Annotated in this window: 65 protein-coding genes, 1 riboswitch and 1 other annotated feature (2 of these 67 running past the window's edge); of the genes, 2 read left to right on the plus strand and 63 right to left on the minus strand. The window is 48.9% G+C overall.

Translation table 11 applies throughout. The features are described from left to right. The 41 genes from trpB to KJS63_RS02050 form a co-directional block, all read right to left on the minus strand. Positions 1-811, minus strand: partial view of a tryptophan synthase subunit beta gene (gene trpB, locus KJS63_RS01850; protein WP_213617717.1) — the 5' portion only. It extends 386 nt beyond the left edge of the window; the window shows 811 of its 1197 coding nt (coding positions 1-811); it begins with the start codon at positions 809-811; its stop codon lies off the left edge, out of view. After that, complete coding sequence (locus tag KJS63_RS01855; protein WP_213617718.1) at positions 811-1473, minus strand: phosphoribosylanthranilate isomerase; 663 nt, start codon at positions 1471-1473, stop codon at positions 811-813. Before KJS63_RS01855 ends, trpB begins: the two co-directional genes overlap by 1 nt. Continuing rightward, on the minus strand, positions 1466-2281 hold the full coding sequence (gene trpC / locus KJS63_RS01860) for an indole-3-glycerol phosphate synthase TrpC (RefSeq protein ID WP_213617719.1): 816 nt from the start codon (positions 2279-2281) through the stop codon (positions 1466-1468). Before trpC ends, KJS63_RS01855 begins: the two co-directional genes overlap by 8 nt. Continuing rightward, on the minus strand, positions 2271-3311 hold the full coding sequence (gene trpD, locus KJS63_RS01865) for an anthranilate phosphoribosyltransferase (RefSeq protein WP_068617117.1): 1041 nt from the start codon (positions 3309-3311) through the stop codon (positions 2271-2273). The genes trpC and trpD overlap by 11 nt, the downstream gene beginning before the upstream one ends. 23 nt (positions 3312-3334) lie before the next feature. Further along, complete coding sequence (trpE, locus tag KJS63_RS01870; protein WP_213617721.1) at positions 3335-4888, minus strand: anthranilate synthase component I; 1554 nt, start codon at positions 4886-4888, stop codon at positions 3335-3337. Between the two features lie 342 nt (positions 4889-5230). Further along, positions 5231-5614, minus strand: a complete 384-nt coding sequence (gene aroH, locus KJS63_RS01875) for a chorismate mutase (protein WP_213617722.1) — start codon at positions 5612-5614, stop codon at positions 5231-5233. A 5-nt stretch (positions 5615-5619) separates the two neighbouring features. After that, positions 5620-6714, minus strand: a complete 1095-nt coding sequence (gene aroB, locus KJS63_RS01880; protein ID WP_213617724.1) for a 3-dehydroquinate synthase — start codon at positions 6712-6714, stop codon at positions 5620-5622. Beyond that, entirely contained in the window at positions 6714-7883 is a 1170-nt protein-coding gene (gene aroC, locus KJS63_RS01885; protein ID WP_213617725.1) for a chorismate synthase, read from the minus strand. Before aroC ends, aroB begins: the two co-directional genes overlap by 1 nt. 521 nt (positions 7884-8404) lie before the next feature. Continuing rightward, a complete protein-coding gene (locus KJS63_RS01890; protein ID WP_213617726.1) occupies positions 8405-10111 on the minus strand; it encodes a DUF4127 family protein in 1707 nt (568 codons plus the stop codon). A gap of 161 nt (positions 10112-10272) precedes the next feature. Then, positions 10273-10494 carry a hypothetical protein gene (locus tag KJS63_RS01895; protein WP_068617106.1) on the minus strand — a complete coding sequence of 74 codons (222 nt, stop codon included), beginning with the start codon at positions 10492-10494 and terminating at the stop codon, positions 10273-10275. Then, positions 10446-10673, minus strand: a complete 228-nt coding sequence (locus KJS63_RS26500; RefSeq protein ID WP_306432882.1) for a sigma-70 family RNA polymerase sigma factor — start codon at positions 10671-10673, stop codon at positions 10446-10448. The genes KJS63_RS01895 and KJS63_RS26500 overlap by 49 nt, the downstream gene beginning before the upstream one ends. A 357-nt stretch (positions 10674-11030) precedes the next feature. Further along, entirely contained in the window at positions 11031-11234 is a 204-nt protein-coding gene (locus tag KJS63_RS01905) for a hypothetical protein (RefSeq protein WP_213618342.1), read from the minus strand. A 73-nt stretch (positions 11235-11307) separates the two neighbouring features. Beyond that, a complete protein-coding gene (locus KJS63_RS01910) occupies positions 11308-12138 on the minus strand; it encodes a CheR family methyltransferase (protein ID WP_213617728.1) in 831 nt (276 codons plus the stop codon). Further along, positions 12129-12572: a nucleoside-diphosphate kinase gene (gene ndk / locus KJS63_RS01915; RefSeq protein ID WP_213617730.1), complete on the minus strand. Its 444-nt coding sequence runs from the start codon at positions 12570-12572 to the stop codon at positions 12129-12131. Before ndk ends, KJS63_RS01910 begins: the two co-directional genes overlap by 10 nt. A 99-nt stretch (positions 12573-12671) precedes the next feature. After that, positions 12672-13646 carry a polyprenyl synthetase family protein gene (locus tag KJS63_RS01920; protein ID WP_213617731.1) on the minus strand — a complete coding sequence of 325 codons (975 nt, stop codon included), beginning with the start codon at positions 13644-13646 and terminating at the stop codon, positions 12672-12674. Then, positions 13643-14506: a menaquinone biosynthesis protein gene (locus KJS63_RS01925; RefSeq protein WP_213617732.1), complete on the minus strand. Its 864-nt coding sequence runs from the start codon at positions 14504-14506 to the stop codon at positions 13643-13645. The genes KJS63_RS01920 and KJS63_RS01925 overlap by 4 nt, the downstream gene beginning before the upstream one ends. Beyond that, the gene (locus tag KJS63_RS01930; protein WP_213617734.1) at positions 14466-15137 is read right to left on the minus strand and encodes a UbiX family flavin prenyltransferase; all 672 of its coding nucleotides are present in this window, start codon (positions 15135-15137) and stop codon (positions 14466-14468) included. The genes KJS63_RS01925 and KJS63_RS01930 overlap by 41 nt, the downstream gene beginning before the upstream one ends. Beyond that, the gene (locus tag KJS63_RS01935) at positions 15134-16006 is read right to left on the minus strand and encodes a UbiA-like polyprenyltransferase (protein WP_213617735.1); all 873 of its coding nucleotides are present in this window, start codon (positions 16004-16006) and stop codon (positions 15134-15136) included. The genes KJS63_RS01930 and KJS63_RS01935 overlap by 4 nt, the downstream gene beginning before the upstream one ends. After that, on the minus strand, positions 15999-16724 hold the full coding sequence (locus tag KJS63_RS01940; protein WP_213617736.1) for a demethylmenaquinone methyltransferase: 726 nt from the start codon (positions 16722-16724) through the stop codon (positions 15999-16001). The genes KJS63_RS01935 and KJS63_RS01940 overlap by 8 nt, the downstream gene beginning before the upstream one ends. A gap of 22 nt (positions 16725-16746) precedes the next feature. Further along, a complete protein-coding gene (locus KJS63_RS01945) occupies positions 16747-17604 on the minus strand; it encodes a heptaprenyl diphosphate synthase component 1 (RefSeq protein ID WP_213617737.1) in 858 nt (285 codons plus the stop codon). Positions 17605-17702: 98 nt separating this feature from the next. After that, positions 17703-18260, minus strand: coding sequence for a hypothetical protein (locus tag KJS63_RS01950; RefSeq protein WP_213617738.1), 558 nt, complete (start codon positions 18258-18260; stop codon positions 17703-17705). Between the two features lie 355 nt (positions 18261-18615). Continuing rightward, entirely contained in the window at positions 18616-18849 is a 234-nt protein-coding gene (mtrB, locus tag KJS63_RS01955) for a trp RNA-binding attenuation protein MtrB (protein ID WP_068617084.1), read from the minus strand. A gap of 101 nt (positions 18850-18950) precedes the next feature. Further along, the gene (locus KJS63_RS01960; RefSeq protein ID WP_068617082.1) at positions 18951-19223 is read right to left on the minus strand and encodes an HU family DNA-binding protein; all 273 of its coding nucleotides are present in this window, start codon (positions 19221-19223) and stop codon (positions 18951-18953) included. Between the two features lie 210 nt (positions 19224-19433). Then, on the minus strand, positions 19434-20912 hold the full coding sequence (gene spoIVA, locus KJS63_RS01965; protein ID WP_213618301.1) for a stage IV sporulation protein A: 1479 nt from the start codon (positions 20910-20912) through the stop codon (positions 19434-19436). A gap of 393 nt (positions 20913-21305) precedes the next feature. Continuing rightward, positions 21306-22046 carry a DUF3939 domain-containing protein gene (locus KJS63_RS01970; protein ID WP_244862465.1) on the minus strand — a complete coding sequence of 247 codons (741 nt, stop codon included), beginning with the start codon at positions 22044-22046 and terminating at the stop codon, positions 21306-21308. A 33-nt stretch (positions 22047-22079) separates the two neighbouring features. Beyond that, positions 22080-22427: a 2Fe-2S iron-sulfur cluster-binding protein gene (locus tag KJS63_RS01975; RefSeq protein ID WP_213617739.1), complete on the minus strand. Its 348-nt coding sequence runs from the start codon at positions 22425-22427 to the stop codon at positions 22080-22082. After that, entirely contained in the window at positions 22417-23031 is a 615-nt protein-coding gene (locus KJS63_RS01980; RefSeq protein ID WP_213617740.1) for a hypothetical protein, read from the minus strand. Before KJS63_RS01980 ends, KJS63_RS01975 begins: the two co-directional genes overlap by 11 nt. A gap of 38 nt (positions 23032-23069) precedes the next feature. After that, positions 23070-23249, minus strand: coding sequence for a DUF2768 family protein (locus KJS63_RS01985; protein ID WP_068617075.1), 180 nt, complete (start codon positions 23247-23249; stop codon positions 23070-23072). Between the two features lie 519 nt (positions 23250-23768). Beyond that, complete coding sequence (locus KJS63_RS01990) at positions 23769-24044, minus strand: stage VI sporulation protein F (RefSeq protein WP_213617742.1); 276 nt, start codon at positions 24042-24044, stop codon at positions 23769-23771. 75 nt (positions 24045-24119) lie between these two features. Next, the gene (locus KJS63_RS01995) at positions 24120-25160 is read right to left on the minus strand and encodes an NAD(P)H-dependent glycerol-3-phosphate dehydrogenase (RefSeq protein ID WP_068617071.1); all 1041 of its coding nucleotides are present in this window, start codon (positions 25158-25160) and stop codon (positions 24120-24122) included. Then, positions 25153-25764 (minus strand): glycerol-3-phosphate 1-O-acyltransferase PlsY, encoded by a 612-nt coding sequence (plsY, locus tag KJS63_RS02000; protein WP_213618303.1) that lies wholly within the window; start codon positions 25762-25764, stop codon positions 25153-25155. Before plsY ends, KJS63_RS01995 begins: the two co-directional genes overlap by 8 nt. Before the next feature lie 14 nt (positions 25765-25778). Next, complete coding sequence (gene der / locus KJS63_RS02005; RefSeq protein ID WP_068617069.1) at positions 25779-27101, minus strand: ribosome biogenesis GTPase Der; 1323 nt, start codon at positions 27099-27101, stop codon at positions 25779-25781. Between the two features lie 256 nt (positions 27102-27357). Beyond that, positions 27358-28605 carry a 30S ribosomal protein S1 gene (gene rpsA, locus KJS63_RS02010; protein ID WP_213617743.1) on the minus strand — a complete coding sequence of 416 codons (1248 nt, stop codon included), beginning with the start codon at positions 28603-28605 and terminating at the stop codon, positions 27358-27360. A 133-nt stretch (positions 28606-28738) separates the two neighbouring features. Beyond that, positions 28739-29320, minus strand: coding sequence for a lysophospholipid acyltransferase family protein (locus KJS63_RS02015; protein ID WP_213617744.1), 582 nt, complete (start codon positions 29318-29320; stop codon positions 28739-28741). Continuing rightward, positions 29317-30024 (minus strand): (d)CMP kinase, encoded by a 708-nt coding sequence (cmk, locus tag KJS63_RS02020; RefSeq protein ID WP_213617746.1) that lies wholly within the window; start codon positions 30022-30024, stop codon positions 29317-29319. Before cmk ends, KJS63_RS02015 begins: the two co-directional genes overlap by 4 nt. A gap of 97 nt (positions 30025-30121) precedes the next feature. Further along, on the minus strand, positions 30122-30367 hold the full coding sequence (locus tag KJS63_RS02025; protein WP_068617061.1) for a hypothetical protein: 246 nt from the start codon (positions 30365-30367) through the stop codon (positions 30122-30124). Between the two features lie 94 nt (positions 30368-30461). Continuing rightward, positions 30462-31115 (minus strand): flagellar brake protein, encoded by a 654-nt coding sequence (locus KJS63_RS02030; protein WP_068622170.1) that lies wholly within the window; start codon positions 31113-31115, stop codon positions 30462-30464. A gap of 120 nt (positions 31116-31235) precedes the next feature. Then, on the minus strand, positions 31236-32597 hold the full coding sequence (gene ypeB / locus KJS63_RS02035) for a germination protein YpeB (RefSeq protein WP_213617747.1): 1362 nt from the start codon (positions 32595-32597) through the stop codon (positions 31236-31238). Between the two features lie 304 nt (positions 32598-32901). Continuing rightward, positions 32902-33591: a glutamic-type intramembrane protease PrsW gene (prsW, locus tag KJS63_RS02040; protein WP_068617057.1), complete on the minus strand. Its 690-nt coding sequence runs from the start codon at positions 33589-33591 to the stop codon at positions 32902-32904. Between the two features lie 104 nt (positions 33592-33695). Continuing rightward, a complete protein-coding gene (locus tag KJS63_RS02045) occupies positions 33696-34310 on the minus strand; it encodes a genetic competence negative regulator (RefSeq protein ID WP_068617055.1) in 615 nt (204 codons plus the stop codon). Between the two features lie 193 nt (positions 34311-34503). Next, the gene (locus KJS63_RS02050; protein ID WP_213617748.1) at positions 34504-34842 is read right to left on the minus strand and encodes a hypothetical protein; all 339 of its coding nucleotides are present in this window, start codon (positions 34840-34842) and stop codon (positions 34504-34506) included. A gap of 94 nt (positions 34843-34936) precedes the next feature. Here KJS63_RS02050 and KJS63_RS02055 point away from each other — a divergent pair, with 94 nt between their 5' ends. After that, positions 34937-35842: a polysaccharide deacetylase family protein gene (locus KJS63_RS02055; protein ID WP_244862466.1), complete on the plus strand. Its 906-nt coding sequence runs from the start codon at positions 34937-34939 to the stop codon at positions 35840-35842. An 86-nt stretch (positions 35843-35928) separates the two neighbouring features. On the opposite strand, the gene KJS63_RS02060 is transcribed toward KJS63_RS02055, so the two are convergent. Both KJS63_RS02060 and KJS63_RS02065 read right to left on the minus strand, forming a co-directional pair. Beyond that, positions 35929-36348, minus strand: coding sequence for a hypothetical protein (locus tag KJS63_RS02060; RefSeq protein ID WP_213617749.1), 420 nt, complete (start codon positions 36346-36348; stop codon positions 35929-35931). Continuing rightward, positions 36345-36941 carry a CPBP family intramembrane glutamic endopeptidase gene (locus KJS63_RS02065; protein WP_068617049.1) on the minus strand — a complete coding sequence of 199 codons (597 nt, stop codon included), beginning with the start codon at positions 36939-36941 and terminating at the stop codon, positions 36345-36347. The genes KJS63_RS02060 and KJS63_RS02065 overlap by 4 nt, the downstream gene beginning before the upstream one ends. A 142-nt stretch (positions 36942-37083) precedes the next feature. Further along, positions 37084-37316, plus strand: a binding site (T-box leader). A gap of 155 nt (positions 37317-37471) precedes the next feature. Here KJS63_RS02065 and serA point away from each other — a divergent pair. After that, positions 37472-39064 carry a phosphoglycerate dehydrogenase gene (serA, locus tag KJS63_RS02070; RefSeq protein WP_213617750.1) on the plus strand — a complete coding sequence of 531 codons (1593 nt, stop codon included), beginning with the start codon at positions 37472-37474 and terminating at the stop codon, positions 39062-39064. 201 nt (positions 39065-39265) lie between these two features. Here the strand turns inward: serA and KJS63_RS02075 are convergent, their stop codons facing one another. The 20 genes from KJS63_RS02075 to KJS63_RS02170 all read right to left on the minus strand — a co-directional run. After that, positions 39266-40720, minus strand: a complete 1455-nt coding sequence (locus KJS63_RS02075) for an ATP-binding protein (protein ID WP_244862467.1) — start codon at positions 40718-40720, stop codon at positions 39266-39268. Then, the gene (locus KJS63_RS02080) at positions 40721-41437 is read right to left on the minus strand and encodes a response regulator transcription factor (RefSeq protein ID WP_068617042.1); all 717 of its coding nucleotides are present in this window, start codon (positions 41435-41437) and stop codon (positions 40721-40723) included. Between the two features lie 71 nt (positions 41438-41508). Beyond that, a complete protein-coding gene (gene ccsA / locus KJS63_RS02085; protein ID WP_213617757.1) occupies positions 41509-42786 on the minus strand; it encodes a cytochrome c biogenesis protein CcsA in 1278 nt (425 codons plus the stop codon). Beyond that, positions 42783-44456: a cytochrome c biogenesis protein ResB gene (gene resB / locus KJS63_RS02090; RefSeq protein WP_213617759.1), complete on the minus strand. Its 1674-nt coding sequence runs from the start codon at positions 44454-44456 to the stop codon at positions 42783-42785. The genes ccsA and resB overlap by 4 nt, the downstream gene beginning before the upstream one ends. Positions 44457-44478: 22 nt before the next feature. After that, positions 44479-45003, minus strand: coding sequence for a thiol-disulfide oxidoreductase ResA (resA, locus tag KJS63_RS02095; RefSeq protein ID WP_068617035.1), 525 nt, complete (start codon positions 45001-45003; stop codon positions 44479-44481). A gap of 181 nt (positions 45004-45184) precedes the next feature. Next, positions 45185-45931, minus strand: a complete 747-nt coding sequence (locus KJS63_RS02100) for a pseudouridine synthase (protein ID WP_068617033.1) — start codon at positions 45929-45931, stop codon at positions 45185-45187. Positions 45932-46038: 107 nt separating this feature from the next. Next, positions 46039-46572 (minus strand): spore maturation protein, encoded by a 534-nt coding sequence (locus KJS63_RS02105; protein WP_068617032.1) that lies wholly within the window; start codon positions 46570-46572, stop codon positions 46039-46041. 6 nt (positions 46573-46578) lie between these two features. Beyond that, a complete protein-coding gene (locus KJS63_RS02110; protein WP_213617761.1) occupies positions 46579-47208 on the minus strand; it encodes a nucleoside recognition domain-containing protein in 630 nt (209 codons plus the stop codon). A 51-nt stretch (positions 47209-47259) separates the two neighbouring features. Next, the gene (locus KJS63_RS02115) at positions 47260-48354 is read right to left on the minus strand and encodes a D-alanyl-D-alanine carboxypeptidase family protein (RefSeq protein ID WP_213617765.1); all 1095 of its coding nucleotides are present in this window, start codon (positions 48352-48354) and stop codon (positions 47260-47262) included. 133 nt (positions 48355-48487) lie between these two features. Beyond that, complete coding sequence (gene ytfJ, locus KJS63_RS02120) at positions 48488-48994, minus strand: GerW family sporulation protein (RefSeq protein WP_082926868.1); 507 nt, start codon at positions 48992-48994, stop codon at positions 48488-48490. Next, positions 48967-49650 (minus strand): DUF2953 domain-containing protein, encoded by a 684-nt coding sequence (locus tag KJS63_RS02125; RefSeq protein WP_213617766.1) that lies wholly within the window; start codon positions 49648-49650, stop codon positions 48967-48969. The genes ytfJ and KJS63_RS02125 overlap by 28 nt, the downstream gene beginning before the upstream one ends. Before the next feature lie 121 nt (positions 49651-49771). Continuing rightward, complete coding sequence (gene scpB, locus KJS63_RS02130) at positions 49772-50377, minus strand: SMC-Scp complex subunit ScpB (protein WP_068617026.1); 606 nt, start codon at positions 50375-50377, stop codon at positions 49772-49774. After that, a complete protein-coding gene (locus KJS63_RS02135; RefSeq protein WP_068617025.1) occupies positions 50346-51137 on the minus strand; it encodes a segregation and condensation protein A in 792 nt (263 codons plus the stop codon). The genes scpB and KJS63_RS02135 overlap by 32 nt, the downstream gene beginning before the upstream one ends. A 67-nt stretch (positions 51138-51204) precedes the next feature. Continuing rightward, positions 51205-51672 (minus strand): 6,7-dimethyl-8-ribityllumazine synthase, encoded by a 468-nt coding sequence (gene ribH / locus KJS63_RS02140; RefSeq protein ID WP_068617024.1) that lies wholly within the window; start codon positions 51670-51672, stop codon positions 51205-51207. A gap of 29 nt (positions 51673-51701) precedes the next feature. After that, complete coding sequence (locus tag KJS63_RS02145) at positions 51702-52937, minus strand: bifunctional 3,4-dihydroxy-2-butanone-4-phosphate synthase/GTP cyclohydrolase II (protein WP_213617767.1); 1236 nt, start codon at positions 52935-52937, stop codon at positions 51702-51704. Positions 52938-52967: 30 nt separating this feature from the next. After that, positions 52968-53639, minus strand: a complete 672-nt coding sequence (gene ribE / locus KJS63_RS02150; protein ID WP_213617768.1) for a riboflavin synthase — start codon at positions 53637-53639, stop codon at positions 52968-52970. A 41-nt stretch (positions 53640-53680) separates the two neighbouring features. Further along, on the minus strand, positions 53681-54787 hold the full coding sequence (gene ribD, locus KJS63_RS02155; protein ID WP_213617769.1) for a bifunctional diaminohydroxyphosphoribosylaminopyrimidine deaminase/5-amino-6-(5-phosphoribosylamino)uracil reductase RibD: 1107 nt from the start codon (positions 54785-54787) through the stop codon (positions 53681-53683). A 283-nt stretch (positions 54788-55070) separates the two neighbouring features. Continuing rightward, a riboswitch (FMN riboswitch) is annotated at positions 55071-55222 on the minus strand. A 138-nt stretch (positions 55223-55360) separates the two neighbouring features. Next, entirely contained in the window at positions 55361-55606 is a 246-nt protein-coding gene (locus KJS63_RS02160; RefSeq protein WP_213617770.1) for a hypothetical protein, read from the minus strand. A gap of 104 nt (positions 55607-55710) precedes the next feature. Next, positions 55711-56694, minus strand: coding sequence for a phage lytic cycle repressor MrpR family protein (locus KJS63_RS02165; protein ID WP_213617771.1), 984 nt, complete (start codon positions 56692-56694; stop codon positions 55711-55713). A gap of 7 nt (positions 56695-56701) precedes the next feature. After that, positions 56702-57671 carry the 3' portion of a DNA sulfur modification protein DndB gene (locus KJS63_RS02170; protein ID WP_213617772.1) on the minus strand. Its footprint extends 242 nt past the window's final position, so only the last 970 of its 1212 coding nucleotides appear in the window; its start codon lies off the right edge, out of view — the gene reads right to left on this strand; it ends in the stop codon at positions 56702-56704.

Here is a 57671-nt window from a genome sequence, read left to right on the forward strand (position 1 = left end):
CGTGATATTCTGTGTCTACTCCGCGTCCTGCCGCCTCAACCCCCAGCAGCTTGACCGATGTATCCTCAATGAATGGGTAGAACATGCCGATCGCATTGCTTCCGCCGCCTACCGCAGCCACAACGAGATCGGGGAGCCTTCCTTCCTGCTCCAGAATCTGACGCCGCGTCTCGTCTCCAATAATGCGCTGGAAGTTCCGTACCATCATCGGATAAGGGTGCGGGCCGGTTGCCGAACCAAGGATGTAGAACGTGTCATGTACGTTGCTCACCCAGTAACGGAGCGTTTCATTACAAGCATCTTTGAGTGTGCGGGTCCCTGACAGAACAGGTACAACTTCGGCACCAAGCAGCTTCATCCGGAATACGTTGAGCTGCTGTCTCTTCATGTCTTCCTCACCCATGAACACCTTACATTCGAGTCCAAGAAGGGCCGCTACTGTTGCTGAAGCCACGCCGTGCTGTCCAGCTCCTGTCTCCGCAATGACCTTGCGTTTCCCCATTCGCTTGGCGAGAATCCCCTGGCCGATGGCATTGTTGATCTTATGTGCCCCGGTATGGTTCAAATCCTCACGCTTGAGATAGATCTTGGCCCCGCCCAAATGCTCAGTCAGACGCTCAGCATAGAACAGTGGAGTTTCCCTTCCCGAATATTGCTTTAATAAGTAGTTTATCTCTTCCTGAAAATCCGGTTCCTGTGAGTGCTGATTATAAGCCTCTTCCAGCTCAATCAGCGCGTTCATCAACGTCTCAGGCACATAACGCCCGCCAAAATCCCCAAATCGTCCGTTCTTATCCGGTAATTGTGTCATCAGCCCTTCACCCTCTCGACAAATGCTCGTATCTTCTCTATATCTTTAACGCCTTCCGTTTCCACGCCACTGGAAACATCTACACCATCCGGCTGAAATCCGCTCAGCAGCTCTCCGACATTTTCGGGATTCAGGCCGCCAGCTATAATCAAGGGAATACCTTCCCGTTTAGTCCAAGTTTGATAAGGCTTAATCCGTCCCCAGTCAAAAGTCTGGCCAGACCCTCCGCCATACTTCGGATCATAGGTATCCAGAAGCAGGCCATCCAGGACACCGCTGAAATCATCTAATCCGCTGAGGTCCTCTTCAAGGTCATTCTTAACCGAGAATACTTTAAAAACTTTGACTGCAAATTGCTGCTTCACACTCCGGCAGAACTCCGGGGATTCCTGTCCATGAAGCTGCACCACGTCCAATTTTGCCTCTTGCAAAACGGCAGCCAGCTCTTGAAGCTCTGGATTAACAAATACCCCCACGCTCGCCGGTTTCTTGGGTCCCTCCCAATTTTGAATCCAGTGAATCATTTCCGACGCCTGTATGCCTGTGATCTGTCGTTTACTCTTGGCAAACACGAATCCGATATGATCAACAGGCAAGTTTATCATCGATTTTAGCACTTCAACGTCCTGAAGTCCACATATTTTTACTGATACCTTACTCATGGGCAGCTCTGCTCCTGCTCTCAACAGGCCCGATAAGCTGATTGACAGCTTCCTGGACCACTGGCTCCCTCATAAACGTTTCGCCAATAAGCACACCTTTGGCTCCACACGATGCAAGATAACTGATATCAGCAGGCTTGGATATGCCGCTTTCACTGATGAGGGTGATCCCCTCAGGAACCAGGCTGCTTAATTCAGCAGTCGTCCCCAGGCTTACTTCAAAGGTACGAAGATTCCGGTTATTGATCCCGATCAGCTTGGAAGTCCCAATGCTGAGTACCCGGTCAAGCTCTTCCCGGTCATGTACCTCAACCAGGGCATCCAGCCCGATAGCTTCGGCCGCAGCCTCAAATTGCTTCAATTGCTGATCCGTCAATATTGCTGCGATCAGCAGGATTGCATCTGCGCCCATGAGCCTGGCTTCATAAATTTGCCGCTCGTCAATCATGAAGTCCTTACGGAGCAGCGGTACATTGACCGCCTGGCGGATGGCCTTCAGATATTCGGGGCTGCCTTGAAAATACTCCTTATCCGTGAGCACGGAGATACAATCCGTCCCGGCTTCTTCGTAAGCCCGGGCAATGTCCACCGGGTTAAAGTCCGGCCGGATCAGCCCTTTGGACGGCGATGCCTTCTTCACCTCGGCAATAAGTCCCATACTGCGTTTACGTCTTACGGATAAAGCTTGGTGAAACCCAAGTGTTGCCGGCATCTCGGAGATGGCGCGTTCTGCTTTCGTTAAAGAAAATGAGGACGCTAGTTCCTCTACCTCCTTCTGTTTGGTTGCTACAATACGATCAAGATACATAACTGATTTCCCCCGTCGTTTGAATAAGCTGCTCCAGCTTGCTGTATGCCTTGCCTGTGTCAATGGCTTCGGCCGCAATCTTAACACCTTCTTGTATAGTTCCGGCAAGTCCGGCTACATAAATGCATGCTCCCGCATTAGCGAGGACCACATCTCTGTATGGACCTTTCTCTCCCTGCAGCACACGCTGAATAATGTCAGCATTGACCGCTGGATCTCCCCCGATCACATCCCCCAGAGGATATACCCGAAGCCCCAGGTCATCGGGGTGAAGATCATAAGTATGAATGGCCCCGTCTTTAAGCTCAGAAATGCGGGTCGGTGCGGAGATACTGATTTCATCCAGCCCTTCATGGCTGGTTACCACCATTGCCCGTTTAGAGCCAAGCTCTCTCAGAACTTCAGCTATAACTTCCGTCTTGCTCTGATCATAAATTCCAAGAACTTGACGATCCGCTCCGGCCGGGTTCGTAAGCGGCCCCAGCATGTTAAACACTGTTCTTACCCCAAGCTCTTTGCGGGTTGCTGCCGCATGCTTCATCGAAGGGTGATAAATCTGGGCGAATAAGAAGCAGATTCCGATATCATCCAGGCACTTCTCGGCCTGATCTGCGGATAAGTGAATGTTTACCCCCAGAGCTTCCAGCACATCTGCACTTCCCGCGCGTCCGGAGGCGGAACGGTTGCCGTGCTTGGCAACCCTCACCGATACAGATGCCGCCACAATGGCCGAAGTCGTGGAGATATTGAACTTATGGATGCCGGAGCCGCCGGTTCCGCATGTATCCAGAAGCTGCCTGGACTCCGTATGCAGGCGGCTTCCATAACCACGCATAGCCTCGGCGAAGCCGGCAATCTCCTCCACCGTCTCCCCTTTCATGCGCAGGGCCGTTAACAGGCCTCCGATTTGGGACGGGGTAGCCGAGCCCGCCATGATCACTTCCATTATACTGCGGGCCTCTTCCCGTCCCAAGTGATGCCCTGACACAATTCGTGAAATCCCCGACTGCACTGTTTCGTATCCGCTCATTCCGCTCTCCTCCTTGATTATGATTAAGGTGTATATTCGTAAAGGTAATCCTGATTGATCACTCCATCATGACTCGCAGCTCTAGGAAACATGATTTCCGCTGTGCGGATCGCCTTGAGCAGGGCCTTGGCTTTGTTGACTGTTTCCTCATATTCCTTCACAGGCACTGAATCCCACACAATCCCAGCTCCGGCCTGGACATAAGCCCGGCCTTTCTTGAACACAATGGTGCGGATCGTAATACAGGAGTCCATGTTTCCTGAAAAGCCCAGATATCCTATCGCACCCGCATAAGTGCCGCGGGCCTCCCGTTCAAGCTCTGCGATAATTTCCATCGCCCTAAGCTTAGGGGCTCCTGATACCGTGCCAGCTGGCAGGCAGGACAAGAATGCGTCGAAGAAATCCTTGTCTTTGCGCAGCTTGCCAGATACGCCCGATACAATATGCATCACGTGCGAATATTTTTCAATTTCCATGAATGTATCACATTTAACGGTTCCGAATTCAGATACGCGGCCAAGATCGTTGCGGCCAAGATCAACCAGCATTAAATGCTCCGCGCGCTCCTTCTCGTCCTTCAGCAGCTCCTCGGCAAGCTCCCTGTCTTCACGATCATTAGCCCCGCGCGGACGGGTTCCTGCTATAGGTCTTGTTTCCACCCGTCCGCTCTCCACCTTCACCAGAGCTTCAGGCGAGGTGCCCACAATAATTTCATCGCCCATCTTCAGGTAATACATATATGGGGATGGATTCATCGTCCGAAGTACCCTGTACACATGAAGCGGGGACACCTCTGTCTCAATGTGGAATCTTTGGGATAACACCACCTGAAAAATATCACCTGCCCGGATGTATTCCTGGGCCTGTTTTACGTTCTCAATGTACTGCTCCTTCGTCATATTGGAGGCAATCTCTCCAAGCTCGACATCCTCCGGAAATGGCCGCCGGTTCAGATTCTCACCCGGACCTTCCTGCTGAAGCACCTCGGCCATCTGATCCAGCTTGGATAACGTCTCATCATAAGCCGCTCTGATCTCCTCGTCCTTCGCCCCAGTCGCCACATGCAGATTGGCGACCAGCAGAATCCGCTGCTTCACGTGATCGAAGACGATAACCTGATCGCAGAACATGAACTGGATATCCTGCATCTGCAGATCATCTACCGCATGAGCGGGCAGCTTCTCATAATACTGCAGGAGATCGTAACCGAAGAAGCCAATCGCGCCCCCCGTAAAAGGCGGCATATCCGGAAGTTTGGGACTGCGGTATGCCCGCAGGATCGATTTCAGCTCTTCTACCGGTTTCCCGTTTAGAGAGCGCTTCGCACCGCCCTGCTCTACAACAACGCTGCCTTTTTTCGCGGAGATCATCAGGAACGGGTCGGTTCCAATAAAGGAGTAACGGGCCCACTGTACCCCGCCCTCCACACTTTCCAGCAAGAACGCCCGGTCACGCTGGGCAAAACGCTGGAACAGGCGGATCGGAGTTTCCATATCAGCCATAATCGGCTTTACGACTGGAATCAGGTTAAACTGTTTGGCCATCGAGATTACTTCTTCAATACGCGGGGTTATCATGTCCCTCACTCCTTTGGTCTTGGATACATCCATGATCATATATGGGCAGATATGCAAAAAAGCCTCTACCGAAGTAGAGGCTGGTTCGATGTGCAGTTAAATAAACTATTGTCCAAAGGTAATAGATTGGTCTGACGGGTATGTCAAAAATACACCTAGATATCAGACGATCCGCTATTGCCGCCTCTTCCACTACCAGGCATGCAACCGGACAACCCACCAGGGGACATTCGCTTAGCTCAACTCTGCTCTGCTCATCTCATCTAAACTCTACTCATCTCATTACAAACTCACTAATAACACTATACAACATCCCAGTTGAGTTTAGCAACCACCTTAGTCCTATTTCCCTTCGCTACCAGCGGAAGAAAGATCAGGACGAAGCGCCTTGGCAGCATTCAAATATACGTGCTTCATCTCCCGCTGGCTCTTATTTGTATTCACCTGGACCATCAAGCGGATACACAAGGGCAGACTGCCTTTAACCGGAATTTCAATCGAACACATCAAGGGAACCAAGTCCCAGCCATTCATCTGCCTAATGGCACGTGCCGGAAAAGTCGCATCCAAATCCTGAGTCATGGTGATCCAAACACTGCAGATGTCCTCTGGAACGATTTCATTTCGCTCCACAATTTCTTTTAGAAGAACCACGGTCTCCCGAAGAATCTCATTCTCATCATTTCGGGTAACCGTGGTGGCTCCCCTAATTCCGCGATTATACATCGGCCTTAAGCCTCCTCTTTCAGCTGCTCAATTACACTTCGTACTTCGTCCAATGTAATATCGGACACAATCTCCACTTTACCGATCGCAACCGGCAGGACAAAAACAATCAGATTCTCTTTAAATTTCTTATCATGAAGGAGAGCACTGATCAGCTGTTCGGTATCCACATGCTTAGGCAAAGCAGTAGGAAGCCCGAATCTCTCCAAAATTTCCTTGGTTCTTGTATAAATAGAACGCTCTCTTCCCCTATTGACTGCCAGCAGCGCAGAGCCGATCATGCCGATCGAGATTGCTTCCCCATGCAGAAATTCGCCATAACCACCTACGGCTTCAATGGCATGGCCTATCGTATGGCCCAGGTTAAGAATGGCGCGCAGCCCGTTCTCCTGCTCGTCTTGAGACACCACAGCCGCTTTAACAGCACAGCCCTTCTCCAAGCCGTACGCCAGGTCTTCCCGGTTGAGGGACAGAAGGCTGTCTGCGTGCGAGTAACACCAGTCGGCAAACGCTTCGTCCCAGATCAGGCCGTGCTTAATCATCTCGGAATAACCTGCCTTCACATCTCTCATTGGCAAGGTCTGCAGGGTATCCACGTCATACAGAACCATAACCGGCTGATGAAAAGCTCCAATCATATTCTTGGCAAGCGGATGGTTGACCGCCACCTTCCCACCCACACTGCTGTCGTGAGCCAGAATAGTAGTAGGAATCTGCACAAATTTAATTCCGCGCATATAAGTGGCGGCCACAAAGCCAGCCAAGTCGCCGACCACACCGCCTCCGAGAGCCAGCACAGCCGACTTGCGGTCCAGCCCTCCCTGGATCGCAGCCGTCATTACATCCTCGAACACGGACAGGGACTTTGCTTTCTCCCCGGCCGCAACAACGGAGGTTACCACGCGGTATCCATGATGCTCAAGCTGCTCCACCGTCTTATCCAGATACAGTGGGGCAATATGATCATCCGTAACAACAAGCAGGGGGCTTTTGGTGCTGACCGAATGCCTCTCAAGATACGATCCGATCTGCTCAAGCAGCCCGCTGCCGATATAAATGGGGTATGAACGCTCCCCCAGTTCAACTGTGAGCGTCCTCATTAGTAGTTCTCCAACTGTTCTTGGTAGCTCTTCACATTTCTCTCAATTTCCTCAATGGAATCCCCGCCGAATTTCTCGAGGAAGGCCTTCGCCACTTCCCAAGCCACAACGCTCTCAAGCACAACGCTGGCCGCAGGAACCGCACAAGCATCAGAACGCTCCACCTGAGCTGTAAATGCCTCTTTCGTATCGATATCAACACTTTGCAGCGGCTTGTACAGAGTAGGGATCGGCTTCATTACACCGCGGACCACAAGTGGCATACCATTGGTCATCCCGCCTTCGAAACCGCCGAGCCGGTTCGTTGCCCGGTAGTATCCGCGTTCTTCGCTGTACAGAATTTCATCATGCACCTTGGAGCCTGGGATTGTCCCTGCCTCAAAGCCGATTCCAATCTCAACACCTTTGAAAGCGTTGATGGACATTACAGCCTGGGCAATCCGCCCGTCAAGCTTACGGTCATACTGAACATGGCTTCCGAGACCCACTGGCACGCCTTCCACGATACATTCCACAATCCCGCCGATCGAATCCCCGTCCTGCTTGATCTGATCGATATAGGCTTCCATCTTCTTCTCCGTCTCAGCGTCCACAACCCGGACGGACGACTGCTCTGTAACCTCGCGCAGCTCATCCAGCGACAGGTTGTGAGGAGGCGCTTCAATTTCCCCGATCCGAATAACCTGGCCAGCAATTTTAATTCCGAAATGTTCTAGAAGCTGACGGGCCATAGCTCCACAAGCTACGCGGATCGCTGTTTCACGGGCACTGGAGCGCTCAAGCACATTTCTCAAATCTTTCAAATTGTATTTCAGTCCACCGTTCAAATCCGCATGTCCCGGTCTTGGGCGGTGTACACGGCGCTTCTCTTCGTCCGAGCCTTCAATTGGCTCAATATTCATAATGTTCTGCCAGTGCTTCCAGTCGTTGTTCTCCACGATCAGCGCAACCGGTGCTCCCGTTGTATATCCATGACGGACTCCACCCGCGATTGTGGCCGTATCCTTCTCGATCTGCATGCGACGGCCGCGGCCGTAACCCTTCTGACGGCGCAGAAGCTGAAAATTCAGCGCTTCAAAATCAATCTTCAAATTACTTGGCAATCCCTCTATAATCGCGGTGAGTTGAGGACCGTGCGTCTCCCCAGCAGTTAAATAACGTAAACTCATGTTGCGTTCCCCCTTTAAACTGTAAAACTGTAATTGGCTAAAATCCGATAATTTCTCTGCTCATTATAATATTTAGATACATGACTGTCACGTATTGATTCGAATTTTCTTGTTTTATATAAAATGAACTAATGAAGTTTACCCTATTGGGGCGCTGCGATGCCGAGTGTTCTTTAAGGCCGCTGTTGTCTCCGAAATGCTTGAATTAAATATCCAAGTAGGGGCATTTTGGAGACAAAGGCGGACGCTCCGCTTCTTCAGAATCACTCGGGATCGAAGCTGAGAGAGGTATATTCTAAAGTTCATTTTATATAAACAAAAAATGTGAGTTGTTTGAAAGGAACTCTTGAGGTCGGCCGGCTTAAGATTGCCGACATCTACTCAAGAAGGCGCCTGTACAGTGAAACAGCGGCTCGTGTGTAATCTTCTGGGCCGCTGTTTCTGTATTTTCCGGATAATATTATCAGAGGGTAAGCTGATCTTATTTCGAATTTAATCTCTTTCGGGACAGCCCCCAAACATTACTTCACATCAACCGTTGGATTTAGCGTAATCTCAAAAGCACGTCCCCAAATGTAGTTAGGATCACAATAATCTAAATGTGCACGTTTATACTCCGCTAGATTCCAAGAGGACCCTTTGATTTGCCGCACAGCATGCGAGACTGCCGGGGTTCCGATCCCAAACGCATTCTTAGAGCGAAGAGTTTCTGTATGCGTCTGCATCAGATCACGAAGCAGGGTTAGCAGGTGGTTGTAATCCTCTGTGGAGTTGAATACAACCATATTCTGATCCGCTACGCCTTGCGGCAGGTTGGCATATTTGCTGTGGCTTCTTGAGTAGGCCCGTATGTCACTGATTGCTACCGCTTTGTAATAATAATCTTTCAAAAAGCGTTTAAACAGCAATGAACCATGAGCGTCCACAGCATCCTCTATAACAGAAGGCTTTGCCTTGGACACAAGGAACGCATAACGTGACTGGCCCATGCCGAGGGCAATCCCAATTTTGTTGCCTGCTGTATTCCAGCCGCTGTATCCTAACAGAAGCCCGGTGGATGGGCTGCCCAGCATTGCCTCGGTTACTGCAGGGCTGGCCGGGCCCTGGCCGACAAAATCAACAACAACCGTACCCCGGCGTTCAGAGCCGTTTGTCTCAATCCGGCTTACTGCTTGCGGCACCTCATCGGAGCTGGTAATAGCAATAATCTCAACGTCCGGTGAATCCGTAACAAATTGCCCACCAATAATATCCACGTGTCTCACAATGTTGTCGTGAACATTCATATACTCGTACGGATTAATAATGGTGGAACCTTCAGGACCATAATATTGAACCGAATATTTCGGTTTTCTTCCCCCAAGGTACAAGTGGTTAGCCATGCGGGCGACAAGCGAATGACCCAAACCGTCCGCATCCGGCAGAATAATGGCCCGGTCGGGATTCTGCCCCCCGCGGCCGCCCAGGTGGCTGTTAATATAATTTTCAATAAAGCGGATTTCATTAATTTGCACACCTTGGGTTTTGGCATCATCTACACCTACGGCCAGGAAATCAATGTAACCCTGACGTGCCAGCTGATCGAGCACATAATAGTTGGTTTTAAATTTGTGCTGCCGAGTATTGTAATATTGGATTTTATCGAAATAAGTGGTTTCCCCATATTGCGTGCCGCTATCGGATTCATTATAGTTGTTCAGAATATCATCAAATTCCGTATAAGACTTGCGCGGCAGTCCCATAAAATTACGTGACTCAACCGACGCATCCGAAGTGAGCCCTTCTACATAAGTGGTTGTGGCAAGGCGCATAATCGTATCAAACACAAATACTGGCTTGTTCGGGTAAGCCTGTTTAATCTTGCGGATGACATCCAGCAGATGGGTTACCGATGAGTCATACTCCGGGTAGGTCCCTCCCCCGCTTGTCCGCAGGCGTCTGCTGCCAATGAGGCCGCCATAAGCCAACATATCCGTAGATAGAATAAATCCATCAGCAGATGAAGCATTGTTTAAAATAAACTTCCGAATGTGTGAGCTATTGCCGAAGGTAGGCGTTGAAGTACCTAATAGCTGGTCTCCAGAGGCTAAGGCCACAGAATCCAGGCGATTCTCAATATCCTCAGTACATGGAGTAATTAATTTCAACCCTGCGGCTTGCCCCTGCCTGATCACATCATCCAGGTTGACAGGGCGGTCATCGATCGGTACATACAATATCTTTTTCATAAAAAATATCGCTCCTTTTCAAATGAGTTTGAGCCATGAGCGGGAAGATGGAACCCTAAAATAGCTTCTTCCCAAGCTATTTCATATTCCGGTTTAATTGGCCCTTCACTTAAATAGGTAATTTGAGAACTTTAAATACAACCTGGTTTAGAAAATAATTTCTATTCTTGCTTCTCCTGCTTTAAAAACTCAAGAAATTCAACAATAATCTGGGAAGCCGCATCTTCCCTTGGCATATAAATGTACTTGCTTAAATGATCAATATCTCCTTCAAACAGTTCGAGAAGCTTTAAGGTTGCCTCCTCATCGTGGTTTCTGGATTGCTGCAGCAGCCTTAAGAACACATGGTCCGGGATAATTGCTGGATCATTTTCTTTTTCCATTTACTCACCGCCTGTTGACTAATCTTTAATTGACATGCCACCTCTTTTTCCGTTCGGTTCTCCATGTAGAGCTTACGTAAAATTGTACGTCCCTGTGCGGGCAAGCTGCTTAAAAGCTGGTCCACTACGATCTTATTATCAGAGTCTGTGGTAAAGGTTCTGGTGTCTGCGGGTTCCATATCATAAAATGAGGTTTCCCGTCTGCGAATGACCTTAGCTTTATACTGCAGCCGCCAAGCGATCCGGTAAAGTTCTGCCTTATACTGCTCAAATATGCTCTCTTGCTGGACTAACAAATAATCCCCTCCACCTATGTACTTTCGATAACTAATAGACGAATAACAATACGAAAAGTTAAATGCGAACGCATGTTCTTATTATACCATAAATATGGGCTCAAAGGGAATTTTATAGGGGTTTTGTGTATGGAGAAAGTGGAGAGAAGCGGTTCTCATTCAACAGGAATTGGTTCGCGGATCATTCCACCAAAATAAAAAAGCACGGCCCCTGATACGGTAGACCGTGCGTTTCACATATTAATTCGCCTCGTATGTTCCCGGCATGCCTCTCAAGGCATCCTTGCCCACAACAATGGGTAGAGCAGAGCTTCCTTCAGTTGTATCCTTCTCCCTGACCAGGAGAGTCTCTACATGCGTTCTCTCAACACCAAGAATTTGAGCACACTCCTGCAGGGTGAGAAACCCACGTTGATAGGCAATGATGACTTTACGTTTGTCCATGACCTTGCCTCCGATAATTGACTGGCTTATTTCCAGTATCGGAGTAAGCGGGAATGATTATACTAGCGGAATTTTACATTTTGCGGTAAAAGAAAGTTTCCGCCGCCTCAAGTCCATACCTGTTCGGGGAAAAAATCTGCTCCGTGCTTCCGACAAACAAAATTCCGCCCGGTCTGAGCGCATTGGCGAATTTCATATAGAGTGCATTCTTTGCTTCTTCCGTGAAGTAAATCATCACGTTCCGGCACACAATCAGATCGAAATCTTCTTCAAACTGGTCAAGCAGCAGATTCTGCTTCTTAAAGGTGACCGCTTTCTTCAGCTTCTCATCGATTCTGTACATTGCGCTGCCTTCCGCTGTAAAATAACGCTGGCTGACCTCTGCGGGCACATCCTTAAGTGAGCGCTCCAGATATAACCCTTGGTTCGCCTTGGCAAGTGCCCCCTCGTCAATGTCCGAGGCAAGCAGGTAGCTGCTTGTCAGCAGTCCAAGGTCGGATAAGATCATGGCGATCGTATAAGGTTCTTCACCAGTAGAGCATGCCGCACTCCACACTTTAAGCCGGTTTTTGTTCCCTAGAATCTCTGGGATAATCTTATCTCTCAGCACTTCCCACCGGTTCGGGTTGCGCCAGAATTCGGACACATTGATGGTCATCTTGTCCAAAAACTCATAAAACAGCTTCTTGTCCGCCATCATCGCCTGGAAAAAGGATGCAAATGAGGCGTGACCGTTCTTTGTTCTGAGCGTGGTCAGCCTGCGCTTCATCTGGGCTTCCTTGTACTGGGACAAGTCTATGCCTGTCTGCTGTCTAACACTATGAATAAAACCTAAGTAATCGGGATCTGGTGCTCCCTCTTGTTCCGTCTTGTCAGCGCCTAGGGGAGAACGATTTAGATCCACGAGTCAGTACTCTTCTTATAGCTCAGAATTTCATGAGGCTCGAAGAAGTTGGCGATCTCACGTTCAGCGCTGGCCACGGAATCCGAGCCGTGAATAAGATTAGACGGCGTATGGGCGGCATAATCTCCACGGATTGTTCCTGGCAGGGCTTCGGTAACGTTCGTTTTGCCGATGACAAGTCGTGACAATGTCACAATCTCATCCCCTTCCCAAACCATCGCAAACACAGGGGCCGATGTAATGAAATTCACCAGGTTGTCATAAAACGGCTTTCCCTCATGTTCAGCATAATGTCTTTGTGCTTGTTCCTGTGTAACCTGAACAGGCTTAGCTGCAACCAGCTTGAATCCTTTGTCTTCCAAACGGCTGATGATCCGGCCGATCAAGCCTCGCTGCACCCCGTCCGGCTTAACCATCAAAAAAGTGCGTTCCATTGGTAACCCTCCCGATTTGTCGCCGCCTTCTCTCGTATTTCTGGCAATCTAGCGGACTCACTCCATATATTAGCAGAATAATGTTAGGGTGATAAGTGCCTAGTATGCTCTTCGATTGACAAAAAAAGCAATGTCCTGCAAATGCTTCTTCGCTTTGTTCTCCGTCAGCTTGTGAAGCGCGGCAAGCGCCTTCTCGATGTAACGGTCGGCGAGCTTCTCGGCCCGGGCAATGCCCTGGCTGCCAAGAATCATCTGGATTGCGCGGGAGGTGTCCGCTGACCCGTCCTTGGCATGAATTTCTGTAATTTCCCGGAGCAGCGGCTCACGAAGCTTGTCATCTTGCAGCGCGTATAACACGGGAAGGGTAATGTTCCCCTGGCGCATATCACTGCCTGGCGGCTTGCCGAGCTGCTTCTCGGTCCCCTTCAGGTCGAGCAGATCATCGCGAATCTGAAATGCCATCCCCACATTATACCCGTACCGGTATAGTGCCCGGCTTACTTCGATAGGTGCTTCGGCAGCCACAGCCCCAAGCTGGCAGCTGACGGCAATCAGCAGTGCCGTTTTGCGCCGGATTCGCAGCAGATAATTCCGCACGCTCTGTCCCGTGTTGAAGAAATCGCGGATTTGCTCCATCTCGCCGATGGACATTTGGACCAATGCTTTGGATAGAATCCGGTGAATTTCCGGGTTGCCAAGTCTGGATACGAGGGAAAGTGCCTTGGCATAAATATAATCGCCGGTGTACATGGCGATCTTGTTGTCCCATTTGGATTTGACCGTTGGCTTGCCGCGGCGGGTGCCCGCATCGTCAATGACATCGTCATGCACCAGCGATGCGGAGTGGATCAGCTCGAGCGGCACAGCAATATTCTGGAGCTGTTCCAGGTTGTAGTGTCCGAATTTGCCGCCAAGCAGCACAAATACAGGACGCAATCTTTTCCCCCCTGCTTGAAGCAGGTGAAGTGAAGTTTCTTTGAGCAGTTCCTGATCCCCGTCAATCGTACGGTATAACTGCTGCTCCACAGTATCCATGTCTTTCTTTAGTGTCCCGAAAATATCCAATAGTTTCATTCTTTCACCCGTGTCAGCTTATTCTCACTCCATATATTCAAAGGCACTTCTGCCTTCAGCAGGCCTATTTCATATGCATACTTAAAATAAAGTGCAAGCCCAGCCTGCTGTTCGTCCCCAAAATCATAACACAGATTGCTGAAGTAATGCCGCCAGTAGGAGGCCGTTCCGCCTATTTCCTTGAGGGCTCTGTGAACCAGCGGCTCCAAATCCCACAGGCTCAGCTGTTTGCTCTTCAGGAAAGCGGAGGTCACTTCCGATAAAAACTCCCCGTGCTGCTCAGCAAACGTCCGCTGTACGGTCCATACGGCAAAGGTCATTCCGTAACCGGTCCATTTTTTCCATATTTCCCCTAAATCCGTAACAATATAACCGTGATCCTGCCAAGACGCTCTTATCGCATGGTCTCCAATGAGAAGAGCAGCATCACTACTCTCCATCATGGCCTCAAGGTCAGGAGCACTGTCCCAATATTCGGGAGCCCCTCCATAAGCCTTCTCAACAATAATCTTAAGCAGATTAACTGAAGTTGCTGACGTATTGGTAAGCGCAATTCTTCCGTTCACGACCTCTTCCAGCGGCTTACGCGAGAACAACAGGATCGAATTCACGGCATTTCTTGCACTAACAGACATACCCGGCAGCAGCAAGAACCGCTCATACCCTACTCCATAAGCAAATGAAGAGATCGGTGACATGTCCAGCGTACCCTCCAGCATCCGCCGGTTCAGAAGAGCCGGAACCTCGGCAACCATATTCACTTTTTGGGACAATGTCTCCGGACTAAAATGATGAAATACCGGCCACACGTTCGTATAATCAATTTGTCCGATGAGGATGTTGTTCTCCCTGTTGTTCATTTGTATCCCCCCATCTTGTAAACAAGCGATGATCTATATTAAGGCTGTCCAGTACTTTACCCACCAGGAAGTTGATTAAATCATCCATACTCTTAGGCCCGAAGTAAAAGGCGGGCATCGCCGGGATCATCCGAACTCCGAGTCTGGCAAGCGTCAGCATATTCTCAAGATGAATGGCATGCAGCGGAGTCTCCCTTGGAACGAGGACCAAGGTCCGCCCCTCCTTCATCATGACATCGGCCGCGCGGGTCATCAGATTCTCGGAGGACCCGTGGGCGATAGAAGAGAGTGTCCCCATGGAGCAGGGCATAATTACCATGCCGTCCACCCGGAAAGAACCACTCGCAATCGAGGCCCCGATATCCGCGACCGGATGATACTGGTAGCTGCCGGGCAAGCCGCCGAACTTCTCTTCCAGCACCGCATCACGGTCTGTGGTAATCCAGCCCAGCTCCTCCTTGATCACCCTCCAGCCGGCATTCGAAATCACGATATGCACCTTCACTCCAAACTTCAGGAGAACCTCAATCAGCCTAACCCCGTATATGGAACCGCTCGCTCCCGTAATTCCGACGACATACGCGCGGGAAGCATACAGCTCCACCGCCTTGGCTTCCACGATAGTACTCATCGGTGACTCACCAGCAGATCAACCAAAGTAAATGAGAACACCACGATGCTCAGCACCCCGTTCATAAGGAAGAAGGCCGTTTGCAGACGGCTGAGGTCTTTCGGGGAGACAATAGCATGCTCATAGAACAGAATAAGATAAGCAATAATCATGCCAGTGACATACCACCATCCTAGGTGGGTCATCTGAAACAAAGCTACAAATCCGATTGCGGTTATGATATGAAAAGTCCGGGCAATCTTCAGGGAATTGGCGATTCCGAATCTTGCCGGTATCGAGAACAACCCTTCCTTGCGGTCAAACTCCATGTCCTGGCAGGCGTAGATGATATCAAATCCAGCCACCCAGAACGTAATCGTCAAATAGAATACAATCGCGGAAGCATCCACAACTCCGGTAACCGCAACCCAGCCCCCTAAAGGTGCCAGTGCAATAGTAAGGCCAAGAACCACATGGCACAACCAGGTAAAGCGCTTAGTGTACGAATAAATAACAAGCATAAATACTGCGATAGGCAGCAGCTTAACCGACAGCGGGTTGAGCTCTGAGGCAGCCCAGAACAACAGAATGAATGAGACAATTACAAAAATCACAACCTCACTAATCCGCAGCAGTCCTGCCGGGATAGCTCGTCCTGCCGTGCGGGGGTTCTTCTTGTCACTGACCCGGTCAATTAACCGGTTGAGCCCCATCGCAGCGCTGCGTGCACCGAACATGGCGAGCAGCACCCAGCCGATTTGCGCCCATGAAGGCAGATGCCCATTCACTGCTACCGAACCGAGAAGCGCTCCCATAAATGCGAATGGAAGTGCGAACACGGTGTGTTCAAATTTAATCATATTTAGAAATATTACGGTTTTCTTAAACATCTGGCTTCTCCTTGATTCCGATATGTAATGCTGCAACGCCCCCTGTCAGAGGATAAGCTTCCACCTGAGACAGCCCGGTGTCACGGAATATTTCAGCCAGCTCATGTCTGCCTGGAAATTGGGCCAGGGATTCCGGGAGCCATTTGTACTGTTCATAGCTCTTAGCGAATAATTTCCCCTGCAAAGGCAGGATTTTCTCAAAGTAAAAATTATAAATTCCTTTGAACGGCTGCCAAGTCGGCCTAGACACCTCAAGACATACGACCATGCCGCCCGGCTTGACTACACGCTGCATCTCCTTAAGCACCTGGCGGAGATCCGGCACGTTGCGCAGACCAAAACCGATCGTCGCATAATCGAACTGTCCACTCTCGAAGGGCAGCTCCATAGCGTTCCCCTGAATCAGCTCAATGCGGCCCTCTAGCCCCTTGGCTTGCACTTTGCTGTGCCCCACCTTTAGCATGTTCTCGCTGAAGTCCAGTCCCTTAATCAGTCCGCCGCTAGCTTCAGCCATGCTGATTGTCCAGTCACATGTCCCGCAGCACAGGTCCAAGGCTGTGTCCCCAGGGGACATCGCCATTTTCTTCATTGCAAATTTACGCCAGGCCTTGTGCCTGCGAAAGCTTATAACATCGTTCATTGCGTCATATTTGGGAGCAATGCTTTCAAACACGGAATGAACAAACTTCTCCTTCTCATTCTGAGATTGCGATTCCATGGATTATCTTCACTTTCCCTTCCTATAATGCAGGTTTCAATTGCTGTAAAGTCGTTAAGAACGGACTGATCAGATTGGCTTCCTCCTGATGAACCGTCCCCGTTTGAACATCCTGCAGAATAAGCTGGAACCGGGTCACCGAATGATGTAATGTCTGCCAGATCCGCTCAACAAGACCATATTTCGCTATCAAGCGCTTCTTAAGCTCTTCCCCCGCCTCCGGCCTCGCCAGTGCGGCTTGTTCCTCGGCCGTGCCATGCTCCGAAATATAGAGGAAGGTGTAGTCATCAATGCCGGACTGGGAACTAGCCATTTTGTCCAAAATGAAAGCGGCGGCCTCACAGCAGCTGATCTCGTGCAGAAGCAGTTCCCACGAATGGCGCAGCGGCTTGTCCAGCAGCGCATTAAACGTCAGGAACAGCTCCTTGTTAAGTTCGATCTTGGCCTCCAGAAACTCATCCGCCGTCAGCCTCGTCCTCATCTTTGTATACAAATTCACTTTCTTCCGGTTAACTTCACATACCGCTGAGCTTAACGCCGAGATCAGATCAATCCGTCCTTCTTTGGCGAGCAGCTCATAGAACGAGCTGCTGAAGAAATCTCCGGCCAATACATTAAGCTGGCGGGACCGCATTTCCCGCTCCTCCTTGCGTACCGGCTCGGCATCGATCAAATCGTGGGTATCGAGTCCAAGCTGCACGAGATAAACGGCAAGCGCAATATTCTCAGCGGCTGCTTCCGTGAAGGAATCCTGGTTACGCAAAAAGGTGTAAAGCAAACGAACACGGGCATTCGCAAAAGGCGGCAGCTCCGTGTGGGTGGTTATCATGTCGTATTCGACGTATTTTTTTGCTAGTTCAGGTATACGATATGGTTTCATCCTTTTCCTCCGGCCGCTCTTACTGACGATGTCTAGTTTACATGTCACAATCCAATCTATTATATCATATGTTGTTACAGCACGCACAGAGTCTATGCTTAGAGCCCTTGTCTTTCCAGGCCTGGCTCAAAGCGGGTTTTCCATAAATTGGTCACGGTAAAACGGAAATATTCTTTAAGCTGATCGGTAAGAGGCTGATTGCCCAAATTCTCCAGATCGTTCAGCGCAAAGGAAGGCCATTCCCCCCGCCGCACGTCCGAAGCGAGCAGCAGATGCTTGGAGCCGATCCATTTGTCTTCGGCCACGAGTCTGACTAGAAGCTGGTTCACATTGCTGGTCCCTTCAAAAGAAAACCGGATCAGCTCCGCCATATTTAAATAAAGGACCGAAGGATAAAATCCTTCTTCCTGAATTTTCAATTCCACCGAGAGAATGGCACCGTCCAGATCGGCTTTGGAGATTCGCACCGACAGAGGGAGCCCTGCAAGCTCATCCACTAGGTTGTCCTGACGCAGCTCCACAACCTGCTGATGGCCAAACACACTCCGGCTGCTTGGATTACCAGGTTGGTAACCCGGCGCCGAGAAAGCTGAAACGATCAAAGCGGTACAGACCGTAAGCGATAACACGGTGACAAGCATGCTCCATCTGCTCAAGGTATCCTCCCCTTCACTTGGCTCATGTAGATGCGGACAGCAAGTACATAAGGGCTCATACCTCATTGTATACATTCCGGACTTAACCAAGAACGAATTTCCTCAATTCCTTCGCCTATATAAAATGAAATTATGAAGGTTACCCTTAAAGGGCGCTGCGATGCCGAGTGTTCTTTAAGGCCGCTGTTGTCTCCGAAATCCTTGAACTAAATATCCAAGTAGGGGCATTTCGGAGCCAAAGGCGGACGCTCCGCTTCTTCAGAATCACTCGGGATCGAAGCTGAGATCGGTTAATTTTTAAAGTTTGTTTTATATAGAAGGCTCAATGTATCAAAAAAAGCAGGCAGGGCCTGCGTTACTCTTCCGTATCGATGACACCATGCTTGGTCATCACAATCGCTTTGCCGCGAACTTTAACCGCGGAAGTGTGGTCCGTGAACTGGGCGATCAGAACTTCCCCTTTATCCAGCTTCTCCGTATGGTGGAAGCGGGTATCCTTGCCCCGGGTAAGTCCAATGACTTGAACCCCCTGCTCCTTAGCCTTGACTACAAAGTAATCCCCATTGTTCACATTTTGCTCATCGGTCATGATATAACCTCCCACATAAATAGCCATGCGTTTCACGAAAAGAAAAGGCCGTGAACAGATGCTCACGGTCTTTGGGTAACGGAAGAAATATGTAGAAATCTTTATTTAATTCCGTCTTTGAGCGCTTTACCCGGTTTGAATGCTGGGATTTTGCTCGCAGGGATTTCGATTTCCTCACCGGTTTGTGGATTGCGTCCTTTACGTGCGGAACGCTCACGAACTTCAAAGTTACCGAAGCCCACCAATTGTACTTTATCACCATTTTGAAGTGCTTCTGAAATCGCTTCGAATACAGCGTCAACGGCTTTAGTTACGTCCTTCTTGGACAATTCCGTGGATTCAGAAACTTGTGCGATCAAGTCAGATTTGTTCATCCTGTTTCACCTCCCCCGAAAAGGAATAACTGCATCTCTGCTATACTGTGTTTCCGTTTTGACCGAAAATATACGTAAATCTTCGCCAAGAACAAACTTATAGTAATACACCCCGGGCAGAATTTCAAGGTATTTAAGGGTTTTGACTGCTTGAACGGTCATTTTCATGACAAAACCCGGCCAAGTCTCCCTTGGCCGGGCCAATTACGGTTATAGAATAATGGCTATCAATCCGCCTGAACCTTCGTTGATAATGCGTCCAAGCGTCTCCTGAAGCTTGTATCTGGCGTTGTCCGGCATCAAAGCGATTTTGCCCTGAATTCCCTCTCTTACGATGGAATGGAGCGAACGGCCAAAGATATCGGATTCCCAGATCTTGATCGGATCACTTTCGAAGTCCTGCACCAGGTAGCGTACCAATTCTTCACTCTGCTTCTCTGTCCCGATAATCGGGGAGAACTCCGACTCCACATCAACCCGGATCATATGAATGGATGGTGCGGTTGCCTTCAGGCGGACCCCAAATCTGGACCCTTGGCGGATGAGCTCAGGCTCATCAAGTGCCATCTCAGCCAGCGACGGTGCCGCAATTCCGTAGCCGGTAGTTTTAACCATTTCCAGAGCCTCGGCAAAGCGGTCATATTCCCTCTTGGCATGGGTGAACTCCTGCATCAGCTGCAGCAGATGGTCCTTGCCGCGGATCTCCACCCCGACCACATCCGTCAGGATCTGATCATAGAGCTCATCCGGTGCGAACAGGTCGATTTCGGCAACGCCCTGACCCATATTCAGACCGCTGAGGCCTGCCCGGTCAATGAAGTCATACTCTAAGAAGTTGTTGACAACCCGGTCCACGTCGCGCAGACGACGGATGTCTTTGACAGTATCACGAACCGAGTTCTCATAGTTGCTGCGCAGCCAGTGGTTCTCGTTAAGCACCATAACCCAGCTAGGAAGATTCACATTAACTTCGTGTACTGGGAACTCGTAGAGCACCTCGCGCAGCACACCCGTCACGTCCTCTTCGGTCATGGTTGCCGCACTTAATGTTAGCACCGGAATATCGTATTTGGCCGCCAGTTCACTTCTCAGCTGCAGCGCTTCTTCACTACGCGGGCGGGTGGAATTAATAATCAGGACAAACGGCTTTCCAACTTCCTTAAGCTCGGCAATTACCCGCTCCTCGGACTCCACATAGGAATAACGGGGAATGTCCGCAATCGTGCCATCCGTAGTGACCACCACACCCAAGGTCGAATGCTCCTGAATCACCTTGCGTGTACCGATCTCCGCCGCTTCCTGGAACGGAATCGGTTCCTCGAACCATGGCGTTGAGATCATGCGCGGACCGTTCTCGTCCTCGTAGCCTTTCGCTCCTTCTACTGCGTAACCTACACAGTCAACCAGACGGACGTTGACCTCAAGCCCTTCATCCACTTTAATTTGAACCGCGTTATTCGGAACGAACTTGGGCTCTGTGGTCATAATCGTCTTGCCAGCGGCGCTTTGCGGAAGCTCATCAATCGCCCGCACACGGTCTGCTTCATTGGTGATGTTCGGCAGGACTACCGTCTCTACGAACCTTTTAATAAAGGTGGATTTGCCGGTCCGGACCGCACCGACAACCCCAAGATAGATGTCACCTCCCGTGCGCTCGGCTATGTCCTTGAAAATATCTACTTTTTCCAATGCCAATGAAATCCCCTCCTAAAGTTTCGCCGAAGGAAAAATGCTGCTCAGAGCATCCGCTTCGTTATTCACTCATCGATACGAACCATAAAATGATCCGCATGTTTGGTTATTGCAACGGCAGAGCACTGTGGTTGCCCTTGTCCGTGTCCGCCGCCGGAGCCTGTCAAGAGATATAGGAACGAAGCGGCGTTACTCGTACATGCTTTTGGACTAGTACCATCATATGTATCCCAAGAGGAAATATGACAGAAAAGAAAGCGAACTCCGCAAGAAACTCATGATCCGGCTCAGACACCGGATGATCCGCCATATTGTATATGTATGTGAATCTATAATTTGTATGACGCGATGCTGGAAGATTATAAATAAAAAAAAGACCCATAACGGGTCTTACGCATCCACAGCAACAGGCAGGTTATTCTGCCAGTGGTAAGGAAGAGATTTAACAGGCACAAAATACGACTGGTCCAACAGCAGGGGCCTTAAGTCTACATTCTGCTCCGGCTTGGTTCCAGATTTCTCCACGGCCTGCATGATATCAAGCGCGTAATCCACATACACCTGACCCTGCCGGTCCATCAGATAATCCGCTTCCTGTCCGGAATAAAAGCTCTTCCATGCCAAAGATTCACTTTGGATCGCTTTCAGATCCACTGCATTGATTCCCGGATAGGCCTCTTTGAGCACAGGCAGCTGGCCCTGATGAGCGGCCTTGTATTTGTCTACCGCGCGCTGCACATCATTGACCTTCTGTACCGTGGTTAATTCCATCACCTTAACCTCCGGCTTCGTCTCTTCATTCTGGATCAGGAAATAGGCCGATCCGCCTTTCTCAAAGGCGGTAGCCGGGATCTCGTCCATATACCCCGCCTTGTTCAGCTTGTCCAAATCGATTCTGAACTTCTCGTACCTTGGCGTATCCTGATCCGCATTAAGGATAGGAAGGATGCCTTTATCCTTCTGAAATTGATCCACGGCCATCTGAATCCGGTTCACACTCTCCCGGTAAGACACCTGACCCCCACGCTTCTCCTGCGGGTACATGCACCCGCTAAGACTTGTAATCAATAACATACAGATCCCAGCAACGGCGGCAAGCCGGCTTGCCCGATCAAACCTTCGTCTCCTCAACCTTTATCATCCTTATCTGCGAAATAGTATATTCTACCACAAATCATCATTCTGCTGCATTTCCAGCTGTTTGCGGATCGCCGCCTTCAGCGGGTCTTCCGGCAGCTCCACAACTACTGGGCCCATCACCTTGGCCTGACAGGCTAACCGCATGTTCTCTCCGATCAACGAGCCCATCTTACGCCGCTCAGGTCCCTCAGGCGCAGACAAGGCGCCTTCCTCCGGCTGAAGCACTTTCACCTTGCACATGAGGCACCCAGCGTTCCCGCCGCAGCGGGTCGCGATATGAACCCGGGCCTGGCGGGCTGCGGTGAGCAAGGACATGCCCTTACGGACTTTCAGCTTCTTACCTGCAGGTTCGAAACGGACTTCATATTCCATCCGTATCTGTCCTCCAATCCAAACAATCCGAGATCAACTGTAAATGATCTTTGGACCAGCGGTTGCGTCCAATCATCTCCCGGAGCAGCCCCCTATGGGATTCCGGGCTCGCGTTGATCGTCTCTGCAATAGGCTTATAGCGGTCCGGCCTGTCCCTGAGCACATTAAACAGAAATTCATGGCTCAGCGGCATCAGACGGATATCCCGCTCCTTTAAACGGACCCTCAAAGCGTGCTTATAGAGCAGTTCGCCAACCTCTACTTGGTAACAGCTGCCTCCGCTTCTTACCTCAAAGCCCCCCACAAGCTCAAGCACATAACTTCCCAACCGATAATGACTCAAAAGTGAGACGTACATTCCGCTTTTGTCCAGGATTTGCTTGTCCATGGATCTCGGCAGCAGCACCTCATGGAGATGGACCGTATCTTCAAGGTCCGCATATACATCAATATCTCTTGGCGCTGTTTGAAGCTTGACTCCCTGCAGCCACAATCCGCAGCTGCCCCCGACCAGCCAAGGCTGCCCAGTGTTGGAGAGCTCCAGTGAGAGCTCTTCAAGGGCCTCTGCCAGATCGGGATTCGGAGCATAATCTAGTTTCTCCATCACACGACCTCTTTCCGCTGTACTTACTGTCTGTCCACTCAAGTGATGGATACGATCCCGACCAGAAATCCTGCAAGCATAATAATAAAAGCAACAATTGATAATAGTCCTCTAACAATTCCGGTCGTCTTCGCCCGTGCAAAAGAAATTAAAAATACGGACAAGCCCATGACGAGAATGGCCGCAATCGAAAGCCACATTTTGGTCATCGCATCCATGCGCGTAAATATCCCCCATCGTCTATATTATGATCAACATTATAGCATTGTCGTTCCAAATCGGCTATGCCGCACCTAACCGAGGGATTCCGGTGATTCCTGCCTGGGCTTGGAGAAAGTAAGCCTGAAGGTTGGGTGGCTTCGTTTGCCCATAATCTTCAGCTATATAAAATGAACTTATGAAGGTTACCCTTATGGGGCGCTGCGATGCCGAGTGTTCTTACGACCGCTGTTGTCTCCGAAATGCTTGAATTAGATATCCAAGTAGGGGCATTTCGGAGACAAAGGCGGACGCTACGCTTCTTCAGATCACTCGGCCTCTCCGCTGAGAACGGTTAATTTTTAAAGTTCGTTTTATATAGTAACAAAAATAACAAAGCGCCAGCCCAAGGATACCCCCTTGGACTGGCGCTTTGCTTACTTCTTTTTGACAGAAATCCGTCTACTCTGCTGTAAGATTACTTGCTTTCGAGACGGCCTCTTTACAACATTTTTATCATATAGTAGCATGCTGGAGCTCTATTTCTTGAGCATCATTTTCATCAGTGCTTCCATATTGCTTGCGTTCATACCACTCTTCTTCACTGCACTTACAATTTCAGACATCGTAGACTCCGACACAGGCACACCCGCCATTGCTGACACCTGTTTGATCAGTTGCCGCAGTTGTGCTTCACTCTGAAGTGTGGAAGGCTTCACGGTGCTGGCGATTTTCTTCACCGCATTCTCCGTAATCGGCTTTCCAGTCTTTTTGTTAATTGCGTTCAGAGCGTCCTTTGAGATACCTTTGTTCATGTTCTCCCCTCCTCCGGCAGTCGTCACACTTAATGTATGACTAATGCTCAGAAAGAGTGTGGGCGAACGCCAGGTCTAGGTGTGCCACTGCTCCCAGGTCTCCTGCGACATGACTTCCATCTCTGTCTTCCGGTCCCTGCCCATCAGTGCTTCAACCGCAACCTTAGGCGGCATATCCTCAAATAGAACATGATACAGCTGTGTTGCAATCGGCATCTGTACCCCGTATTTCTCAGACATCGTATGAGCGGCTTTGGTGGTCCGGATTCCTTCAACCACCATGCCCATAGACTGCAGCACTTCCTGGAGCGGTTTACCCTGTCCTAGAAGGGAGCCTGCCCGCCAGTTCCGGCTGTGCTGGCTGGTTGCCGTTACGACTAAGTCACCAATGCCTGCAAGTCCGGAAAAGGTAAGCGGATTCGCCCCCATCTCGACACCTATGCGGGTAATTTCAGCTAATCCCCGGGTCAGCAGTGCCGCCTTGGCATTATCCCCGTATCCAAGGCCGTCAGACATCCCCGCACCGAGAGCGATAATGTTCTTGAGCGCCCCGGCAAGCTCAACACCCACCAGATCCCGGTTCGTATATACCCTGAAGAAGCTGTTCATGAACAAGTCTTGAGCACGACGGGCCTGCTCCTCCTCCAGAGAAGCCACCACCACTGTGGTCGGACAGCGCTTCACCACTTCCTCCGCGTGGCTTGGTCCCGAGAGAACGACAATATGACCTTCAGCACAGCCTAATTCCTCGGAAATGACGGTAGAGATCCGCTTCATACTCTCTGTTTCGAAGCCCTTGGTTGCATGAACGACCAGCATATCCTCAGTCCAATACTGTTTCAGCTGTCTCGCCACATCACGAACTGCTGAAGAAGGAGCCACGATAATGACCGCTTCGGAGTCTTTAACGGCTTCGCCCATATCTGTAGTAGCCCGGATGCCACTTGAAAGAGTCACGCCGGGTAAATAATGCTCGTTTTTATGCTCGGTGTTGATTTGCATCATTTGTTGTTCATTTCTCGTCCACAGGGATACTTGAATACCCTTATCAGCCAGCACACTAGCCAGGGCTGTTCCCCAGCTGCCTGCGACGAGTACAGCAGCTTTGTTAAACAACACGGTTCCCCCCCTTGGATCCCAGCTTGTTCTCCTTACCCTGCGCAATCTTCACAATATTCGTGCGGTGCCTCCAGAAAGCAAAGACAGCAATGATCAGGCTGGTCCAGAAATACGGTCCAATATGCCCCATAATCAGCAAGAAAATGGGGGTCAGACCAACAAACAGCAGGGAACCCAGGGAAACATACCTTGTAATGAAGATGGAGCCAATAGCAATAATGCCCGCATAGAGTGCCGGGAAGAAGACCAATGTAGCCATAACCCCAATTGTTGTGGCTATCCCTTTGCCTCCGCGGAACCGGAAATAGATCGGCCAGTTATGGCCTACAATTGCCGCAATTCCGCACAGTGCCGGTACCCATTCGGAGTCGCCGCCAAGCCATCTACCAAGCCACACAGCAGCAATGCCTTTCAGCACATCCAAAGTCAGTACAAGAACAGCCGGGCCTTTGCCTAGCACACGGAGCGTATTGGTAGCTCCGGCGTTTCCGCTGCCATGCTGTCTGATATCAATTCCTTTTAGAGTCTTGGCAAGCACCACACTAAAACTGATAGACCCCAGTAAATAACTGATTAATACCGCAACAACCGATGTCACAATCACATGTCTCTCCCCTAACCTTCATCCGACTTACGACGGGTAAACAACCTGATTGGCGTACCTTCGAAATCAAAGGCAGCCCGGATTTTATTCTCCAGATAACGCTCGTACGAGAAATGCATCAGCTCCGGATCGTTCACAAATACCACCATCGTCGGCGGTTTCACCGAAACCTGCGTTACATAGTTGATCCGCATACGGCGTCCCTTGTCCGTTGGCGGCGGATTAATCGCTACCGCATCAGAAATCACATCATTCAGAAGATGCGTCTGCACCCTTCTTGCATGCTGTTCAGCAGCATGCTGAACGACAGGCAGCAGCTTCTGCAGTCGCTGCTTGGTCAGAGCGGAGAGGAACACAATCGGGGCATACGTCATGAAGAGGAAGTGGTCTCTGATCTTCTTCTCAAATTGATGCATCGTCTTGTCATCCTTCTCAACGACATCCCACTTGTTCACAACGAATACGGTAGCCCGGCCGGCTTCATAAGCATAACCCGCAATGTGTTTGTCCTGCTCAATGATGCCTTCCTCGCCATTGATGACAATGAGTACCACATCGGCCCGCTCAATCGCCTTCATGGCCCGCATGACACTATACTTCTCCGTAGTCTCATAGACCTTGCCTCGTTTTCTCATGCCGGCCGTATCAATCAGAACGTACCGTTGACCATCCTTCTCAAACGGCGTATCGATCGCATCCCGGGTAGTTCCCGCCACATCACTTACGATGACGCGCTCTTCTCCCAAGATCGCATTAACCAGCGAAGACTTGCCGACGTTCGGGCGGCCGATCAAGGCGACACGGATCACGTCCTCATCGTATTCCTCATCTTCAAGCTCAGGCAGATTATCTACGATCGCATCAAGAAGATCCCCCACACCAGTACCATGGCTTCCAGAAATTCCGATTGGATCACCAAAGCCAAGATTGTAGAATTCATAAATATGATCCGCACGGCTCAAATTATCCACTTTATTGACGGCGAGAAGCACCGGCTTGCCTGAGCGGTACAGAAGCGTGGCAACCTCCTCGTCAGATTGCGTCAGCCCGGCTTTGGCATCACACATGAAAATAATAACGTCCGCCTCTTCAATCGCAAGCTCAGCCTGCATACGAATCGACTTCAGTATCATATCTTCCCCATCCAGCTCAATACCGCCAGTATCTATAATACTAAATGACTTTCCATTCCATTCCCCAATCCCATAAATACGGTCGCGGGTGATTCCCGGTTTATCTTCCACAATGGCCAATCGTTCGCCGATAATGCGGTTAAATATCGTGGATTTCCCCACATTTGGGCGCCCTACAATAGCCACAACGGGTCTTGCCATATGAATTCCTCCTAAATGTTTACGTCAACCTGCTATCTTAAGCTTTCGAAACCCATGTTAGTTTAAGCACCATACCCTGAGTTTTGCCATCCTTTAGGAGTTCGTAAACCCCTTCATTTGTTTCGTAAATCATCATAGCAAAAAATAACTTGCTTGGCTAACCAATCCATGGATAACGGAAGCCTAACTGCAAAAAATCGGCGAACCCGTTATTTCAGAGTTCGCCGATTCCTCTTTTTTAAAAGATATGAAAATCTTACTTAAGCTTGCTCAGTTTATCACCAAAGCGCTCGCCCAGCGTAATGCTAAGCCCTTGATTGCTGAGAGACACGTTAGGATTGTTGTTGATATCCTCACGGTTCACACGGTCTCCACCGCGTTCTCTTCTTTCAGTTCTTTCAGGTTTAGCTTCTTGAGCCGGAGCCTCTTCAGTTTCTTTGATGCTAAGGCTTACGCGTTTCTCAGAAGGATTCACATCAAGGATTTTAACTTGAACGGTTTCCCCTTCTTTGAGTACTTCCTGCGGCGTGCCGATATGTTTATGGGAGATTTGGGAGATATGAACCAGACCTTCCACCCCTGGAGCTATTTCAACAAATGCGCCGAAAGTAACGAGGCGTTTCACTTCGCCACTTACGATGTCGCCAGTTTTGAACAGCTCGGCAGCAGTTTCCCAAGGACCTGGTGCAGCAGCCTTAATACTCAGGCTGATCTTCCCTTTCTCTGGATCAACTTTAAGTACTTTTACCTTAACTTCGTCACCTTCGGACAGCACGTCAGATGGCTTCTCTACATGGTTCCAAGCGATTTCGGATACGTGAACAAGACCATCCACGCCGCCAACATCAACGAATGCGCCAAATTGAGTCAGACGTTGAACTTTACCGTCGATCAATTGACCTTCTTTAAGGTTGCTCATCACCTGCTGTTTGTTCTGCTCGAATTCTTCATCAAGCACATCTTTAGCAGACAGAATCACTTTGTTGTTCTCACGGTCAAGCTCTTTCACTTTGACGCGGAGCGTACGTCCTTTATAATCGCTGAAATCTTCAACGAAATGACGCTCTACCATGGAGGCTGGGATGAAGCCGCGAACGCCAACGTCAGCGACAATTCCGCCTTTAACTACGTCAGCAACAGTAACTTCAAACGTTTCGTTGTTTTCGAATTTCTTGGCAAGCTCCTCCCAAGCATTCTCGCTGTCGATTGCACGTTTGGAAAGAACCAGTCTTTCCTTCTCGTCATCGATGCTTACAACTTTAGCTTCCACTTCTTGTCCTACTTGAACCGCATCCGATGCGTTATCCAGGTGAAGAGAAGACAGCTCGCGAATTGGAATTACACCGTCATATTTATATCCAATGCTTACGTAAGCTTGGTTATCCTCGACTTTAACGATGGACCCTTTGACGGTATCTCCCTTTTTCAAGGACACGATTTGCTCCATCTCATCTTGATTTGTCACTTCAGCATTCTCCTGCTGATCTTTGAATTCTTCCGACATCTCAATACCCTCCTCAGTTCAAAACCCCATTTATTTAAACCCGCGGCTAGCGTGGTTCAAAACATGCACTATCCAGTAGCTTTCCATAACTGCATTAGCTTCATGCATGGTTTGGCCCGATGTTCCGGGTCTTTTATCCGCGGGCCTTAAGCTCCGCAATATGGTTCATAATCTTCTCCGTGGCCAGTTCGAGCGAATCCGCGGATGACATCTCACGATATTCGGATAAGTCCACAGGCGGACCATATACTACTTTGGTTCTGCGAAATAATTTATAATTCCCAATAATGGCTACCGGAATGACAGCAGCGTCACTGCGCAGCGCAAAGCTTGCAGCACCCTTCTTGCCCATCCCGCTTTCCCCTGAACTCGAACGTCTACCCTCAGGAAAAATGCCCATAACTTTGCCGCTTCGCAGCAGCGTCAAAGAAGTTTTGATCGATTCTTTGCTCACGCCTCCACGTTTGACCGGGAATGCGCCCAGCTGTTTAATGAGCCATCCGAGTACGGGAACCTCGAAGAGCTCGGCCTTGGCCATGAAATGCACTTTGCGGTCTAACAGAATGCCTATCGTTGGCGGATCGAAGTTGCTGATATGATTGGAGCAGAGCAGCACGCCGCCTTCCTTCGGAATATTCTCAAGTCCTATTCCCTTAAGCCTGAACAGAAGCTTGTAAATAACCCTCAGAGCCCCCCGGCAAAAATAATAAATCATATCCGTCCTCTATCCTTCCCATACGTCCTGCACATCGAAATAATAGCTTCGGAAACCTCCGAAAGCGACATTTCGGTTGTATCCAGGAATTTAGCATCCTTCGCCTGGCGAAGCGGCGATATTTCACGCTGCTCATCCAAGCGATCCCGCTCGGCAATATCACGCTCAAGCTGTTCCAAGGTGATGGCAGCCGTATCTTTCATCTCATTATAACGGCGCCGTGCCCGTTCCTGCACGCTTGCGGTCATAAAAACTTTGACTTCCGCATCGGGGAGTACTGTAGTGCCGATATCGCGACCGTCCATGACGACGCCTTTGCGCAAAGCCATTTGCCGCTGCAAGGAAACCAGCTGGTTGCGCAGCCCCTCGATTTGCGCATATCGGGACACCTTGGCATTCACCGCGAGTGAACGGATTTGGTCGGTTACGTCCTCTCCATTAACCAGCACTTTCTGGCCATCTACTCCCGGTTTTAATTCAATAACCATGTTTTGAGCCGTTTGAAGCACTTTTTGTTCTTCTTCCGGTTCAATTCCTTTCAGAAGCATGTACCATGTTACCGCCCGATACATGGCTCCTGTGTCTACATAGACATAAGCAAGAGCAGCCGCCACCATTCGGGCAATGGTGCTTTTGCCGGCCCCGGCAGGTCCGTCTATTGCGATGTTGATTTTCCCGCTTTCGTGTGACTTATGACTTGCCAACGGGTTACTCCTCCTCAAACAATGGCCTCATTAAAAAAGCAGGCATTGCCTGCGACGTGAAAATTATACCACACAACATAGGGTGATGCAAAAGCGTTCAATCACCGGTAAATTTTTCAAGCAGCTCTGTGACCGGAGGAATCGGGTTCCCCTCAAGCCGTTCAGCTGAGGATAAGACGGCCCGGACAGGCGGGATGCGAAGCAGTCCCTGGAACAGCAAAAGACTGATAACAAGCACAATCAGCATCCTAGTCAAAAAGCTCTGCACCTTGCCGAAGAACTCCATAAATAAAGAGGTGAACTCATCAGAATGCTCTCCCTCTTGCAATTTCCTTTCCGGCATGACGGTACCTCCCTCACATAAGATCCCGTCTTACAATGCCCTTGTACCGCCATATTATTCCATGAAAAAAAATCAAGAGCTTATGTAATGCCGATTACCGGTTCCGGAAATCAAACTGCCGTTCGAAGCAGTACCGGATCAGCTTCTGGCGTTCCATATCCGAAATGCTCTCAAACTTTAGCATGACGAGCGTTCTTCCTGTATCAAGCTTCTTCTTTCTGACAATCTGCGCTTCCATGGGCACATGTTCAATTGCGCCGTTCTTATAGGGCAGAAGCAGCCAGCAGTGCAGGATATCCCCTTCCAAAAGGGTATACTGGGGTTCGCAATAAAATGAGAAGCCGCCTCCCCCAATATCCTCGGTCCGTGCAACAAACCGCACGTTCTGCTGCGTCCGCACAGCTACCTCAAGATCCGCAGTGACCCTCAGAAAGTTGCGCCGTTGAATCTTTGTAATCGATTCGGGGTCGGGCTTGCGAATTCGCACAAGCCGGATATTCTCATTAACAAAACCTAGGACATAGGTATTGAAATAATTTTTAACCCCTTCTTCGGTCATAAAATAAATGGATAGCTCGTCCCCCATATAAAGCTTCTTGAGGCCCCCGCCCTCCACATTAATCGGCACCTCGATAAGGAATGAGTCTTCTTCGATTTCGGAAATTCTTGATTTATATTCAACTTTTTCTTCTTTGTCCAGCTCTGATGCAACTTGAATATATACAAGATCATTGATTTTCGGAAGCAATCTGTTCACCCGCCAGTTGAATTTTAATCTAAAGATCATTATAGCATCCCAAGGCAATCTGCGTGAGAGAAATTTGAGCATACAAAAAGGGCTTCTCCCTGAATGGAGAGCCCTTAAACCCTATTTAAGCGCAGCTACTTTACGTCCTGAACGGATTTCTTCCACCGATTCTTCAGCACCGCTGTTTCCGTTGATGTAAATACGATATTGGGAGCCGTTGATCCGGCCGCCGAACTCATAAGTAACTACTTTCTCGGACTGCTCATTTTCAATAAGCGCCTTGCGGTGATACGTTTCTTTGAAGTCCGGATTGAGATACTTGCGAGCCTGCTCCAGGCTGAGCTTCGGCTGCGTTACCGTCTTCACCTGGTCCTTCTCATACACATAATCGGTGGCCTGAAGGCCGACTACCTGGCCGTTATCCAAGGCCACGCGGACGGAAATCTTCTCCGGATAGATCAGCACATCACTTTTTTTCGTAACATAGGTCATGTTGGCGATGTTATCAGACGGATCATAAACAATCGGTTCAAGGTTCTTGTATCCCTTGTCTACCAGAAACCGGCTTGCGTGGTTGCGCGCTGTCTTGTCATCAATAGCACGTGGGCCAATTTGACGGGTGTAGTTGTAGGCAATAACCTGCCCGCCATTGTTGGTAAAGTCAATAGAAACCCGCTCCCCGTTGTTTCTTCCTGGAAGATTTGCAGTAAAGGAAGGCCATTCGGTACCCTTGCCATTCTCCACCACCTGAACATTGGATGGATTTGCGTATCCCGCGAATTGTGCAGCCTTCTTCTTAATTTCTTCCATTGTGGCAGGAGCTCCGCCCAGCTTCTTCACCGAACGTTTGTTGTAGATGTTCATAACCGATGGTCCAAAGTCCAGCTCCGGATATTCGCTGACCTTCTTGTCCACGGTTTTAAAGCCATCAATGATCGTATTATCCTGTTTCCGGCTTTCGCTGGCCATCGCGGATTCAACATCCATCCAGCGGAGGTGGTTGTTAATCACTTTACCCTGAACTTTCTGAAGTTCCGACGAAATTTCATTTGAATTTTTGTACAATTCTTTAAGATTCTTGAGCTCACTTTCCGTCAGAGGCTTCTTAGTCAGATCACGGTTGGCCGTCTGATAAGAGAATTTTGATATCTTCGACAGAAAATCCTCCGTCTTGTTAAAGTGCAGCAGTGTCAGTGGAAGCTGATTGATTTCATTTTGAGCTTGACTCGTTAAACGCCATACATTCATAAGCCCCTTACGATGCATTGGGGCTGATGCGGAATGTACGGCAAGAGTATTCCCGATCTCCCCATGCAGACGGTCCACATGATAGGACAAATCGTGAAATGCCCGCTGATACTGATTCTCCGCTTTGATCAAGATCGAGTTCTTCTCCTGGTTCTCTTGATAACCCCAGATCAGGGCTCCGATAAGCAGCAGAGCACTGATGGGAAATAATACGGCGCTAATTCTCCTGTACATACAATCACGAGCTCCTTTCTTCAATTAACTGCCATTAGTTTGACAAGAAGAAAGAAGCTTTATGCATCATTTACAAAGACCGGGTTTATTCCCTCTCTTCTTCGATCTCAAAAAGACGCGTATTATCGCATAGACACATCTTGAATCCCGTCTCGATCTTACCGCGCTCCTTTTTCCCCCGCAGAATAAATCGCTCCCCGCAGTTCTTACATACGATTTTCACTTTAACACGCACCAAAAAACACCCTTTCTACGCAAGGTGAATATCCATCTTACCTAAAAGGGTGCCCATTTATTGGTTGATTTAGTCGCTTCGCCCGGCCTCTGTCAGCCTGAAGGGCGACCGGTCATTAGCCCGGTACATCTTGCCGATACCTCCATACCAGAGAAAAGCCATAAGGGGTATAATATACCATATCCAGTACTGTGTCGTATAATTCAAAATCCAGTCATAAGTCCCATGCCAGAATATCGGCAGGATAAGAGAAAACAACATAAATCTGCGGCTCTTCCATCCTTTAGAGAACTTAGAGCGCCCGAAGTAATAACCCATGATCACCCCGAACATGGCATGTCCGGACACCGGCAGCAGAGCGCGGACAAGCAGTGTGCCTACTGAAGCTTGATGAAATACTCCGAATATTACGTTCTCCACCGTTGCAAAGCCAAGGGAGACTGCTGTTGCATATACAATCCCGTCGTAGGGTTCATCAAATTCCATATGGTTATAAATCATATGATACAGAACAAACCACTTGATCAGCTCTTCGATTCCAGCTGACACAAGGAAAGACTCCACAAATGAATTGTGCCCCAGAAGGTTGGTCATCCCCCGCTGAAGAATCATAATGGGCAGCACAATCAGAAAACCAAGCAGAAAGATCTTGATCACCATGTGAAGGGGTTCTGCATCATATTTGTCTTTCAAATAAAAATAGGTAAGCAGCGCGATTCCTGGAGCTACCGCTGCAGTCCCTATAGCAAGCCAAAGCAACGGCTTCTCCTCCTTTTGGTTACTAGCCGCTCCTACCTAATTAAAGCGGCGGTAGATAAATAACCGCCGCTTAAGAGCATTGCACATCTAAATCCGCTTATATCTTAAGATTGACGTTTAAAGTGCTCGCAGATCACTTGCACGGCGTTCTCAGGCATAATAAGCTTACCGTACTCTTCCAGAACCGCAGGAGTAACCGAAGTGGCTTCGCCATACTCCGCCAGAACGGCGATCAGTGCAGGGTGCTTCCCTTCATCAAGATCGTCCGGTTCCAAATGTAGAATCCATTTCCCTTTATAGTTAAATAATCTGCCGGCTTCAGTGATGGCTGGCTTCAAAACATGAGCAGCTTCAATCAATGCTTCAAAATCACTGAATGCATACACGATGGCTTCGCTTAGTTCGAGCGTAACTTCCATTTCGTAAATTTCTTCCGGCATTTCATCTTCATGCAATGAACCAAATTGATGATTCTCATATTTCCCCCGTGTCACAATGACGACCATACCCTGGGCGGGTAGAGCGAAGACTTCAACGGCAAGAGGTCCTGAAGCATCAAAGCCTACTTCACTGTAAGCCTGATCCATCATTTCAGTGAACAGATCATGGACTTTAGGAATTTCCTGCCACATATCCTCTTTCTGAATGCCTCTTTCGCTAAGATCGTCAAAAGTGAGGAAAATCCGTATCTTATCCTGGCCCAATCTTTCTATTTTCATACAGGATCCTCCTCTCCAAGCCGTGTTATCAACAGATTATGAAACCTGTTTTAAATGGTGCTGGAAATGGTTCTATGTAAGTATGTTATCATTTATTTTCGGCAAATGCACGTAAATATATAGACAAAAAAAGAATCATTTCCGGATCGCCTGTTACGGCATCGGAAATTGATTCTTTTCTTGATGAATCTGCCTACAGCCCTGGGATTACCGTGTTGGTTTCCTTGAGGATTTGTTCTACTTCACGGTGCAGACCCGGATTACCTTTAATGATATCCTTAATCGTATTCAGGTTGGATTCCTTCGAATGAACCGTGCTGCTGGACGTCGTTTGACTGGGAGACACTTGGCCCGCCTGCGAGCCGTATGAGGAGGCAGCTGCTCCTACGGAAGAGCTCTCACCATTTTGTTTAGTGAGCCCTGACAAGCCAAGCGTTCCCGCAGTGCTGAAGAGCGGCGTTTTTCTTTTGGAAAGCCAAACTGCCGCGACTGCTCCAAGAATTAAACCTCCCACAAATGAGGATGATCTCACGTTAAACACCTCCTTGTATGTTAGAATCGTATGTAGTGTTAGCCAAACGCCGCCAACTCATGCGGCTGGAATTTCAGAAAGCGAAGGTGATCCTTTGATTAACAAAAAACTGCTGATCATTGCGGCGGCATGCGTGCTGCTTAGCGCCTGCGGCCAGAATGCTGCCCAGACTCCTCATCAATCGGCAACCCAGACCCATGAGGCCAAGACACCTCCTTCCAGTCCACCAGCCAAAACAGAAAATTCTAACCCAAGCGGCAAGAACGAAACAGGATCTTCCGAGAGCAGCACCTCAGGCCAAAGTCAACCGACGGATTCCAAACAAGAGGTAAGCAAGCCTCCCGCTGTTAAATATCATATGAATAAGGCTTACAATATCGTTCCTAATGAGGAAGGTACGGAGAGCAAAGTTGTCCTGCTTACGTTCGACGACGGCCCGAAGAAGAAAGAATGGATCAACTCCATAATTGACGTGCTTGACAAGCATCACGCCAAAGCGATCTTTTTTGTCAATGGCTATCGGGTCAAAGAGAATCCGGACCTTCTCAAGCTGATTCACGACCGTGGACAGCCGATCGGCAACCATAGCTGGGATCACATCTCCCTTAAATCCGAACCTTTGGCAAAAGTGACCAAACAGATCGTTGATGTGCAGAATATCGTCAAAGAGGTCACAGGCGCATCTCCTGTCTTCTTCCGCCCGCCTTTTGGGGAAGGCGGTGAGGTTGGCCGCAAGGTGGCTAGGGAACATCGTCTGCTCTACATGACCTGGTCGAACGGATCGCTTGACTGGACACTGAAATCGAAGGATAAGGCCACAAATCCGGACAAGGTTATCAAAAATGTGCTGGATCAGCTCCATCCGGGCGCCAACATTCTTATGCACGAGCTCCCCTGGACGGTTGAAGCATTGGACACCCTGCTTACCAAGCTTGAGGAGAAAGGATACCACTTCGTGGACCCGGCAAGTATCTCGGTTGAGCCTGCCGCCGGAGGGTAGCAAAAAGAGGCCCCCAAAGGGTGGCCTCTGATTTTGTTTAGAAGTTCAGTTTGTATTCGAAAGGCTCCGAGAACGAACCTTACTCCCTACTTACGATGTATCCCCCACGTTGACAGCTGCATGCCCCAGAAGAACAACAGTATCGTTACAGCAATAAAAATAATTACCAGGGAGTTATAGAACCATTTGGTCCATTTAATCCGGTGCGATGGGAACATCTCCCTGCGTGAGGGCATATCCTCAACCGTAAGGTCTTCCTCAGGTCCTGGCTCCTGAATGCTTCGTCTCCCAGATGTCCTGGAAGGTATCGGCACATCCCGGGTCATTGGCAATTCCTGCGCCATGCTTGATTTCCTGGGGTTTCGTCTCCTTCTACCTAGCCCTTCTCCCAAAGTCTCTGTCCGTTCGAGTCCCTTCTCAGCCGCCTTTGAATCGTCTTCACGAATCGCTCTTCTCTTCTGCTGTTTGCGGCTGTGCCGCTCCATCCTGCTCAAGCGCTCGTTCATCTTTCCCTCCGAAATCGAATGATCAGACCGGATACCAAATCAATCAGAAAATGACATAGAATCGGTGCCCATAGTGTTCCTGAATGAATGTATATATAACCTAGGCCATAGCTGCTTAAGAACACCCAGCCCGTTGGAATCCAGTGCTTCAAATACCTGATATGAATCATAGCAAAAAGGATGCTTGTCCAATAGGGCCCGAAGGCATGCTGGATTGCTCCGCGAAATAGGACCTCCTCACATATGGCGACAAAAAAGGCAATGAGCACAATATGCCAAACTGGCCGGTTACGGAACAGGAGCTCATTGATTCCGCCATCATCCATGCTTTCCTCAGGAATTACTTTGGATAGAAGTAAATCCACCACAAACATAATTCCAGCCAATCCCGCCCCCCAATATACAACATTCATTCCGCCGGCGGTAAGGTTAAACAGGGATAATAGATTCTGTTTCTGAAAGAAAATAATAACCAGACCTATGATCAAGGCCAGACACTGTGTAATATACAGATTAATTAGCAGCAGTCTCTCATTAATCTGCCCTGGGTCAATAGACTCAATTTTTACCTTGCCAAACTTAAATTTTTTCATTGAAGTGTCTGTCCTTTAACATGTATTATAAAAATCATAACCTAAATACACGGTGGGATTCAAGGAGCGGTCCGGTTAACCCGCTTTTCCCCTATTGACACCCTTCTACAGCCTGTGATACATTATGAAAAAATTAGTTCTGTTAAACACGTTGAAGGAAACAAAGTCACGATTGAAGCTTACAGAGAGCCGGTGGTTGCTGCAAACCGGTAGTGGAAATGTGAACTTTAGCAGTCCTGAGTCATTATGCCGAACAAATCAGTAGGTGTAATCGGATTAACTCCGTTATCATTGATGTCGATACAGACAATGAGGCTGTACCCTGCAAAGGATCAGCGAATTAGGGTGGTACCACGAACAACTCTCGTCCCTTACTACGGTAGTAGTATGCGGTCGGGGGTTTTTATTTATGATTCCCCTTTGACGCGCTGCTGCTATAATGAGATGAAGAACGTATTATGAGGATATCGTCACTATGACGGACCTTTTAATTATATTACGCTTTCAATTTCTAGGAGGAGGAAATCAACATGTTTAAGGTGTTAGTATCGGATCCGATCAGTGATCTCGGAATCCAGCAGCTCGTGGAAGCAGATGATGTCGTAGTAGAGAAAAAGACGGGGCTTACTGAGGATGAACTCATCCGCATTATTCCCGAATACGACGCGCTTCTGGTCCGCAGCCAAACGACGGTTACAGAGAAAATCATGGCCGCAGGCACCCGTCTTAAAGTCGTGGGCCGTGCCGGTGTCGGGGTCGACAACATTAATCTTGAGGCAGCCACCCAGCGCGGGATTATAGTCATTAATGCTCCTGACGGGAATACCATCACCACCTGTGAGCATGCCTTTGCCATGATGATGGCGCTTGCCCGTCATATCCCGCAGGCTTATGCCAAGACCATTGGCGGAACGTGGGACCGCAAATCCTTCCTGGGGGTTGAACTTCGCAACAAAACCCTGGGCGTACTTGGAATGGGACGTATCGGAAGCGAAGTAGCCAAGCGTGCCAAGGCTTTCGGAATGGACATTTTGGGTTACGATCCGTTTCTTACCCAAGATCGTGCCGAGAAGATGGGTGTGAAGCTGGCCACTGTTGATGATATTGTAAGAAACGCTGATTTCATCACGGTCCACACCCCGCTGACTCCAGAAACCCGCGGCATGATTTCCGCACCTCAGTTCGCAGTCATGAAGAAGGGTATGCGCATTGTAAACTGTGCCCGTGGCGGCGTTATTGACGAGTTGGCTCTTGTGGATGCGATTAATGAAGGCATTGTGGCCGGAGCCGCTTTTGACGTATTCGAGCACGAGCCACCGCAGCCGGATCACCCGTTCCTTAACAATCCGAAAATTATCGTGACTCCTCACCTTGGCGCATCCACTGTGGAAGCACAGGAAAATGTGGCCATCGATGTGTCGGAACAGGTTCTGCATATCCTAAGAGACGAGCCATTCAAAAACGCCGTGAATATGCCGCCTGTAGCCCCAAGTGTCATGAATCAGCTCCAGCCTTACTTCTCCCTAGGTGAGAAGCTGGGGACGATCGCTGCCCAGATCAATAACGAGGCGGTTAAAGAGATTGTTGTCGACTATGCAGGCGAATTGTCCGATGTGGACACTCAACCGCTTACCCGTTATATCGTAAAAGGCATTCTGTCCCGTCACTTCGGCAGTGATGTGAACATCGTCAATTCGATGCACCTTGCCAAGGCCAGAGAAATCAACGTGGTCGTATCGAAAACATCCGCAGCCAAAGGGTTTACGAACCTGATTAGTGTAAGCCTGAAACTTCAGAGCGGCGATGAGCGCCGGGTAGCTGGTACTCTGCTCTCAGGTTACGGCGACCGGGTTGTTCAGATCAACAAATTCCCGGTAGATATCGAACCAAAAGGAAACCTGATCTACATCTCCCACAACGATAAACCGGGGATTATCGGCAAAGTGGGAACCCTGCTCGGGAACAACGATGTCAATATTGCGGTTATGCAAGTAGGCCGTAAAATCGTTGGCGGAGAAGCGATCATGGTGCTTACCGTAGATAAGGCTGTATCCAAGGAAGTACTTGATCAGTTGACCAAGCTGCCTGAAATTAACACAGCCCAGGAAATCGTACTTTCTTAAGTCTTAATAAGATTACGCCGATTTAACGGCAAACACAAAGAACCTCCAACCACAGGCTGTGGATTGGAGGTTCTTTGTGTTTGAGTTAAATGATCATTGGCCTTGCAGGAGGCCGTGAGCCCAGCCTCCCCTTCTCTTGTTCCACGTTGAACAAGATTTATCAACGTCATTCAACAAAATACAGTGATTATTTCAGGTTTGTTATTCATATTGCTTCCTTTCGACAGGGAGATGTAGCTGGAATGTTGTACCCTTACCTACCTCACTCACCGCGCTGATCGTGCCGTGATGGGCCTCCACAATGTTCTTCACAATGGCAAGCCCAAGTCCAGTGCCCCCGGACTCTTCACGCACTCTGGCTTTATCCGCCTTATAAAAGCGTTCGAATATAAAAGGAAGATCGTCCGGCGGAATCCCGGCACCTTCATCCTTGATATCCACATGAATTTCCTGGCTGCCCCGGCTGCTGCTGACTCGGGCTGCAGAGATCTCAATCCGCTTGCCTCCAGGCGTATGCCTAAAGGCATTGTCAAGCAGATTCGTCAGCACCTGCTCCAGCCTGTCCTCGTTCCCTTCCTCAATTACAAGCGATTCCTGCGCACAGCTAAGCACTAGATCAATCTCCCGATCTTTGGCCCTCACGCTGAATTTACGGTATACCCTTTCCAGCAGCTCTTTGAAATCCAACGGCCGCATCACAATATCCGTATGCCCGGCTTCCATACGGGCAAGGTCCAGCAAATCCTTGACCAGCCTTCCCATCCGCAGCGATTCATCATGAATAACTTGAATGAGCTCTTCGCTTTCCTCAGGAGATGCAGCCATGCCGTCAAGCAGAGCCTCACTGTAGCCCTGCATCATGGAAAGCGGGGTACGAATCTCGTGGGACACATTGGCAACGAAGTCCCGGCGCATCTTCTCAAGGCGCACTTCTTCGGTCACGTTTCGCAGAACAGCCACAGCTCCCCGCACGTCCCCGTCTGAGGCCAGTGGAGCCATATGCACCGACCAGACATTTTGTTTAACGTGAATGTTCATACTGTGATCACCACCCTCGCTAAGAAGGCGATGGAACATGGGAAGAAGAGGCTCGGGTACACGGGATCTGCCCGGATGTAAGGTTGCGGCATGCGCCTCGGTCTCCTGATCCTCTCCAAGAGAACTCCAGGATTGCATGATGGCGTCTCCCGGTGGGTTCGTTAGAATGACCGATCCTTCTATATCCATGGTAATTACAGCGTCATTCATACTCCGCAGCACACTGGACAAGTGCTCCTTCTCATGATTGAGACTGCGGATGGTATTCTCAAGCTCTTCGGCCATATGGTTGAAGGAGTTTGCGAGTTCCCCGATTTCATCACTTGTCCGCAGGGACAACCTGGTGTCGTATCTCCCCTTGCGAACCGAATCAGCAGCCCGAATGAGCTGCTGCATGGGAAGGGTTATTTTATTAAACAGCAAAAGTGCAAAGAACGTGGTCATCGAAAAACCAATCATAGAGACAAGGGTAAACAGCTTCTTAATCGCACCGGAATTTGTAAAATTGGTATCGATATAAGGCAGCAGGAAAAGTCCCATAATGATTAGGACACTGGCAACCAGGCAAATGATCGTAATCCACAGCTTACCGACGAGCGTTCTCCAGAATCTTTTCACTTATTTAGCCACCTCAAGCTTGTAGCCTACACCCCATACCGTGGTGATCATGGCTGCCGATTCAGGCGACACCTTGTTCAGCTTCTCTCTGAGACGCTTCACGTGTGTATCCACCGTACGAAGATCCCCAAAGAACTCATAATTCCATACATCCTTAAGCAATTCTTCACGGGAGAATACTTTATCAGGCGATACAGCCAGGTAATGCAGCAGCTCATATTCCTTCGGTGTAAGGCTTACCTCGTGCCCGCTGGCCGTTACCCGGTGGGCATCATGCTCAATCACCAAATTCGGGAATACGATATTGTTGCTTGTCCCGCTTTCTTTGGACAGATAGGCAGTCGCAGATGATCTTCGAAGAATGGCCTTAACCCGGTAAATCACCTCACGCGGGCTAAACGGCTTCACGACATAATCGTCAGCCCCAACTTCAAAGCCTTGAACCCGGTTGATCTCCTCACCTTTGGCGGTAAGCATTAGAACCGGTGTGGATTTAACCTGTCTAAGCCGGTTGCAGACCTCCACCCCATCTATACCGGGAAGCATAACGTCCAGCAGAATAAGGCCGTAGTCTCCTGCACTAGCTTTACGCAGTGCAGTTTCCCCGTCTTCCGCTTCGTCAATTTCATAGCCTTCCTTCTCCAGGTACATCTTGAGCAGACGGCGGATACGTTCCTCATCGTCTACAACCAGAATGCGATTTAATTGATCTGACATCGACAACAACCCCTTTATCATCTTACCTATGGTCTTGTGCGGGACAAAGCCAGTTTATCATTATTATACTATTAATTCGTACCCGCGTAGGAATGAAGACCTGCGATAACCAAATTGACCCCTACAAGAGTAAACATAATCACAAGGAAGCCAAGAACGGCCAACCAGGAGGCTTTGCGTCCCTGGAATCCGCGGGATAGGCGCAAATGCAGATAAGCGCTGTAATACAGCCAGCTGATAAGAGCCCACACCTCTTTCGGGTCCCATCCCCAGAACCTTCCCCAAGCCTGCTGTGCCCAGATCATGGCGAAGACAAGGGCGCCAAGCGTAAAAATGGGGAACCCAATAGCAATCGCCCGATAGCTGATTTCATCCAGATCATCCGGATCCAGCCCTTTAAGCAGAGGAGAAACCAGCTTTCCTAGGGGTCTGCGCACAAGCAGGCGAAGCAGTGCATAAATAATGGCACCTGCAATTACCGACCAGACAATTGTATTCAATTTACGGCCCGCTGTCACGCCTTCAATCCAAGAAGGGGCATGCAGCAGTGGACTGTTCATTCCGAGAAAGCTCTGCATGCTGTCTGTCTTGCTGTTATAAGGCGCTACAATCGGCGGCATATTATAGACAACGGTATCGCTTTTTGTGCTGACCTCAGGGGAAGCCTCGGTTGCTGCCACCACCTGTTCGCTTGAGAAGACGGCTTGATAGCCGGAAGCGCGGAATGCGAATACGGCAACGATGAAGCCAATGACAATGACAATGGAGAACATGGTGAACTCCACCCACCATCTCTGGCGGCGGTCAGACTTCTCTCTTCCATCAAAGTTCACCGTACGCAGCAAATACATAAAGGCTGCCGCAAAACCTACGGCAAAGAAGGACTCACCGGTTGCCGCAAGCGTAACGTGAATATACAGCCAGATGGACTGAAGGGACGGAATCAGCGGCTGCACCTCTGTCGGGAACACCGCTGCGTAAGCCATCACAATAATGGCAATCGGCAGTGCGAACAGGCCAAGCAGCGTTTTACGGTAGATGATAAACACGATCGTAAATGCCACCATGATCATCATCGACAGGAATGACATAAATTCATACATGTTGCTGACAGGAATCCGGCCTGCCGCAGCCCAGCGCGTTCCGAAGTACAGCAGGTGTCCAAGCAAACCTACCGTGGAAATAAAGAAAGATATCCGGCCCCACTTGCGCTCATGCTGCACGGGATCGCGGTTTCGCCAGCTTTTTCCGATGACCGAGACCGCAAAAGCAATAAATGAAATACAGTATAAGAAGAAAGAATACATAAATGCCTGTTTACTAATCTCAAGTAAGTCCGCTAAACTCATCCTTTGTTCCTCCCGTTATCCAGTGACTTCTCATCAACTTCGATTCCCATCGTTTTCAAGATGGCTACCACTTCACGGCGCAAGCCAAAGAAGTTCTTTGTGGTGTGTCCACCCAAAGTAAGCTGTCCGTCGTCAATCCGCAGCCAAATCCGCCGGTGTGTCCAATAGAATCCGAGCACAAGGCCCAACATGACGATGGCAAGCCCGGTCCATACGAATGGCATCGCACGGTCCATGCGGATATTCAGATAACTCGATGCTTTCGAGAAGTCTACGTCGGTCATGTGCTTCACATCGAGCTCAAGCTTCTTCTCTACTCCGCCCAATTTCTCATTAATTAAATCCTGCTGGAAGCGTGCTTTGTCCACTTGTTTAGGAAAATAAAGGTATTGAGCCCCGTCTTTGGGTAGATCCGGCCCTTTTACAAGAAAAAGAAATGCCGGAGCATTCGGGTTAGGAGACTTGGATGTCGGTTCCCCATCATCATTTAGCATGAAGTCCATAAACTTGTTTTTCAGTTCAAGTGTATAAGGTCCGAGTGTAAAGTTTCGCTGGGGGTTCATCATGTCAAGTTTGAACTTGCCATATTCTTCACCAGTAACTTTATTAACCAGAACCGGCTGAACGGAACGAAGCTTCGGTGTTAGATCGAAGTCATATTGGTAAGCAACCAAACCTTTATAATCCAGCGGTTTGTTGACCTCAATATCGTGACGTGTCACTTCTTTCAGCTGGGGGGTCTTGGAAGGATCATTACAATTCGATGTACATTCGTACAAAACAGCTTTGGTCTGAAACAGCTTAGCCACAAGTTTGCCCTTGTTCTGAAATTCCTTCGGCAGCTCTTGTTCTGTATAATATTTAACAGTAAACTGTTCATTCTTCAAATAAAAGGTCGTACCGGGAATCCGCTTGATCTCGCCTTCCGGGAAGCTGACATATTCATCCATATGCAGTCCAGGCATTCCGCGGAATAACACCGCCAATAGAAAGATAATGAGTCCGATATGGATGACATAAGGTCCCCAACGGCTGAACCGCTGCTTCTCGGCTAGAAGCGCCGTTCCCTCCGTATGTACCCGGTAACCCTTCTTCTTGATAACCGGAGCGGCACGCTGAATCCATTCTTCCGCGCTGCCCTCAACCTGCCCCTGATATACAACTCTTTGACGGGTAAGGAACTCCATGTGCTTCTTGATCTTTTGTTTGGAGAGCGCCTTATAGAGCGGCAGCACCCGGTCAAGGCTGCAAATGACAAGCGATGCGCCGATCATGACCAGCAGGAGGATAAACCACCAGGAATTATAGGTGTCCGCAAGTCCAAGCTGATAATAAATACTCCCAAGCGTACCATAAGTGTTCTTGTAATATTCTTCTGGGTTCTGAAGATTAACAAATGTGCTTACCTGGGGGTATATCGTCCCCAGCATAGCTCCGACCAATGTAAGGACGATTAAATAAACAGCGACCTTAACCGATGAGAAGAAATTCCAAACCAAATCGATAATGCCCGGATTGGCCCGTTGGGAGCGCCGGGCAGCCCCATCGTAACGCATCTCCAGAAGCCCGCCGGCTTCACCAAGCTCGATCAGCGGCTTGCCGCAGGCTTCACAGAGTACGGTGCCAACACGGTTCTGGTGTCCGCATTCACATTTCGTATTCTCAATCAACGTGTTGTCCCCTCCTGTCTCATCATGGCTTCACCAACTGGCTGATCTGACTGTCTAGGGTATCCAGATCAAGCTCTCCTTGATGAATGGAGGTGATTTCACCTTTAGCGCTTACAAAAAAAGTCGTGGGAAGAGGCGAGATGTTGTAATCCCGTTGAGCTTCGCTATCCGGATCCAGCAGAACCGGGAAAGTTACTCCGCGGCCCTCGGCAAAATTCTGAACCGTCATCTGATCTTCACCTGCATTGATCCCGACAACGACTACGCCCTTGTCCTTCCATTTCTCCCACTGATGCTGCAATGCGGGCATTTCCTTCACACACGGCTTGCACCATGATCCCCAGAAATTAATAACCATGGCCTTGCCTTCGTATTCCTTCAATTGATGTACACGGCCGTCAATACCAAGCAATGAGAAAGAAGGCGCCTTATCGCCTGTCTCCAGCCTGTCGTGGGAACCGAGCACAGCCGAGCTGATCGCATAGCCGCCCAAAATCACGATGAAGAGCAGAATCACGATTTGCACCGGTCGCCTGTATTTCTTCATACCAAAGTAGCTCCCCTTCTAATGACAATGTGATAAATACAGACACACAGCAGTAAATCACGATTTGCGATGTGACATTAGTCATAGCTGATTCTGTATTTATGGACATTCGGTGAATATCCTATGAATATTATATCGAATATCGACACATATTCAGCGCCGTAATTTGAAGATTATGTGACTACTGCCCTTTTCCATGCTTCTTCTCTTTCTTGGCGCTCCGTTTGAGATCTTCTACTTCTGCCGGGGTCAGATGTCTATATAAACCACGCTTCATATTGCCGAGGTGAAGGTCTCCGAACGATATTCTCTTCAGCCGTTGAACCGGATGATTAATCGACTCGAACATCCGTCTGACCTGACGGTTTCTGCCCTCATGAATCGTGATCCGGATCGTAGATTCTTTCCCGTCGGGATCAACGTCATAATAATCGACCTCTGCTGGCGCAGTCATGCCATCCTCCAGCATGACACCTTTCTTCAGCTTGTCCAGCTCTGTGCCGTGTGGAACCCCTTTAACCGTCGCCAGATACGTCTTAGGCACATGATGCTTGGGATGGGTAAGCAGGTAAGCAAAGTCCCCGTCATTCGTCAGCAGCAAAAGTCCTTCTGTATCATAATCAAGGCGTCCAACCGGGAATACCCGCTCGTTCACACCTTTTAAATAATCCGTCACGATCTTGCGCCCTTTCGGATCAGAGGCACTGGTAATCACACCTTTCGGCTTGTTGAATACCAGGTACAGCTTCTTCTCGATTCCGATGGCCTTTCCATTAACTGTGATCACATCCACAGCCGGGTCTGCTTTGGTGCCAAGCTCTGTCACCGTCTCCCCGTTCAGCTGTACTTTGCCAGCCAGGATCATTTCCTCGCATTTTCTTCTTGATGCCACTCCGGCCTGGGCCAAAATCTTTTGTAATCTTTCCATGTCTATAAGTCACCTCATCCTAATGATACCCACTAAGGTATAAAATCACAATAGCCCTCAGAAGAGGGCTATCTTAGCTTTACCATTATGGGACATGCTGATTCTTGTCAGCCGAACACAAGAAGACATACGGCGATAGCCGCAACAAACCCGATCACGTCCGAGAATAGCCCTACTTTCAAGGCATACATGCCATTTCGGATGCCTACGGCGCCAAAATACACCGTTAGTACATAAAAGGTTGTATCCGTGCTGCCTTGAATAGTGGATGCAATTCGGCCGATCATAGAATCCGGACCATAGGTCTTGATCAAATCGGTGGTAAATGCCAGGGAACCCGTTCCTGTGAGAGGGCGCAGGAAGCCGAGAGGAAGAACTTCCGGCGGCGCGCCCAGCTTGGTCATCAGCGGAGCGATCCACCCGGTAAAGAAATCCATTGCTCCCGAGGCGCGAAATACACTGATCGCCACCATCATGCCGACCAGATGTGGAATAATTCCAATCGCCGTATTGAACCCATCCTTGGCCCCGTCCACAAATGATTCATACACGGGCACTTTGCGTACAAATGCAAACAAAGGAATGAAGGCAATAATTACCGGAACCGCCCAGTTGGAGAATATATGAATCCAAGTCTGCACCTCGGGTCACCTCTCCGCCGACAAATTTGCGGCTGGCGGGATAACCGGAGGCATTTTCCTCAAGTACCGGTTTCGGTACCACCGGTCCGCCATAATCGCCGCTAAAGTTGCAATCAGGGTTGCAAGCAGCGTCGGACCCACAATTTCCGCCGGATTTGCGGAATCAAACCCAAGGCGGATGGCAATCAGGGTAGTCGGAATCAAAGTAATACTTGCCGTATTCAGGGCGAGCAGCGTGCACATTGCCGGTGAAGCTGTTTCTTTATGAGGATTAAGTGTCTGTAGTTCCTGCATAGCTCTAATGCCCATTGGCGTTGCTGCATTTCCAAGCCCCAGGATGTTCGCGCTCATATTGGACAGAATGTACCCCATAGCTGGATGATTCTTCGGCACATCCGGGAACAGAAAGGAAACCACAGGTCCTAACAGCTTGGATAATCCACGGACCAAGCCCGATTCCTCAGCCAGCCTCATCATTCCCATCCAGAACACAAGGATGCTGATCAGGCCAAAACAGACGGTAACTCCGGTGGTAGCCCCATCAAATGCGGCTTCGGTCACGATGCCGATATTGCCTTTGGCCGCGGCGAAACCAAAACCGATTAGGATAAAGGCCAGCCAAATCTTGTTTACCATGTTAACTCCTCCCCCATGCTACTCATTTACCTTTTTAATCAGATCGGATTCTCAGCGCTCCCCTTCCACCTGAGAATGCTTCTGGTCGTCTCCGCTCGAATATACGGGGACGCTTCCAATAGGCTTGTCAGCCAGATAAATTACAATTCGGGCACGGAGCTTGAAATCCGCCGGCTTTGGCGCAATTAACTTCAGCTTTTTGGTGATCATCTGCTCTTCCCCATCCCGCAGCGGATACTTAAAGCTTGCACCTGCATGCCAGCCCTGATGTCCTTCCACCAGTTCCCCCTTCTGTACGATGGACTTCAGCGGATAATTCTTGAAGCCATAATCGAGCAGCTTGGCATGATCATTCCAATCATCTCCGTCGTTTAAAGTCACAACGGCAAGCTGCTGGCTGTTTCTTGTGGCTGAACTTACCAGACAGCGGCGGGCTATCTTGGTATAACCCGTTTTGACACCATCGGCTCCTTCATACAGACGGAGCATTTTATTTTTGTTAGCCCACTTATAATCCCAGGGGTCATTCGGGTTAGGTGCCGACTTGACTGGCGTACGAACGATCTCCCGGAAGACAGGATTATGAAGCGCATAGGCAGTTAACTTTGCCAAATCATTAGCAGACGAATGATGCGTCTTGGCATCGAGACCATGAGGGTTCGAGAAATGCGAGTGTACGAGGCCAAGAGCTCTGGCCTTGGCATTCATTAGGAAGACAAACCCCTCTTCGGAGCCTCCAACATGCTCTGCAATTGCAGTAGCGGCATCATTACCCGAGCGCAGCATCAACCCATATAACAGATTTTTCAAAGTCATCTCTTCACCGAGTTTCAAGTACAGTGACGACCCTTCTTTGGCAAAAGCGTTTTTACCGACTTTCACCTTATCATCCAATCTGCCCTGCTCAATAGCGACAATGGCCGTCATGATTTTAGTTAGACTAGCTATTGGCAGAACTTCATCACCTCTGACACTGTACAGCAAACGTCCAGAGGTGACATCAATCAAGGACGCAGCACGGGCATGCGTTCCCGGAACTGAAGGGGTTTCTTGGTTCCTCTCTGCAAAGGCCTCTGACGGCTGCAGGATAAGCACACTGAGCATGGCCGTAAACCAAAGTAGAACCAAAGGCTTGAGTTTGTTCATGTTGAAATTCCTCCGAGTGGGATAAGCCCAAATACTTATACCATAGTATGCGGCTGGACAAGACAGTATGTCCCTTTTTAAGATAGGAAAATCCCCTCCGCTACTGCAGAAGGGATTCGTAATCCAGCGGCGATTAGAGCAGAGTCTGCCCTTGCTGCGTATGTGGAACTTCATTCACGGTGACATTCATTTGACTGGCGGGATAAGCGTTCCCTGTACCTCCCCGTTGTTCACCTAATGTGCGATTGGTGCCGGAGTTCGGGAACAGGGATTGGATTTTATCGATAACGTTTGGAACGGAATCAATAATCTTCTCAACCACATGAGTCTGATTGTCCAGTGGTACAATATGGACTCCCTGCTTGCCAACAACCAGGAATGCAATCGGGTTGATGGATACTCCACCCCCACTGCCGCCCCCGAAAGGCCGGGCCTTGCTTTCACCAGCAGTCTTGTCATGTTCTTCAATATTAAAATCACTTCCTCCAGCCGCAAAACCAAAGCCTACACGGCTGATAGGCAAAATTACACTACCGTCAGGAGTTTCTACAGGCTCACCGACGATTGTATTCACATCTACCATCTCTTTAATATTCTCAAGCGCTGTATGCATCAGCCCTTGAATAGGATGTTCTGCCATTTTTTAACTCCTCCTTTCACTTTTAACACTCGAGCAATTAGCACCAGTCCAGCATATATAGCATATCCACAGCGAATTTCTGCTATACAGGTCATTTTCGTGGTAAAATGCGGCTTCCTCCCATAAATAGGTATCACAAACAGCTCAGGAGGAACCAGCAGCTTTAAATAGAAGGACAAGAGACCAACCAGGCTGTACTTAACTCCCCAGAGAGCCCCTGACAATTGGGCAGTATGAACCGCGTCAGATAAACCCACCTCGGTTGACCAATCCAGATGTTTGACCCTGACCCGCCTAAAGGTTCGCTGCATCCACACTTTCAAGTCATGAGTGGCATCCAGGATCCTATGCCAATTTTCCAGCCAGCCTTCTACTTTATCTTTGTCGATCTGCTGCTCATCTTCCTTATGATGCCCCTTCATCACGTTATCCTGCCGCTGCTGCTTTACCTGAATTCCCTGCTTCAGGTTCTCGAACTTAAGCATGGGAATTTCATATTTGTATTTGAACAAGCCAAATAAAGCCGAAACCTCAAGCAGGATCGTATCATCCTTACTATGCTTATTCACATTCAAAGTCAGCCTGATTCTGGAGATCAAAGCCGCGAAGATCAATAGCAGAAGCAGGAGTATCAAGCCTCCGAGCCAAATCCACACGCGCAACCCTCCATACCCGTTATCAAAATCAGATGCTTTGTTTATTATGTCAGCAGGGGGAGGAAATATTCACTAGTAGTGGAAAAAAAGGACCGCTCCTTGCCGGAGCGGCCCTGATCTATTATTTATCCACATCATCGAAGGTTAACTGCTGCTGTTCCTCAAGCTTCTGGAACAAGAGCTGAGTCTCTTCTTCCAGATTCTCCGTGTTCTCGAACTGTTCCATATCCGGCAGATCCACCAGGCTGCCTAGTCCAAAATAATCCAGAAACGCCTTGGTTGTCCCATACAGGATCGGGCGCCCTATAGCTTCCGCCCGGCCAACCTCTTCAATTAAGTCCTTGTTCACGAGCGTGTGAATCGCCCTCTCCGACTTCACCCCGCGAATCTCCTCAATCTCTACCCGGGTAATCGGCTGTCTGTAGGCGATAATCGATAGGGTCTCAAGTGCAGCTTGAGACAATGAAGAGCGGGAAGGCGAGTAAGCCAGCTTCTCGAAATAAGGTGCGTGCTCTGGAAGCGTGGCTAGCTGATATCCCCCTGCGATGGCAATAATCTGCAGGCCCCGTCCCTCTTTCTTAAATGATTTCTTCATATCCTTAAGCGCATCCTGAATTACCTCGGCACGCTGGTCCAGCACCTCAGCCAGCTGTTTGACTGTAAGCCCCTCATCCCCGGCCAGGAACAGCAGTCCCTCAATAATCGATTTCAACTTCTGAAAATCCATTCTTGCTTCCTTCCCCTTTCCACTCCATGACAATATCATCAAACAGCTTGTTCTGATAACAGACAATCTGCTTCATCTTCATAAGCTCAAGCACCGCCAGGAACGTTACCACGATTTCATGCCGGTGCATCTCCTCATGCAGCAGCCTGGAGAACAGTACCCGTCCGCCCTTGCCCTGCAGTTCTAGAATGTCCACGACTTCGCGTATCCGGTCTTTAACGGAGATCTCATCCCTCTGAATCCGGGCGACTGTATTACGCTTGACCGCCTTACGGATTGCCTTCTGGAACACGGCAATCAGATCTGCCGCATGAAGCCCTTTTACCGGATTCTCCTGAATTTCAGGCATGAATGGACTTAGATCCTCCGGTTCCTTGGAGAAGATCAGGCTGCGCTCCCATTCCTTATCGTGCAGATGCTCCGCAATGCCTTTATATTTGCGGTATTCAATCAGCTTGCGAATCAGCTCATCGCGCGGGTCTTCCTCTTCTTCATAATAGTTATAATCTTCCTCTATTTCGATAACGGGCGGTTTTGGAAGCAGCTGCTTGCTCTTCATGGAGAGCAGCGTTGCGGCCATGACCAGGAATTCGCTTGTGATCTCAAGTTCCAGCTCCTGCATGCTGTTCAAATAGGCTAAATATTGATCTGTAATTTCACTAATGGATATTTGATGGATATCGATCTCTGCTTTATCAATAAGGTGCAGCAGCAGATCCAGCGGCCCCTCAAAGGTCTCCAGCTTGTAAAGTACTGTCACTTGTTGCTCCTCCGCCCGAATAAATAAAAATGTAGTACCATTATAACGGTACTACATTAAATAAGCACTATTTTAGCTGTTTCGTCAAGTTTGCCATTTCAATTGCTGCGGCCGCAGCCTCCCAGCCTTTATTACCTGCCTTGGTGCCTGCCCGCTCAATCGCCTGCTCGATACTTTCTGTAGTAAGAACCCCGAAAATCGTTGGAATCCCAGTCTTAAGGCTGATCGAGGCTACACCCTTGGCCACCTCGTTGCAGACATAATCATAATGGGAGGTTGATCCCCGAATTACCGTACCCAGGGTAATTACTGCGTCATATTTGCCGCTCTCTGCCAATTTCTGGGCAACCAGCGGAATCTCAAAAGCGCCCGGCACCCAGGCCACATCGACTTCCTCATCTTTTACGCCATGACGCTTCAGGGCATCCTGTGCTCCACCAAGCAGCTTGCTGGTAATAAATTCATTAAATCTACCTACTACAATTGCATATCTAAGACCTTCCGATACTAAATTACCTTCAAAGATGTTTCCCATTTCCAGATCAGCCTCTCTCTAGGTTTATATTATTGATTTGCAGATTCATTTTGTTCCAGGTCATCAAATTTCAGCAGGTGTCCAAGCTTTGCCTGCTTGGTATGCAGATATCCTGTGTTGTCCACATTCTCTTTCATTTGAATCGGAACCCGTTCAACTACGCGCAGACCGTAGCCTTCAAGTCCTTTAATCTTCTTAGGATTGTTCGTCATCAGTCTGATTTCCCGGATTCCAAGATCCTTGAGAATTTGAGCTCCAATCCCATAGTCTCTCAGATCTGCCGCAAATCCCAGCTTCAAATTCGCATCAACGGTATCCAGCCCCTCCTCCTGGAGCTTATAAGCTTTCAGCTTATTGATCAGTCCAATTCCCCGGCCTTCCTGACGCATATAGAGCAGCACTCCGCTGCCGGCCTCCTCAATTTGCCTTAAAGCCGCTTCGAATTGGGGACCGCAGTCACAGCGGTGGGAGTGGAACACATCTCCAGTCAGGCATTCAGAATGCACCCGTACGAGCACCGGTTTGCTGCTGTCTAGATTTCCTTTGACCAGGGCGACATGTTCTTTCTGATCTACTTCATTAGAGTAGGCCACGGCCTTGAACACTCCATAATCTGTTGGCATCCGCACTTCCACCTCACGCTGAACAAGCTTCTCCTTGGCATTGCGGTACGCAATCAAGTCCTTGATGCTGATCAGCTTAAGCTGATGTCTCTTAGCGATTTGCACCAGGTCTGGCAATCTTGCCATCGTCCCGTCTTCCTTAATTACCTCGCAGATGACCCCTGCCGGATAAGCTCCTGCCAGAATCGCCAAATCCACCGCAGCCTCTGTATGCCCTGCTCTGCGTAGGACGCCCCCTTTCTTGGCAATCAGCGGGAACATGTGTCCAGGTCTGCGAAAGTCAGCAGGCTTGGCATCAGGGTCCATCAATCCTTGAATGGTGACCGAGCGCTCATAGGCCGAAATGCCGGTTGTAGTGTCTTTATGATCCACCGAAACGGTAAAAGCCGTTCCGTGAAAGTCCGTATTCTGGACTACCATAGGCTTAAGATCGAGCTCTTCCGCACGCTCCTGACTGATCGGGACACAGACCAGGCCACGGCCTTCTGTAATCATAAAGTTGATCACCTCTGGAGTGGCCTTTTCCGCTAAGGCAATAAAGTCACCCTCGTTTTCCCGGTCCTCATCGTCAACAACGATCACCACCTTCCCTTGCTGTAAATCACGAAGGGCATCCTCTACTAAATCAAGCTGTATTTCCATGGCTACCTTCCCCCTTATGACATAAGTTCCTCAGGCAAATCCATTCTCCACCAGGAGCTTCAAATCCACAGAAGAACGTTCCTTTGGCTTATCCGGTTCATGCTTCCCGCCTCCTAAACCCAGCAGGTGTTCGACATACTTGCCGATAACATCACATTCAAGATTCACCGTATCTCCCGTCCGTTTGAGCGCAAGGGCCGTTTCTGCCAGTGTGTGCGGGATGACCGACACCGTAAATGCTCCAGCTGAGGACTGGACAACGGTCAGGCTAATTCCATCCACTGTGATTGAGCCTTGGGGGATAATATATTTAAAAATCCGCCCTTCCTCCGGGGCAATCTCGTAAACCACTGCGTTTTGGTCTCTTGATATGCTGATGATTGTCCCGGTCCCATCTACATGTCCCTGTACAATATGTCCGCCAAACCTTCCGCCTGCCGCCATTGCCCGTTCCAGATTGATGCGTGATCCTGTCTTCAGCTCCCTTAGATTAGTATGCCTGTAAGTCTCAGGCATCACATCTACCGTAAAGGATGATCCCCCGTAAGAAGTCGCCGTGAGACAAATCCCATTTACCGCGATGCTGTCGCCAAGCTTTAAATCACTCAAGATCACCTTAGCCTGAATATCCAGCACCATAGCTTCACCTTTACGCTGAATAGATTTCAGCGTGCCTACCTCTTCAACCAACCCTGTGAACATAGATCATCCGCCCCTTCCATCTATGCAGCTATTATCTGTACCTAAGAATCAGACCATACTGGTGTCCCGGTAATAAGCACGTTATCCTCCAGAATCTCCACGCTAATTCCATCCAATTTCACGGCATCCTTCATCAGCTCAGGACCCTCAAACGAGAAATTGCCCGGTGAAGTCGTACCGCCAATTAGCTTTGGCGCCATAAACATATAAACCTCGTCCACTAGCCGCTCAGTAATCAAGGAGCCGTTAAGCCGGCCTCCACCCTCGGCCAGAATTGAGGAAATACCCGCATCGGCCAGCATCTTCATGGCAGCCCTCAGGTCAACCTGCGGACCCTCTCCACATTCGAAGACTCGGATACCCGCGTCCTCAAAAGCCTTTTTTCGGCCCGGATCAGCAAGCTTGGTCGTCAAAAAGAGGGTATTCTCCGGGTTAGCCTTGACCACCTTGGCATGTTCCGGGGTCCTTAAGCGTGAATCTACAATGATACGAACCGGCGACAGGCCCGGAACAGATAACCGGGTTGTAAGTTCAGGATCATCGGCAATCACGGTCTCCACACCAACCATAATTCCCCGGTGCTGGTGCCTCAAGACATGGACATATTCCCTTGCCAGGGCATTTGTGATCCACTTGCTGTCACCTGACCGGGAAGCGATTTTGCCGTCAAGCGTGCTGGCACTCTTTAGAGTTACAAACGGCAGCCCAGTGGTGATGAACTTAATAAACTTTTTGTTTAACCTTTTGGCCCGATCTTCAAGAACTCCCACATCTACCTTGATCCCATGGGTTCTCAACATCAGGGTACCGCTTCCCGCTACCTTGGGATTGGGGTCTTCACATGCAATCACCACTCTGGCAACTTGTTCAGTTATAAGACGTCTGCTGCAGGGAGGGGTAAGACCATAATGGCTGCAGGGCTCTAACGTCACATATACCGTGCTTCCTTTTGCCTGTTCTCCCGCCATATTCAGCGCGTGCACTTCCGCATGGGCTGTCCCCTGCTTAAGGTGGGTGCCTATCCCCACAATAGCTCCGTCTTTAACCACAACTGCACCAACGACAGGATTAGACCCTGTCTGCCCTAACGCCTTTTCCGCCATATCCAGAGCAAGCGACATATAAAACTCGTCATTCATCCTTTCCAAGAAACAAACCCCCTCCTTTCCCCAGCCTGGTGCCTAAATAAAACGGTGTTTACAGTCTAAACCAACATAGAAAAACCCCAAACGGAAAATATCCGATGGGGTTAATGAGAGTTGTATTCAGCGAAACCAAAGTAACTCAAATATAAGCAGACCACGCTTTTAAAGAACAGAAAATCATCCCTTTATGTAGCAAGGTTAGATTCGTTCTGCACTAAATGCGGGTTGCCCAAAAAAGGTTACCTTAAAAAGCCCTTTTAAGCCTAGGCTTAAAATTGCGTTCCGCGTTCTCCTTCTCCCATCCAGACTATACTGTCGGTCCCGGAGTTGCACCAGGTCAGCCGATGCGCATACACTTGCACACCGGGTCACGGACTGAGGTGTCATGAATACACCATCACCGCCGGTAGGGAATTTCACCCTGCCCCGAAGGATAAAACACTTATGCTGCTGCCTTACTGTCATATCATAAACCAAAGCTGATGCGCTGATTTAGGATTGCTGCAAGAATAACACAGCAAAAATAAAAAAACAACATAAGATGATAAACAAAATAAATAATCTAAATTCGTATATTTACTTATAAAGTTGTGTTATGCACATCATAAACACGGAATAATTAGGCTTCCCGTCATCATCTGTAATGAAGATTTCTCCAAATTCAAATAAATCGCGGTTCGTTAAATCTCTTCGGACTTCATACAGTTTGCCTTCGGTTACTCTGCATCCTTTGAATAACACCTGTTTAATACCCACATACCTGGCTTCATTTTCCTTGGTCGTCGCCATTAACTTGAACTGTTCAACAATCTGATCGGGCATTTTCCACCTAACACCTCTCATCCATAACATAAATATATTTACTTTATAAAAATATCATTTTGCTGCTTTAGAGTCAATAAATTACACAGAAGAATAAGACCCGCTTATTCTTCTGTGTAAAGTTTATTAATCGTATTCAAATTCAGGAAATCCCTTGTTAAACGGGTTGTAATTTTCGAATCAACTCTAAACTGTCTGCACACTTCGACAACCTCTTCCCTTTCCAGCTTCCCGGATTGGTTCACAAGTTGTTTAGCCATCCATAACATGCCAGATTTCTTTATATTCATTGGAGTAAGATGCGGATAGTCGAACCATTCGCCAATATTCGTAATTCTTCGTGATACCAAATGGCTGTTCGCCCGGCCATACTCCTTGGTATTCATCTTTACGGCTCTAAACACGAACTCGTTATCGATCAGTTCCCCATCTTTTGCTTTGAGATTAACATCAGGATTACCGTTATTTTTATGATATATCGTTTCATTAGCCGCACTGAACAGCATATTCATCAGCCGGGAAGATACCGGTATCACCCGGGACTGCAACTCCCCTGACGCAGCAGCATTTCTAACCGTCAAATTGTTCGAATCCCGGTCAATATCCTTCTTCAGTATATTTAAAATTTCGGAGTAGCCGTTCCCCATAATCCCCTCAAACAAACACTGTACCAGAGCAGAATCTTGGAAATTAACAAGTCCGCCTGTAAGCCTCTCAATCTCTCTCTTGGTGAAGAACATCTTGGCTGAAGTATCCACAAATTTTCTAATAAATGAATCGCTCATTACCGTCTCCAAAGGATTTACATTATCTTTTCTCAAATCCTCTTGAATCGCCCATCTTATATAGGCCCTTATAATCGATAACGCATCATTGCTGGAGGTCATTGTAGTTGGGGCAAGGAAATTCATGAACTGCTCGATTTCGGCAATATTAAAATCATACAGGTCTTTGTCCAATTGCTCCTCAATGTAAGAGGCTCTTTTTAAAATCCGTGAGTAAACGATGTAGGTTCTTTCCGTTAGCCCCTTCAGATACCTCGTCTTTTGTTCCTCATTGTAGAACACATTATCATAGACACTGTTCACCTAAAGCTCACTCCCCCACTTTATCCTGGAAATACTTGATCACCGATTTTCTTATTTTGGTGTTATTAATCCCTCTTCTGTCATGCAGCAGTTCATCAAGCTTCTCATCCCTGAAATCCATGCTCTCGATAAAAGATTTAAGTTCAGCAAGTGGGCGCCGGATATCCGTGAAATGTTTGGCTATTACAATATAACCCAGAAAGATCAGAGGGTGATTCCTATTCGTGTTCCGGTACGCCTCTGGCTTACTCAAGAACTCATCCACAAACGACCCGGCTAGATAATCAAAAAAGGTAATCAGGTTATCGGCAACTTCCTTGGCCTCCAGCTTACTCTTGGGATTATATACCGAGTCCACGCCAAAAGACATAATATCAAAGGTGGTCAGCTGACCCGCGATTTCGCTAATTTTTGATGCGGAGGCGATTTTTCCACGCAAATCAGATTTTTTCTGGATATCCCTGACGACAAGGTCTGAAAATTTCTCTTGTTTTAATTCCTTCAGCCTCTCCTTCTTGACCGTATTTACCGTATTAATCTGCCCAAAATATTTCTTCGCCGTTTCCGTATCATAAGATCGTACAGAAAGAATCATTTCAAGATCCAACTCTGAATTTATGGCCAAAGCCCTTACTCCACCCTGCAGCCGGTGAAAGCCATCCAGAATGGAAATCGTTGCCCCGTTAAGAATTTTGAGTGTTTGGCTATCTGGGTTATAGTCCAGGGCTTCCAAGTCTTCAGAATACACATTTAAAGTGATCATATCCTCAAGATACGTTTCGCTCAGCATACTCTTGGCAATATCCTTCACACTCTTCATATTGAGATCCGGCACAGGTACGACGCCTTCTTTTCCCCGTTTATACTTGGCACTCCGCTGTGTCTCATAATCATATACAATCAGTTGCGAGTGGAACAGACTCACCAGAAAAGACATCTTTACCTTGGTTATATAACTGTCCGGCTGAATCGAAATA

The organism is Paenibacillus sp. J22TS3 (assembly GCF_018403205.1).
Lineage (GTDB): Bacteria > Bacillota > Bacilli > Paenibacillales > Paenibacillaceae > Fontibacillus > Fontibacillus tuaregi.

Coding starts and splice junctions, on each gene's coding strand:
- KJS63_RS01890 (WP_213617726.1), bottom strand. CDS start 10,111: ATGAAAAAGATATTGTATGTACCGATCGATGACCGCCCTGTCAACCTG.
- aroB (WP_213617724.1), bottom strand. CDS start 6,714: ATGAGGACGCTCACAGTTGAACTGGGGGAGCGTTCATACCCCATTTAT.
- KJS63_RS02060 (WP_213617749.1), bottom strand. CDS start 36,348: ATGAACGAGCGCTTGAGCAGGATGGAGCGGCACAGCCGCAAACAGCAG.
- KJS63_RS01980 (WP_213617740.1), bottom strand. CDS start 23,031: ATGGAGAAACTAGATTATGCTCCGAATCCCGATCTGGCAGAGGCCCTT.
- ypeB (WP_213617747.1), bottom strand. CDS start 32,597: ATGTACAGGAGAATTAGCGCCGTATTATTTCCCATCAGTGCTCTGCTG.
- KJS63_RS02160 (WP_213617770.1), bottom strand. CDS start 55,606: ATGCCCGATCAGATTGTTGAACAGTTCAAGTTAATGGCGACGACCAAG.
- KJS63_RS01935 (WP_213617735.1), bottom strand. CDS start 16,006: ATGTTTAAGAAAACCGTAATATTTCTAAATATGATTAAATTTGAACAC.
- KJS63_RS01940 (WP_213617736.1), bottom strand. CDS start 16,724: ATGGAATCGCAATCTCAGAATGAGAAGGAGAAGTTTGTTCATTCCGTG.
- trpC (WP_213617719.1), bottom strand. CDS start 2,281: ATGTATCTTGATCGTATTGTAGCAACCAAACAGAAGGAGGTAGAGGAA.
- KJS63_RS02080 (WP_068617042.1), bottom strand. CDS start 41,437: ATGTCAGATCAATTAAATCGCATTCTGGTTGTAGACGATGAGGAACGT.
- KJS63_RS01975 (WP_213617739.1), bottom strand. CDS start 22,427: ATGGAATATGAAGTCCGTTTCGAACCTGCAGGTAAGAAGCTGAAAGTC.
- KJS63_RS26500 (WP_306432882.1), bottom strand. CDS start 10,673: ATGGAACCCGCAGACACCAGAACCTTTACCACAGACTCTGATAATAAG.
- KJS63_RS01985 (WP_068617075.1), bottom strand. CDS start 23,249: ATGGATGCGATGACCAAAATGTGGCTTTCGATTGCGGCCATTCTCGTC.
- ndk (WP_213617730.1), bottom strand. CDS start 12,572: ATGGAACGCACTTTTTTGATGGTTAAGCCGGACGGGGTGCAGCGAGGC.
- KJS63_RS01905 (WP_213618342.1), bottom strand. CDS start 11,234: ATGGACAAACGTAAAGTCATCATTGCCTATCAACGTGGGTTTCTCACC.
- der (WP_068617069.1), bottom strand. CDS start 27,101: ATGGCAAGACCCGTTGTGGCTATTGTAGGGCGCCCAAATGTGGGGAAA.
- aroH (WP_213617722.1), bottom strand. CDS start 5,614: ATGTATAATCGCGGAATTAGGGGAGCCACCACGGTTACCCGAAATGAT.
- KJS63_RS01990 (WP_213617742.1), bottom strand. CDS start 24,044: ATGAACAAAGGTATCTCAAAGGACGCTCTGAACGCAATTAACAAAAAG.
- KJS63_RS01855 (WP_213617718.1), bottom strand. CDS start 1,473: ATGAGTAAGGTATCAGTAAAAATATGTGGACTTCAGGACGTTGAAGTG.
- serA (WP_213617750.1), top strand. CDS start 37,472: ATGTTTAAGGTGTTAGTATCGGATCCGATCAGTGATCTCGGAATCCAG.
- trpE (WP_213617721.1), bottom strand. CDS start 4,888: ATGATAACCCCGCGTATTGAAGAAGTAATCTCGATGGCCAAACAGTTT.
- aroC (WP_213617725.1), bottom strand. CDS start 7,883: ATGAGTTTACGTTATTTAACTGCTGGGGAGACGCACGGTCCTCAACTC.
- ribE (WP_213617768.1), bottom strand. CDS start 53,639: ATGTTCACAGGGTTGGTTGAAGAGGTAGGCACGCTGAAATCTATTCAG.
- KJS63_RS02065 (WP_068617049.1), bottom strand. CDS start 36,941: ATGAAAAAATTTAAGTTTGGCAAGGTAAAAATTGAGTCTATTGACCCA.
- KJS63_RS02045 (WP_068617055.1), bottom strand. CDS start 34,310: ATGAAAATAGAAAGATTGGGCCAGGATAAGATACGGATTTTCCTCACT.
- KJS63_RS01945 (WP_213617737.1), bottom strand. CDS start 17,604: ATGAAACCATATCGTATACCTGAACTAGCAAAAAAATACGTCGAATAC.
- ccsA (WP_213617757.1), bottom strand. CDS start 42,786: ATGAGTTTAGCGGACTTACTTGAGATTAGTAAACAGGCATTTATGTAT.
- scpB (WP_068617026.1), bottom strand. CDS start 50,377: ATGGATTTTCAGAAGTTGAAATCGATTATTGAGGGACTGCTGTTCCTG.
- mtrB (WP_068617084.1), bottom strand. CDS start 18,849: ATGACCGATGAGCAAAATGTGAACAATGGGGATTACTTTGTAGTCAAG.
- KJS63_RS02100 (WP_068617033.1), bottom strand. CDS start 45,931: ATGGAAAGATTACAAAAGATTTTGGCCCAGGCCGGAGTGGCATCAAGA.
- KJS63_RS01930 (WP_213617734.1), bottom strand. CDS start 15,137: ATGAGTACTATCGTGGAAGCCAAGGCGGTGGAGCTGTATGCTTCCCGC.
- KJS63_RS02145 (WP_213617767.1), bottom strand. CDS start 52,937: ATGGAAATACAGCTTGATTTAGTAGAGGATGCCCTTCGTGATTTACAG.
- KJS63_RS02110 (WP_213617761.1), bottom strand. CDS start 47,208: ATGGTAAACAAGATTTGGCTGGCCTTTATCCTAATCGGTTTTGGTTTC.
- KJS63_RS01925 (WP_213617732.1), bottom strand. CDS start 14,506: ATGAACAACAGGGAGAACAACATCCTCATCGGACAAATTGATTATACG.
- trpD (WP_068617117.1), bottom strand. CDS start 3,311: ATGAGCGGATACGAAACAGTGCAGTCGGGGATTTCACGAATTGTGTCA.
- KJS63_RS02025 (WP_068617061.1), bottom strand. CDS start 30,367: ATGCCGGAAAGGAAATTGCAAGAGGGAGAGCATTCTGATGAGTTCACC.
- resA (WP_068617035.1), bottom strand. CDS start 45,003: ATGAAGAAATACAGGCGACCGGTGCAAATCGTGATTCTGCTCTTCATC.
- KJS63_RS01895 (WP_068617106.1), bottom strand. CDS start 10,494: ATGGAAAAAGAAAATGATCCAGCAATTATCCCGGACCATGTGTTCTTA.
- KJS63_RS02015 (WP_213617744.1), bottom strand. CDS start 29,320: ATGATTTATTATTTTTGCCGGGGGGCTCTGAGGGTTATTTACAAGCTT.
- ribH (WP_068617024.1), bottom strand. CDS start 51,672: ATGGGAAACATCTTTGAAGGTAATTTAGTATCGGAAGGTCTTAGATAT.
- KJS63_RS01960 (WP_068617082.1), bottom strand. CDS start 19,223: ATGAACAAATCTGACTTGATCGCACAAGTTTCTGAATCCACGGAATTG.
- KJS63_RS01920 (WP_213617731.1), bottom strand. CDS start 13,646: ATGAAACTATTGGATATTTTCGGGACACTAAAGAAAGACATGGATACT.
- ytfJ (WP_082926868.1), bottom strand. CDS start 48,994: ATGGCAGAACATCCTATTCAAGGGCTGATGCATACAGCGCTTGAGAAT.
- KJS63_RS02115 (WP_213617765.1), bottom strand. CDS start 48,354: ATGAACAAACTCAAGCCTTTGGTTCTACTTTGGTTTACGGCCATGCTC.
- rpsA (WP_213617743.1), bottom strand. CDS start 28,605: ATGTCGGAAGAATTCAAAGATCAGCAGGAGAATGCTGAAGTGACAAAT.